At 67.7% G+C, this 56124-nt stretch carries 59 protein-coding genes (2 of these 59 cut by a window edge); 23 read left to right on the top strand and 36 right to left on the bottom strand.

Annotation, left to right across the window (positions count from 1 at the left end; genetic code table 11):
* Together TL10_RS12935 and TL10_RS12940 are read left to right on the top strand one after the other, a co-directional pair.
* On the top strand, positions 1–757 hold the 3' portion of the coding sequence (locus TL10_RS12935) for a coenzyme F420-0:L-glutamate ligase (RefSeq protein WP_081936595.1). Its footprint begins 593 nt before the window's first position; only the last 757 of its 1350 coding nucleotides appear in the window; its start codon lies off the left edge, out of view; the stop codon is at positions 755–757.
* The gene (locus TL10_RS12940; RefSeq protein ID WP_043392343.1) at positions 754–1299 is read left to right on the top strand and encodes an NUDIX hydrolase; all 546 of its coding nucleotides are present in this window, start codon (positions 754–756) and stop codon (positions 1297–1299) included. The genes TL10_RS12935 and TL10_RS12940 overlap by 4 nt, the downstream gene beginning before the upstream one ends.
* On the opposite strand, the gene manB is transcribed toward TL10_RS12940, so the two are convergent.
* A complete protein-coding gene (manB, locus tag TL10_RS12945; RefSeq protein ID WP_043392895.1) occupies positions 1281–2357 on the bottom strand; it encodes a mannose-1-phosphate guanylyltransferase ManB in 1077 nt (358 codons plus the stop codon). The genes TL10_RS12940 and manB overlap by 19 nt on opposite strands.
* Before the next feature lie 87 nt (positions 2358–2444).
* Complete coding sequence (locus TL10_RS12950) at positions 2445–3338, bottom strand: glycosyltransferase family 2 protein (RefSeq protein ID WP_043392339.1); 894 nt, start codon at positions 3336–3338, stop codon at positions 2445–2447.
* Positions 3339–3524: 186 nt separating this feature from the next.
* On the opposite strand from TL10_RS12950, the gene TL10_RS12955 reads away from it, so the two are divergent.
* Together TL10_RS12955 and TL10_RS12960 are read left to right on the top strand one after the other, a co-directional pair.
* Entirely contained in the window at positions 3525–4961 is a 1437-nt protein-coding gene (locus tag TL10_RS12955) for an LCP family protein (protein WP_192830228.1), read from the top strand.
* A 2-nt stretch (positions 4962–4963) separates the two neighbouring features.
* Positions 4964–5680 carry a TIGR03089 family protein gene (locus TL10_RS12960; RefSeq protein ID WP_043392333.1) on the top strand — a complete coding sequence of 239 codons (717 nt, stop codon included), beginning with the start codon at positions 4964–4966 and terminating at the stop codon, positions 5678–5680.
* 9 nt (positions 5681–5689) lie between these two features.
* Here TL10_RS12960 and TL10_RS12965 read toward each other — a convergent pair whose 3' ends face one another.
* The 4 genes from TL10_RS12965 to TL10_RS12980 are packed head-to-tail and all read right to left on the bottom strand — an operon-like array spanning position 5690 to position 9477.
* Complete coding sequence (locus tag TL10_RS12965; RefSeq protein ID WP_043392329.1) at positions 5690–6850, bottom strand: acyl-CoA dehydrogenase; 1161 nt, start codon at positions 6848–6850, stop codon at positions 5690–5692.
* A gap of 56 nt (positions 6851–6906) precedes the next feature.
* The gene (locus tag TL10_RS12970) at positions 6907–7731 is read right to left on the bottom strand and encodes a class I SAM-dependent methyltransferase (RefSeq protein ID WP_043392326.1); all 825 of its coding nucleotides are present in this window, start codon (positions 7729–7731) and stop codon (positions 6907–6909) included.
* 11 nt (positions 7732–7742) lie between these two features.
* Positions 7743–8267: a 5-(carboxyamino)imidazole ribonucleotide mutase gene (purE, locus tag TL10_RS12975; protein WP_043392323.1), complete on the bottom strand. Its 525-nt coding sequence runs from the start codon at positions 8265–8267 to the stop codon at positions 7743–7745.
* Positions 8260–9477 (bottom strand): 5-(carboxyamino)imidazole ribonucleotide synthase, encoded by a 1218-nt coding sequence (locus tag TL10_RS12980; protein ID WP_267884341.1) that lies wholly within the window; start codon positions 9475–9477, stop codon positions 8260–8262. The genes purE and TL10_RS12980 overlap by 8 nt, the downstream gene beginning before the upstream one ends.
* A gap of 117 nt (positions 9478–9594) precedes the next feature.
* Between TL10_RS12980 and TL10_RS12985 the strand changes: the two genes are divergently transcribed.
* Positions 9595–10209, top strand: coding sequence for a GtrA family protein (locus TL10_RS12985; RefSeq protein ID WP_043392318.1), 615 nt, complete (start codon positions 9595–9597; stop codon positions 10207–10209).
* Here the strand turns inward: TL10_RS12985 and TL10_RS12990 are convergent.
* The 12 genes from TL10_RS12990 to TL10_RS13045 all read right to left on the bottom strand — a co-directional run bounded on the left by TL10_RS12990 (position 10164) and on the right by TL10_RS13045 (position 22972).
* Complete coding sequence (locus TL10_RS12990; RefSeq protein ID WP_043392315.1) at positions 10164–10682, bottom strand: PH domain-containing protein; 519 nt, start codon at positions 10680–10682, stop codon at positions 10164–10166. The two genes, TL10_RS12985 and TL10_RS12990, sit on opposite strands and share 46 nt — an antisense overlap.
* Positions 10683–10691: 9 nt before the next feature.
* Positions 10692–11495, bottom strand: a complete 804-nt coding sequence (locus TL10_RS12995; RefSeq protein ID WP_043985955.1) for a biotin--[acetyl-CoA-carboxylase] ligase — start codon at positions 11493–11495, stop codon at positions 10692–10694.
* A complete protein-coding gene (locus TL10_RS13000; protein WP_043392892.1) occupies positions 11485–12714 on the bottom strand; it encodes a lipase family protein in 1230 nt (409 codons plus the stop codon). The genes TL10_RS12995 and TL10_RS13000 overlap by 11 nt, the downstream gene beginning before the upstream one ends.
* A gap of 37 nt (positions 12715–12751) precedes the next feature.
* A complete protein-coding gene (locus TL10_RS13005; RefSeq protein ID WP_110789063.1) occupies positions 12752–14146 on the bottom strand; it encodes a sugar transferase in 1395 nt (464 codons plus the stop codon).
* A gap of 242 nt (positions 14147–14388) precedes the next feature.
* Positions 14389–14964 (bottom strand): YdcF family protein, encoded by a 576-nt coding sequence (locus TL10_RS13010; protein WP_043392310.1) that lies wholly within the window; start codon positions 14962–14964, stop codon positions 14389–14391.
* Positions 14951–15847, bottom strand: coding sequence for a sialate O-acetylesterase (locus TL10_RS13015; RefSeq protein ID WP_043985956.1), 897 nt, complete (start codon positions 15845–15847; stop codon positions 14951–14953). The genes TL10_RS13010 and TL10_RS13015 overlap by 14 nt, the downstream gene beginning before the upstream one ends.
* Positions 15819–17075 (bottom strand): lipase family protein, encoded by a 1257-nt coding sequence (locus TL10_RS13020; protein ID WP_043392308.1) that lies wholly within the window; start codon positions 17073–17075, stop codon positions 15819–15821. The genes TL10_RS13015 and TL10_RS13020 overlap by 29 nt, the downstream gene beginning before the upstream one ends.
* Positions 17076–18305 (bottom strand): acyltransferase family protein, encoded by a 1230-nt coding sequence (locus TL10_RS13025; protein ID WP_051954648.1) that lies wholly within the window; start codon positions 18303–18305, stop codon positions 17076–17078.
* Positions 18302–19555 carry a lipase family protein gene (locus TL10_RS13030; RefSeq protein WP_043392306.1) on the bottom strand — a complete coding sequence of 418 codons (1254 nt, stop codon included), beginning with the start codon at positions 19553–19555 and terminating at the stop codon, positions 18302–18304. Before TL10_RS13030 ends, TL10_RS13025 begins: the two co-directional genes overlap by 4 nt.
* Positions 19552–20220, bottom strand: a complete 669-nt coding sequence (locus tag TL10_RS13035) for a YveK family protein (RefSeq protein WP_043392303.1) — start codon at positions 20218–20220, stop codon at positions 19552–19554. The genes TL10_RS13030 and TL10_RS13035 overlap by 4 nt, the downstream gene beginning before the upstream one ends.
* A complete protein-coding gene (locus TL10_RS29625; protein ID WP_051954646.1) occupies positions 20217–21503 on the bottom strand; it encodes a lipase family protein in 1287 nt (428 codons plus the stop codon). The genes TL10_RS13035 and TL10_RS29625 overlap by 4 nt, the downstream gene beginning before the upstream one ends.
* Positions 21503–22972 carry a tyrosine-protein kinase domain-containing protein gene (locus TL10_RS13045; RefSeq protein WP_043392301.1) on the bottom strand — a complete coding sequence of 490 codons (1470 nt, stop codon included), beginning with the start codon at positions 22970–22972 and terminating at the stop codon, positions 21503–21505. Before TL10_RS13045 ends, TL10_RS29625 begins: the two co-directional genes overlap by 1 nt.
* 132 nt (positions 22973–23104) lie before the next feature.
* On the opposite strand from TL10_RS13045, the gene TL10_RS13050 reads away from it, so the two are divergent.
* Complete coding sequence (locus TL10_RS13050) at positions 23105–24523, top strand: O-antigen ligase family protein (protein ID WP_043392299.1); 1419 nt, start codon at positions 23105–23107, stop codon at positions 24521–24523.
* 48 nt (positions 24524–24571) lie between these two features.
* On the top strand, positions 24572–26116 hold the full coding sequence (locus TL10_RS13055; protein ID WP_231575509.1) for a cellulase family glycosylhydrolase: 1545 nt from the start codon (positions 24572–24574) through the stop codon (positions 26114–26116).
* On the opposite strand, the gene TL10_RS13060 is transcribed toward TL10_RS13055, so the two are convergent.
* The 6 genes from TL10_RS13060 to TL10_RS13085 are packed head-to-tail and all read right to left on the bottom strand — an operon-like array spanning position 26107 to position 32596.
* Entirely contained in the window at positions 26107–27249 is a 1143-nt protein-coding gene (locus TL10_RS13060) for a glycosyltransferase (protein ID WP_043985957.1), read from the bottom strand. The genes TL10_RS13055 and TL10_RS13060 overlap by 10 nt on opposite strands.
* Positions 27246–28412: a polysaccharide biosynthesis protein gene (locus TL10_RS13065; protein ID WP_051954644.1), complete on the bottom strand. Its 1167-nt coding sequence runs from the start codon at positions 28410–28412 to the stop codon at positions 27246–27248. Before TL10_RS13065 ends, TL10_RS13060 begins: the two co-directional genes overlap by 4 nt.
* Positions 28413–28443: 31 nt before the next feature.
* Positions 28444–29571, bottom strand: a complete 1128-nt coding sequence (locus tag TL10_RS13070) for a glycosyltransferase family 4 protein (RefSeq protein ID WP_043985958.1) — start codon at positions 29569–29571, stop codon at positions 28444–28446.
* Complete coding sequence (locus TL10_RS13075; RefSeq protein WP_231575508.1) at positions 29571–30248, bottom strand: acyltransferase; 678 nt, start codon at positions 30246–30248, stop codon at positions 29571–29573. Before TL10_RS13075 ends, TL10_RS13070 begins: the two co-directional genes overlap by 1 nt.
* A gap of 54 nt (positions 30249–30302) precedes the next feature.
* On the bottom strand, positions 30303–31448 hold the full coding sequence (locus TL10_RS31975) for a glycosyltransferase (RefSeq protein ID WP_043985960.1): 1146 nt from the start codon (positions 31446–31448) through the stop codon (positions 30303–30305).
* The gene (locus TL10_RS13085; RefSeq protein ID WP_231575507.1) at positions 31448–32596 is read right to left on the bottom strand and encodes a glycosyltransferase; all 1149 of its coding nucleotides are present in this window, start codon (positions 32594–32596) and stop codon (positions 31448–31450) included. Before TL10_RS13085 ends, TL10_RS31975 begins: the two co-directional genes overlap by 1 nt.
* A 444-nt stretch (positions 32597–33040) precedes the next feature.
* On the opposite strand from TL10_RS13085, the gene TL10_RS13090 reads away from it, so the two are divergent.
* The 10 genes from TL10_RS13090 to TL10_RS13135 all read left to right on the top strand — a co-directional run bounded on the left by TL10_RS13090 (position 33041) and on the right by TL10_RS13135 (position 42094).
* A complete protein-coding gene (locus TL10_RS13090; RefSeq protein WP_231575506.1) occupies positions 33041–33769 on the top strand; it encodes a class I SAM-dependent methyltransferase in 729 nt (242 codons plus the stop codon).
* 59 nt (positions 33770–33828) lie between these two features.
* Positions 33829–35457 (top strand): acyl-CoA carboxylase subunit beta, encoded by a 1629-nt coding sequence (locus tag TL10_RS13095; RefSeq protein WP_043392279.1) that lies wholly within the window; start codon positions 33829–33831, stop codon positions 35455–35457.
* Between the two features lie 23 nt (positions 35458–35480).
* Positions 35481–35732, top strand: coding sequence for an acyl-CoA carboxylase subunit epsilon (locus TL10_RS13100; protein ID WP_110789065.1), 252 nt, complete (start codon positions 35481–35483; stop codon positions 35730–35732).
* Positions 35729–36373 carry a Maf family protein gene (locus TL10_RS13105; protein ID WP_043985961.1) on the top strand — a complete coding sequence of 215 codons (645 nt, stop codon included), beginning with the start codon at positions 35729–35731 and terminating at the stop codon, positions 36371–36373. Before TL10_RS13100 ends, TL10_RS13105 begins: the two co-directional genes overlap by 4 nt.
* A 75-nt stretch (positions 36374–36448) precedes the next feature.
* Complete coding sequence (locus tag TL10_RS13110) at positions 36449–37762, top strand: NAD(P)/FAD-dependent oxidoreductase (protein ID WP_082067936.1); 1314 nt, start codon at positions 36449–36451, stop codon at positions 37760–37762.
* A complete protein-coding gene (locus TL10_RS13115) occupies positions 37759–38481 on the top strand; it encodes a DUF1365 domain-containing protein (RefSeq protein ID WP_043392874.1) in 723 nt (240 codons plus the stop codon). The genes TL10_RS13110 and TL10_RS13115 overlap by 4 nt, the downstream gene beginning before the upstream one ends.
* A complete protein-coding gene (locus TL10_RS13120) occupies positions 38478–39767 on the top strand; it encodes an SAM-dependent methyltransferase (protein WP_043392273.1) in 1290 nt (429 codons plus the stop codon). Before TL10_RS13115 ends, TL10_RS13120 begins: the two co-directional genes overlap by 4 nt.
* Positions 39764–40402, top strand: a complete 639-nt coding sequence (sigK, locus tag TL10_RS13125) for an ECF RNA polymerase sigma factor SigK (RefSeq protein ID WP_043392270.1) — start codon at positions 39764–39766, stop codon at positions 40400–40402. Before TL10_RS13120 ends, sigK begins: the two co-directional genes overlap by 4 nt.
* Positions 40395–41141 carry an anti-sigma factor gene (locus TL10_RS13130; protein WP_043392266.1) on the top strand — a complete coding sequence of 249 codons (747 nt, stop codon included), beginning with the start codon at positions 40395–40397 and terminating at the stop codon, positions 41139–41141. The genes sigK and TL10_RS13130 overlap by 8 nt, the downstream gene beginning before the upstream one ends.
* A gap of 2 nt (positions 41142–41143) precedes the next feature.
* Positions 41144–42094 carry an SDR family NAD(P)-dependent oxidoreductase gene (locus tag TL10_RS13135; protein ID WP_043392264.1) on the top strand — a complete coding sequence of 317 codons (951 nt, stop codon included), beginning with the start codon at positions 41144–41146 and terminating at the stop codon, positions 42092–42094.
* A gap of 20 nt (positions 42095–42114) precedes the next feature.
* Here TL10_RS13135 and TL10_RS13140 read toward each other — a convergent pair whose 3' ends face one another.
* From TL10_RS13140 to TL10_RS13160, 5 genes are all read right to left on the bottom strand, one after another.
* Positions 42115–42546, bottom strand: coding sequence for an SRPBCC family protein (locus TL10_RS13140; protein ID WP_043392261.1), 432 nt, complete (start codon positions 42544–42546; stop codon positions 42115–42117).
* Between the two features lie 10 nt (positions 42547–42556).
* On the bottom strand, positions 42557–43921 hold the full coding sequence (locus TL10_RS13145; protein WP_043392259.1) for a TIGR01777 family oxidoreductase: 1365 nt from the start codon (positions 43919–43921) through the stop codon (positions 42557–42559).
* A 97-nt stretch (positions 43922–44018) separates the two neighbouring features.
* Positions 44019–44777: a DUF4333 domain-containing protein gene (locus TL10_RS13150; RefSeq protein ID WP_051954640.1), complete on the bottom strand. Its 759-nt coding sequence runs from the start codon at positions 44775–44777 to the stop codon at positions 44019–44021.
* An 18-nt stretch (positions 44778–44795) separates the two neighbouring features.
* Positions 44796–45776 carry an NAD-dependent epimerase/dehydratase family protein gene (locus TL10_RS13155; protein ID WP_043392257.1) on the bottom strand — a complete coding sequence of 327 codons (981 nt, stop codon included), beginning with the start codon at positions 45774–45776 and terminating at the stop codon, positions 44796–44798.
* Positions 45769–47112, bottom strand: coding sequence for a nucleotide sugar dehydrogenase (locus TL10_RS13160; protein WP_043392256.1), 1344 nt, complete (start codon positions 47110–47112; stop codon positions 45769–45771). Before TL10_RS13160 ends, TL10_RS13155 begins: the two co-directional genes overlap by 8 nt.
* Positions 47113–47235: 123 nt before the next feature.
* Between TL10_RS13160 and TL10_RS13165 the strand changes: the two genes are divergently transcribed.
* Positions 47236–48132 (top strand): sulfurtransferase, encoded by an 897-nt coding sequence (locus TL10_RS13165; RefSeq protein ID WP_043392254.1) that lies wholly within the window; start codon positions 47236–47238, stop codon positions 48130–48132.
* Positions 48129–48545, top strand: coding sequence for a SufE family protein (locus TL10_RS13170; protein WP_043392251.1), 417 nt, complete (start codon positions 48129–48131; stop codon positions 48543–48545). The genes TL10_RS13165 and TL10_RS13170 overlap by 4 nt, the downstream gene beginning before the upstream one ends.
* Before the next feature lie 12 nt (positions 48546–48557).
* Here TL10_RS13170 and TL10_RS13175 read toward each other — a convergent pair whose 3' ends face one another.
* The gene (locus tag TL10_RS13175; protein ID WP_043392249.1) at positions 48558–49244 is read right to left on the bottom strand and encodes an acyltransferase; all 687 of its coding nucleotides are present in this window, start codon (positions 49242–49244) and stop codon (positions 48558–48560) included.
* Between the two features lie 226 nt (positions 49245–49470).
* Between TL10_RS13175 and TL10_RS13180 the strand changes: the two genes are divergently transcribed.
* Positions 49471–51270 (top strand): acetyl/propionyl/methylcrotonyl-CoA carboxylase subunit alpha, encoded by a 1800-nt coding sequence (locus TL10_RS13180; RefSeq protein WP_043392247.1) that lies wholly within the window; start codon positions 49471–49473, stop codon positions 51268–51270.
* 86 nt (positions 51271–51356) lie between these two features.
* Positions 51357–51674: a hypothetical protein gene (locus TL10_RS13185; RefSeq protein WP_043392245.1), complete on the top strand. Its 318-nt coding sequence runs from the start codon at positions 51357–51359 to the stop codon at positions 51672–51674.
* On the opposite strand, the gene TL10_RS13190 is transcribed toward TL10_RS13185, so the two are convergent.
* The 4 genes from TL10_RS13190 to TL10_RS13205 all read right to left on the bottom strand — a co-directional run bounded on the left by TL10_RS13190 (position 51671) and on the right by TL10_RS13205 (position 53323).
* A complete protein-coding gene (locus TL10_RS13190; RefSeq protein WP_043392243.1) occupies positions 51671–52033 on the bottom strand; it encodes a hypothetical protein in 363 nt (120 codons plus the stop codon). The genes TL10_RS13185 and TL10_RS13190 overlap by 4 nt on opposite strands.
* 38 nt (positions 52034–52071) lie before the next feature.
* Complete coding sequence (locus TL10_RS13195) at positions 52072–52383, bottom strand: ArsR/SmtB family transcription factor (protein WP_043392868.1); 312 nt, start codon at positions 52381–52383, stop codon at positions 52072–52074.
* A gap of 11 nt (positions 52384–52394) precedes the next feature.
* Positions 52395–52826 carry an SRPBCC family protein gene (locus tag TL10_RS13200; protein ID WP_043392241.1) on the bottom strand — a complete coding sequence of 144 codons (432 nt, stop codon included), beginning with the start codon at positions 52824–52826 and terminating at the stop codon, positions 52395–52397.
* Between the two features lie 65 nt (positions 52827–52891).
* Positions 52892–53323: a hypothetical protein gene (locus TL10_RS13205; protein ID WP_043985964.1), complete on the bottom strand. Its 432-nt coding sequence runs from the start codon at positions 53321–53323 to the stop codon at positions 52892–52894.
* Positions 53324–53479: 156 nt separating this feature from the next.
* Between TL10_RS13205 and TL10_RS13210 the strand changes: the two genes are divergently transcribed.
* Positions 53480–53782 (top strand): hypothetical protein, encoded by a 303-nt coding sequence (locus tag TL10_RS13210; protein WP_131630738.1) that lies wholly within the window; start codon positions 53480–53482, stop codon positions 53780–53782.
* 64 nt (positions 53783–53846) lie between these two features.
* Positions 53847–54377: a restriction endonuclease gene (locus TL10_RS13215; RefSeq protein ID WP_043392234.1), complete on the top strand. Its 531-nt coding sequence runs from the start codon at positions 53847–53849 to the stop codon at positions 54375–54377.
* On the opposite strand, the gene lat is transcribed toward TL10_RS13215, so the two are convergent.
* Both lat and TL10_RS13225 read right to left on the bottom strand, forming a co-directional pair.
* Positions 54363–55694: an L-lysine 6-transaminase gene (gene lat, locus TL10_RS13220; protein ID WP_043985965.1), complete on the bottom strand. Its 1332-nt coding sequence runs from the start codon at positions 55692–55694 to the stop codon at positions 54363–54365. The two genes, TL10_RS13215 and lat, sit on opposite strands and share 15 nt — an antisense overlap.
* Positions 55695–55743: 49 nt before the next feature.
* A protein-coding gene (locus TL10_RS13225; RefSeq protein ID WP_043392230.1) for an Lrp/AsnC family transcriptional regulator crosses the window boundary here: on the bottom strand, positions 55744–56124 show its 3' portion. The gene runs 78 nt beyond the window's last position; only the last 381 of its 459 coding nucleotides appear in the window; the start codon falls outside the window, past its right edge — the gene reads right to left on this strand; the stop codon is at positions 55744–55746.

The following is a 56124-nucleotide window of genomic DNA, read 5'->3' on the forward strand; positions in this document are numbered from 1 at the left end:
CGCCGCCGATCTGGTCAAGGGCAAGCTGACCGGCATCCCCGTCGCCGTCGTGCGGGGCCTGTCGCCGCGCGACGACGGCTCGAACGGCCGGACCCTGGTGCGCGCCGGTCAGGACGACCTGTTCTGGCTGGGCACCGAGGAAGCACTGGCGTTGGGCCGCAGGCAGGCTCAGCTAATGCGTCGTTCGGTGCGCACGTTCAGCGCCGAGCCGGTCGCACCGGAACTCATCGAGGAATCCGTCGCCGAGGCCCTGACCGCGCCCGCACCGCACCACACCCGCCCGGTCCGCTTCGTCTGGGTGCAGGACCACGACACGCGGATCCGGTTGCTGGACCGCATGAAAGACAAGTGGCGTACCGACCTGACCGGCGATGGCCGGCCCGCCGATTCGGTCGACCGGCGCGTGGGACGCGGCCAGATCCTCTACGACGCACCGGAACTCGTCATCCCGTTCCTGGTTCCCGATGGCGCACACAGCTATCCGGACACGGCCCGCACCGACGCCGAGCACACCATGTTCACCGTCGCGGTGGGCGCCGCGGTGCAGGGGCTGCTGGTGGCCCTGGCCGCGCGGGATGTCGGCAGCTGCTGGATCGGGTCGACGATCTTCGCCGCCGACCTCGTGCGCGCCGAACTCGACCTGCCGGCCGACTGGGAACCGCTGGGCGCCATCGCCATCGGCCATCTGCCCGAGACCGACGAGCCACGGGCACCGCGGGAGCCGGTAGCCACCGACGAGCTCTTGATCCGCCGATGAGCGACACCCTGCACGCCTCCGTTGTGGCAGCACTGCGCGACTGGCCGGCCCCGGACGCTGACCAGGACACGTTGCGGCACGCGGTCGCGGCATTCGTCGCAGCCAGGCCCGACGCCTGCCGGCGGGCCTGCGAGCCCGGGCACATCACCGCGTCGGCTCTGGTGCTCGATCACACCCGGACCAAGGCCCTGCTCACCCTGCACCCGCGGTTGGGCCGCTGGGTGCAACTCGGCGGCCATTGCGAGGACGTCGACACCGACATCCGGGCCGCCGCATTGCGTGAGGCCACCGAAGAATCCGGTATCGCCGGATTGACTATCGCCGAGTTGCCGGCCGCGCTGCACGTGCACGCGCTGACCTGCTCACTGGGCGTCCCGACCCGGCATCTCGACGTGCAGTACCTGGCCGTCGCGCCCGAGCACGCCGAAATTCATTGCAGCGACGAATCGCTGGATCTGCGGTGGTGGCCCCTGGACGCACTCCCGGACCCCGACCCCGGCCTGGAACGGCTCGCGCGGGCCGCTCAGACGTCCGTCGAGTAACGAATACCGCCGTCGGGGATGGTGACCCCCGGCCACACCCGCGCACCGCGCAGCAGCTCGCACCGGGCGCCGATGTTGGCACCGTCACCGATCACGCCGTCGCGAATCAGCGCGCGCGGGCCGATCCGGGCGCCGAACCCGATGATGGACCGCTCGATCACCGACCCCGCCTCGATCTTGACGCCGTCGAAGATCACCGCACCGTCCAGCCGGGCACCGGCGCCGATCTCGGCGCCGCGGCCCACCACGGTCCCGCCGATCAACAACGCACCGGGCGCCACCGCGGCACCCTCGTGCACCAGGCTCTCGCCGCGGTGCCCGTCGAGCACCGGCGACGGCGCGATACCGCGCACCAGATCCGCTGAGCCACGGACGAAGTCGTCGGGCGTACCCATGTCACGCCAGTAGCTGGCGTCGACGTAACCGCACACCTTGAAACCGTCGGACAGCAGCTTGGGGAACACCTCGCGCTCCACCGACACCTCACGGCCGGTGGGGATCTCGTCGATCACCTCACGCTGGAACAGGTAGCAGCCGGCGTTGATCTGGTCGGTCGGCGGGTCCTGCGTCTTCTCCAGGAACGCCGTCACCACACCATCGGAATCGGTTGGCACACAACCGAACGCCCGCGGGTCGCTCACCCGCACCAGGTGCAGCGTGACATCGGCCTGCCGCTCGAGGTGGCTGGTCAGCATCGCGCGCAGGTCCAGGCCGGAGAGCACGTCGCCGTTGAACACCATGGCGGTCCGGTGGCGCAGCTTGGGCGCCACGTTGGCGATACCGCCACCGGTGCCCCGGGCCTCCTCCTCCACCACGTACTCGATCTCGAGGCCCAGCTTGGAACCGTCGCCGAATTCCTCCTCGAACACCTCCGCCTTGTACGAGGTGCCCAGCACCACGTGGCGGATGCCCGCGGCGGCGATCCGCGCGAGCAGGTGGGACAGGAACGGCACACCAGCGGTCGGCAGCATCGGCTTGGGCGCCGAAAGGGTCAGCGGGCGCAGCCGGGTGCCCTGTCCACCCACCAGGATGACCGCGTCGACGTCAACCGGATTCACCGCGTCACTCAACTCGCGTCCTTTCACCTTGACTGAAGATGTCTGCGCCGATGCAAGCCCCCGCCACGATCGGTCGTCGCAGGTAGCCTAGTTTGCCCGACGGCGCTTACGCCTGGAATTGCCCACCACCGCGCGTTCGCGGGCGCCGAGGGCCGATTTGATGGTCCATCGCAGCGGGGCCTGCCACCAGCGCGGATGCCGGTCGGCCAGGAATGTATAGGTGCTGCGGTGATGTGCGGCCAGGTTGCGGGCCGGGTCACGTCCGGTGGAATGTCCCTTGTCGTGCAGGATTTCGGCGGCCGGCACGTACACGTTCTGCCAGCCCCCGCGTGCCAGCCGGTCGCCCAGGTCGACGTCCTCCATGTACATGAAGTAGTTCTCGTCGAATCCGCCGATCTGCCGGAACGCCTTGGTGCGCAACAACAGACACGAACCCGACAACCAGCCGACCGCGCGTTCGCTCGGCTCCAGCCGGTCCTGGCGGTAGGCCGCCGTCCACGGGTTGGATTTCCAGAACGGACCGACCACGGCATGCATGCCACCGCGGATCAGGCTCGGCTGATGCCGGGCCGAGGGGTACACCGAACCGTCGGGATCGCGGATGAGCGGTCCCACCGAGCCGGCGGCCGGCCAGCGCGCCGCACCGGCGAACAGCTCGTCGATGCTGTGCGGCCCCCATTGCACGTCAGGGTTGACCACCACGAAGAACTCCTGGTCGACGACGCTGTCGGGCGTGTCGAGGTAGGCCGCCACCGCGCGGTTCACCGCGGTGCCGTAGCCGAGGTTGCCGCCGGTACGGAACAACTCGACGTCGGCATACCGGTGCAGGGCCGCCTCGGGGGCACCGTCGGTCGATCCGTTGTCGGCCATCACCACCAGCAGCTTGCGATCGGTGGCGTGCGCCAGCGTCTTCAGGAAACGGTCCAGATGCGGGCCGGGCGAATAGGTCACCGTCACCACGAGCAGCGGGCGGTCCGGCACAGGTGATCTGTCGGACTGCGTCCTCGGCGGTCCGGAAGGCTGCTCGATCACGGGCTAGAGGTTAGCGGGCCGACGGCCGTACCCGCACCAGGGTGTGACCCGCCGAACCCCGGGCTACCGGCCACGGCAACCGCTCACCAGTAGCCTGTCCTGGTGCCAGGTCGACTGTTCCGCATCCTCGCCGTCATGCTGACGGTGCTCGTGACGGTGGGCACCGGCTTGGCCTGGAGCAGCCTGCGTTCGCTGGAATCGGGCATCAACCGCATCAGTGCCGCGGCCCTGGGCGGCGGGGGCGACGACGGTGCCGTCGACATCCTGCTGGTGGGCATGGACAGCCGCACCGACGCGCACGGAAACCCCTTGTCAGAGGACGAACTCGCGACACTGCGGGCCGGCGACGACGTCTCCACCAACACCGACACCATCATCCTGGTTCGTATCCCCAACAACGGGCGCTCGGCCACCGCCATCTCCATCCCGCGCGACTCCTATGTGCAGTCGCCGGGTCTGGGCAAGACCAAGATCAACGGCGTCTTCGGTCAGGTGAAGCTCGAGAAGATGAAGGAACTCGTCGAGCAGCAGCGCGAGGACGCGGCCACCGCGGAACCGAAGGCCGTCGAGGCCGGACGCGAAGCGCTGATCAAAACCGTGGCAAAGCTCACAGGCGTCACCGTCGATCACTACGCCGAGGTCGGGTTGCTGGGCTTCGCCTTGATCACCGACGCGCTCGGCGGCGTCAACGTGTGTCTGAAGAACGCCGTCGACGAACCGTTGTCGGGGGCCAACTTCCCGGCCGGCTGGCAGAAACTCAACGGCCCGCAGGCCCTGAGCTTCGTGCGGCAGCGCCACGATCTGCCCCGCGGCGACCTGGACCGGGTGACCCGTCAGCAGGTGTTCATGGCGTCGCTGGCGCACGACATCATCTCCGGGCAGACTCTGTCCAGCCCCAGCACCCTGGGCCGGCTGCGCCAGGCCGTGCAGCGGTCGGTGGTGCTGTCCGACGGTTGGGACATCATGGATTTCGTCCAGCAGATGCAGAAGCTGGCGGGCGGCAACGTGGCATTCGCCACCATCCCGGTGCTGGCCGAGGACGGCTGGAGCGACGACGGCACCCAGAGCGTCGTGCGGGTCGATCCCGCGGAGGTGCAGGAGTGGGTGGCCGGTCTGCTCAAGGATCAGGCCGACGGCAAGACCGAGAAGCTGGCCTACACGCCCGGCAACACCACCGTCGACGTGGTCAACGACAGTGACATCAACGGGCTGGCCGCGGCGGTGTCGGAGGTACTCACCGCAAAGGGCTTCGTCGCAGGCAAGATCGGCAACAACGAGGCCGACCACGTGACGGCGAGCCAGATCCAGGCCGCGAAGTCGGACGATCTCGGGGCGCAGGCCATCGCCCAGCAACTGGGCAATCTGCCCGTGGTGGAGAACGCATCGGTGCCCAGCGGTGCCGTGCGGGTGGTGCTGGCGCACGACTACGCGGGGCCCGGCTCCGGCTTGGAGGGCGGAACGCACACCGTGACGCAATCCGCTGCCGACACCACCGATTCCGGTGCGACCACGCCGGTGCCGCCGTCCCCGATCATCACGGCGGGTACCTCCGATCCGAAGTGCGTCGACTGACCATGACCAATCTGTCCAGCGCGATCCTCGACCCGTTGCTGCGTGCCGACCCGGCCGGGCCGCGCATCACCTACTACGACGACGCCACCGGCGAGCGCATCGAGCTGTCGGCGGTGACGCTGGGCAACTGGGCCGCCAAGACCGCCAACCTGCTGCGCGACGAACTGGGCGCCGGGCCGGGCAGCCGGGTCGCGGTGCTGCTGCCCGCGCACTGGCAGACGGCGGGCGTGCTGTTCGGAATCTGGTACATCGGCGCGGAAGTTGTTGCCGGCGAATCACTTCCGGCGGACTGTGACGTCGCGCTGTGCACGGCCGAGCTCCTCGACGCGGCCGACGAGACCGGCGCCGCCGAAGTCGTGGTGCTGTCACTCGACCCGTTCGGCAAGTCCGTCCCCGACCTGCCGATCGGGGTCACCGACTACGCCACCGCCGTGCGGGTGCACGGCGACCAGATCGTGCCCGAACGCGCGCCCGGTCCGGCACTGGCCGGCCGGTCGGTCGACGACGTGCTCGCCGAAGCCCGCAGCGGTGCTGCGGCAAAGGGATTCACCGCAGGCACCAGGCTGCTGTCGACCGCCGCCTGGGGTACCGCCGACGAACTCGTCGCCAACCTGCTGGCAGTGTTCGCCGGCGGCGCCTCCCTGGTGCAGGTGGCCAACCCCGACGCGGGCGCGCTGGAGCGGCGCCGCGCGACGGAGAAGGTCACCCAAGACCTCTAGCCCGACGCGTCAGCGCAGCAGAGCGCGGGACATCACGACCCGCTGAATCTGGTTGGTGCCCTCGTAGATCTGGGTGATCTTGGCGTCGCGCATCATGCGCTCCACCGGGAAGTCGACGGTGTAACCGGCGCCGCCGAACAGCTGCACGGCGTTGGTGGTGACCTCCATCGCGACATCCGAGGCGAAACACTTCGACGCCGCCGAGATGAAGCCCAGGTTGCCTTCACCACGCTCGGCGCGGGCCGCGGCGCTGTAGACCATCAGCCGGGCCGCCTCGGTCTTCATCGCCATGTCCGCGATCATGAACTCCACGCCCTGGAACTGGCTGATCGACTTGCCGAACTGCTTGCGGTCCTTGGTGTAGGCGATGGCCGCGTCCAGCGCACCCTGCGCCACCCCGACGGCCTGCGCGCCGATCGTGGGACGGGTGTGGTCGAGCGTCGCCAGGGCGGTCTTGAAGCCGGTGCCCGGCTCGCCGATGATCCGGTCGCCGGGGATGCGGCAGTTCTCGAAGTACAGCTCGACGGTCGGCGAGCCCTTGATGCCGAGCTTGCGCTCCTTCGGGCCGATGGTGAAGCCCTCGTCGTCGAGGTGCACCATGAACGCCGAGATGCCGTTGGCGCCCTTGTCGGGGTCGGTCACGGCCATCACGGTGTACCAGGTCGACTTGCCACCGTTGGTGATCCACGCCTTGGCGCCGTTGAGGATCCAGTCGTCGCCGTCGGCCTTGGCGCGGGTGCGCATGGCGGCGGCGTCGCTACCGGCCTCGCGCTCGGACAGCGCATAAGAAGCAAGCGCGCCATCAACCAAATCCGGCAGCACCTTGCGCTTGAGATCGTCGGACCCGCTCAGGATCAGGCCCATGGTGCCGAGTTTGTTGACCGCGGGGATCAGCGACGCCGAGACGTCGACCCGGGCGACTTCCTCGATGACGATGCACGCGGCGACCGAGTCCGCGCCCTGGCCGCCGAACTCCTCCGGGACGTGGACGGCGTTGAAGCCCGACGCGGTCAGCGCGTCACTGGCCTCCTGCGGGAAGCGGGCGTGCTCGTCGACGTCGGCGGCGTACGGAGCGATTTCCTTCTCGGCCAGGGCCCGGATCGCGGCCCGAAGCTCCTGATGCTCTTCCGGCAGCTGAAACAGATCGAATGACGGGTTACCGAGAGACATTGATGGCTCCTTGCCTGCTCATGTGGCGAGATACGGGTTGCTACTCGTCGGTAACTTTACCGCCCCTGGCCCGACACCTTCTGCAGACCACGGACCAACTCGCGGTAGGTGCGGTGATAGACGGTGCGCAGCGTCTCGCTACGGCGCAGCACGTCGACGGCCGTCACCGGGCCGAGCAGCAGCACCGGATGCCCGGCGAAAACCGAGGTGGTGTGCTGCATGCGGGCCGAGCGGTGCGCCGCCGACTCCAGTTCGGCCTGGTAGTAGTCGCAGTACTCCGGCTGGGTGAAGAACACCTTGTTGAACCCGATCGCGAACGGGGCCAGCCCGGCTCCGTCGTCGAGGTACTTCAGTGTGCCGACCGCGACGCCGGGCCAGAACTCGTTGAAGACGTCGTCGGCGATCACGACGCCGCCGTCGGCCAGCGTGGCCTCGGCCAGCTGCATGTCGCTGTAGACGATCTCCTCGGTGTGCCCACCGTCGACGCTGAAGAACCTGATGGGCCCACCCGCCTCCTCCAGCAGCACCTCGGGTGCCAGCTTGGTGGAGTCGCCCTGGTGGATCACCACGCCGTTCATCGACGACCACACATCGACGTTGCTGGTGAACTTCGCCAGGTCACCGGCCCCGGAACCGTCGATGTTGAGGTCCTGGTCGCCGAAAATGTCGATGGCAACAGACTTTTCGTCGTCTCGCTGCAACAGGTTCAGGCCGATGAACAGCTTGCCGTGGTGCACGCCGATCTCGGCGACCGCACCGGCGACGGACCTGGCCCGCTGGGCCTCGTCCAGCGCCCCCGCGACCAGGAGCACCTCTGGCTCCATGAATCCCGTGACGAGCTTGTGGCCGACGCTGCGGTACCGCGCGAATGAAGATTTCATCGCTCGTGAGCTTACTTGCCCAGCAACCGATTCCGTAGCGCCTCGTCCTTGTCGAGCACCATCTGCTCCAGGTCCGCCTGGAAGCGCTGCATCCGGGCACGCAATCCGGCATCGGCCGACCCCAGGATGCGTACCGCCAGCAGGCCCGCGTTGCGTGCGCCGCCGATCGACACGGTGGCCACCGGCACACCGGCGGGCATCTGCACGATCGACAGCAACGAGTCCATGCCGTCCAGGCGGGCCAGCGGCACCGGCACGCCGATCACCGGCAGCGGGGTGGCCGACGCCACCATCCCGGGCAGGTGCGCGGCACCGCCGGCGCCGGCGATGATCACCTCGACGCCCCGGCCCGCGGCGGACTTGGCGTAGTCGAGCATGCGCTGCGGGGTGCGGTGCGCCGACACCACGCCAACCTCGAACGGCACCTCGAACTCGGCGAGCGCGGTGGCCGCGTCCTCCATCACCGACCAGTCGCTGTCACTGCCCATGATCAGGCCGACCCGCGGTCCAGCCTGTCCGGCCACGTGCTCACTCATGTCCACTCCATCCGTCCGTCCACTCAGCGTGCGACAACCAGTGCGCGGCCCGTACGGCCCGCTCACGCACGTCTGCCACGTAGTCCTCGTCGTCGAGCGAGCCGCCCGGCGCGCCGACGATGTTGACGTGCCCGATCTTGCGGCCGGGCCGCTCCCCCTTGCCGTACAGGTGCACCCGGGCCTCGGGCAGCCGGCCGAACAGGTGATGCAGCCGCTCGTCCATGGTCATCTCCGGTTGCGTCGGCGCACCCAGCACGTTGGCCATCACCGTCACCGGGGCCAGCGGTGCCGTCGACCCCAGCGGGTAATCCAGCACTGCCCGCAGATGCTGCTCGAACTGGCTGGTCGTCGCGCCGTCCATGGTCCAGTGCCCGGAGTTGTGCGGCCGCATGGCCAGCTCGTTGACCACCAACGCCCCGTCAACGGTCTCGAAGAGCTCGACCGCCAGCACGCCGACCACACCGAGCTCGTCGGCGATCCGCAGGGCGAGCTGTTCGGCCGCGGTGGCCACTCCGGCATCCAGCCGCGCCGCGGGCGCGATCACCTCGACGCAGATGCCGTCCTCCTGCACGGTGTGCACCACGGGCCAGGCCGCGCCCTGCCCGAACGGCGAGCGCGCGACCAGCGCGGCCAACTCGCGGCGCATGGCGACCTTCTCCTCGACCAGCACGGCGACACCGTCGGCCAGGTAGCCCTCGGCGGCGGCGCGGGCCTGCGCCACGTCGTCGGTCAGGGTGACGCCCTTGCCGTCATAGCCACCACGGCTGGCCTTGACGACGAGCCCGCCGCCAACCTCGGCGGCGAGTTCGTCGATGGCATCGAGATCAGCGGCCGACGCCACCTCCCGGTAGCGCGGCACCGGCGCGCCGAGTTCGGCCAGCCGGCGGCGCATCACCAGCTTGTCCTGCGCGTGCACCAGCGCCGACGGCGGCGGGGCCACATTGACCCCGTCCGCGACGAGGGCCTCCAGTAGCTCGGTGGGGACGTGCTCGTGGTCGAACGTCAGGGCCGACGCACCGGCCGCCACCTCACGCAGCGCGGCGAGGTCGGTGTGCGAGCCCAGCACCACCGCCGGACTCACCTGGGCGGCCGGCTCGTCGGCGGAGACCGCCAGCACCCGCAGGGTCTGGCCGAGCGCGATGGCTGCCTGGTGGGTCATGCGGGCCAGCTGGCCGCCACCGATCATTGCCACGACGGGGGGTTGCGTCACGGCGCCTAGTTTGTCACGCACCAGGGATGTCCCCCGAATCTGCCTATGCCGCCTAGCTACCGCCCGCTACCTGCACGGGTACGTGAAATGCAGGTACTTTCCGTAAACTGCCCGATTATGTCGTTCACCGAGGCCACAATCGCGCGGCTCCCGCGAGTGGTCAGGCCGTTTGCCGAACGGCATCACGAGCTCATCAAGTTCGCGATCGTCGGCGCCACCACGTTCGTCATCGACTCGGGCATCTTCTACACGCTCAAGCTCACCGTGCTCGAGCCCAAGCCGGTGACGGCGAAGATCATCGCCGGCATCGTCGCGGTGATCGCGTCGTACGTGCTGAACCGCGAATGGAGCTTCCAGAACCGCGGCGGCCGCGAACGGCACCACGAGGCCCTGCTGTTCTTCGCGGTCAGTGGCGTCGGCGTGCTGCTCAGCATGGCCCCGCTGTGGGTGTCCAGCTACATGCTGCAGTTGCGCGTGCCCAATGTGTCGCTGACCGTCGAGAACATCGCGGACTTCGTGTCGGCGTACATCATCGGCAACCTGCTGCAGATGGCGTTCCGGTTCTGGGCGTTCCGGCGCTGGGTGTTCCCCGACGAGATGGCGCAGCACGCACCCGACATGACGCTCGAGGCGACCATGACCGCCGGCGGTTTCGCCGAGGCCTACGACGGGCTCTCGGACGACCCTCAGCTGGGCGACTCCTCCGACCCCAGGGTGTCGAAGACTTCGTGATACAGCAGCGAGTGGACCTGCTCCACTCGCGGAATGTCATGGAATTCCAGCGGATCCTGCGATGCCGACTCGATGATCAGGGTGCCGGTGCGCAGTATCCGGTCGAGCAGTTGGTGCCGGAACTCCACACTGTTGATACGGGCCAGCGGAATGTCGATGCCCGAGCGGGTCAGCACCCCGCGCCGGAACATCACCCGGCGGTCGGTGATCACGAAATGCGTTGAGCGCCAGTTCAGGAACGGCCAGACGGTCAGCCAGCCGACCACCACCAGCCAGATCACCCCGATCACCGCGAAGATGATGTTCTTGGCGTTGCTGTCCCAGTTGGTGTGGTTGACCACCGCCGCGACGAACGCGGCCAGCGCCGTCCCGGCCAGGAGCACCACAACGGGGCCGATCAGCCGTTTCCAGTGCGGGTGCCGATGCAGCACGACATGTTCGTCGGCGGCCAGCACGTTGTCCGGGTAACCCATACCCAGACTCTAGGTGGTGCTGGGCCGCAAATGGACGACGTCGCCGGCGGAGACCGCGACGACGCCGTCGGCCGAGTTGATCACCAATGAACCGTTGACGTCGATGTCGGTCGCCTGCCCGACCACCTCGCGCCCGCCGGGCAGTTCGGCCCGCACCGACTGCCCCAGCGTGCTGCTGTGGTCGCGGTAGACAGCCAGCAGCTCGACGTTGCCGCCCGCGCGCCATTCGGCGATCCTGGCCTGCAGACGGTTCAACAGCGCCACGGCCAGCCGCTGTCGATCCGGCTGCGCCACACCGAGACTCAACAATGACACGGCCACCGGGTCGGGCAGTTCGTCAGCCGCGAGCGACACGTTCAGGCCGATCCCGACGACGATGACGGGCGACCCGCCACCGGGTGCCGCGACCTCGGCGAGGATCCCGGCCAGCTTTCCGGTGCCCACCAAGACGTCGTTGGGCCACTTGAGTGCGGCCTGCACGCCGGCCACCTCGGCGATCGCCTCGACGACGGCCACCCCGGCTGCCAGCGACAACAGACCCCAGGTTTCGCTCGGCACGTCGGTGGCGTCCACGCCGACCGACACCAGAATCTGTGAGCGCGGCACCGCCGACCAGGCGCGGCCCTGGCGTCCCCGGCCCGCGATCTGGTCCTCGGTGAACAGGGCCACCCCGGCGACCTTCTCACCGGCCTGCGCCCGGGCCGCGAGATCGGCGTTGGTGGAGCCGGTTTCGGCCACCACCTCGACCCGCCAGCGGTCACCGGACTCCGCCTGGATCGCCGCCGCGTCCAGCGGCAGCCGGTCAGCAGTCATTGGTTACCTTCTTCCCGGCGAACCGATCCGCCATCCAGTCGAGCATCTCCTGCGCCGCGGGCGGGTTGTGTCCGCCCCGCGGATCGAACTCTGCGGTCACCGTGCCACCGAGCGAGCAGGCCCGCCCGATCGCGGCCTTGGTCCAGCCGGCATCGATGAAGGGGTCCTGACCGCCGTACCAGACGTACAGCGGCGCCGTCAGCCGTCGTTGCGGAATCGCCCATGCCTGCAACAGATTCTGCAGCCGCTCGGCGGCATCCGGCGAGACCGGGAGGAAGTCGCGCGGCCCGAGCTGCCCGGAGGCGACGGCGCGCTTGTAGGCCGCGTCCGCACTGCAGTCCGTCAGCACATTCCAGTAGCGCGCCGCCCCGCCGTGCCGGTAGTCGTCCCGGTTGAGGTCGGTGTGCAGCCGGGCCAGCGATTCGATCAGTGCCTGCAGCACCGGCCGCTGCTCGCTGGTCAACGTACCCGTCTGCGATTTCGACACCAGGCCACTGACATCGGCCGCGGGAGCGACGGCGACGGCACCGACGAGCGTGAGCTCCGGGGCGTAGGGCTCGGCCTGTTCGTCGGCGGCCCATGCCGCGGCACCGCCCTGCGAGTCACCGAAGGCCGCCCACGTCGTCCCGACGTCACCGAACACATGACGCGCCGCGCGGACCGCATCGATCAGGTTGAGACCGGCGGTGCGGGCGTCGGAGTACGGGTGGATGCCCTTGACGCCGAGGCCCTGGTAGTCGGGCAGCGCGACGGCGTACCCGAGATTGATCACCACTTTCGCGATGGGCAGCAGGTTCATCAGCGTCGGTGACAGCGACGGCCCGCAATTGTTGTCGATGCCCAGGGTGCCGTGGCCGAGGGCCACCACCGACCAGCCCGCCTTGGGCGCCTGGCCCAGTGGGGTGAGCACCGCACCCGAGACGACGGTCTGTGCACCGGTGTCACCCGAGGTGGAGCGGTACACCACCCGTGCGGCGCGAATCCCCTGGCCATTGAAGGTGCTGGTGACGCCCGGCATGGTGGTCGCCGACAGCAGGCTGCCCGGACCGGAGCCGGTGAGATCGGCCGAACCGATCGGCTCCGGAGCGCCCGACAGCGGGATGAACATGTCCAGGACCTTCGAGGTCCCGATCAACACCAGTGGTCGCAGGTAGGTCGCGGCGGTGAGTCCACCGACGACGAGTACGGCGACCACGATCCACGGCAGGGCTTTACGCATCAAAGGGGATTATTCACCGGCGGTCGCCCGAACGGGTTCAGTAGGCGCCGGAACCGCCGATGATGGTGCGGAACGTCTTGGCCGCGATCAGCAGATCGTTGGTGATGGACCAGTTCTCGACGTACGACAGGTCGAGTCGCACCGAGTCCTCCCACGACAGATCGGCCCGGCCACTCACCTGCCACAGCCCGGTGATCCCGGGGAGCACCAGCAGCCGGCGGCGCACCTGCTCGTTGTAGGTGTCGAATTCACGGCGCAGCGGCGGCCGCGGACCGACCACGCTCATGTCGCGGCACAGCACGTTGAAGAACTGCGGGAGCTCGTCGATGCTGTAGCGCCGCAGGTACTTTCCGACGAGCGTGACTCGCGGGTCCTCGTGGATCTTGAACAGCACGCCGCTGCCGCTCTCGTTGAGATCCAGGCTGATCAGGTCGTCGACCATCCGGTCGGCACCCTGCACCATGGTGCGGAACTTCGTCATCTGGAAAGGCTTGCCGTCCAGGCCGATTCGCTCAGAGCGGTAGAAGACGGGGCCGCGGCTGGTGAGCTTGATGGCGATGGCCGACAGGACCATCAGCGGCGAGGTCACCGTGAGCGCGAACAGCGCGACGAAGATGTCGAAGGCCCGCTTCTGGAGTTTCTTGGTTCCGCTGTACTGCGGACGCTCGACGTGGATCAGCGGCAGTCCGGCGACGGGACGCATGGTGAGCCGAGGGCCGGCGACGTCGATGACGCTCGGCGACACGACCATGTCGATGCCCAGCTTGTCCAGCTCCCAGGACAGCTCGCGCATCCCTTCCGGCCCGAGATGATCGGTCGTGGTCAGGGCGACGGCGTCGAAAGCGGCCTTGGCGATGGCATCGGAGACCTGGGACTCGTTGCCGAGCACCGGCAACTCGCCGACCCCGGCCACCTCGAAGGTGCCACCTGCCGGGCGTCCGGTGAGGCAGACGCCGGCGACGGAGTAGCCGTACCACCACTCGCGGTGCAGGGACTGCACCAGATTGCTCACGGCGCGCGGGTCGCCGACCGCCAGCACCGAGGAGACGCACTTGTTGCGCCGGCGCAGCCGCGCCAGCACCCGGCGGCAGACGGTCCGGCCGACCACCAGGCCGACCAGACCGAGCGGCAGCGCGACGGCCAAGTAGCCGCGGGCGTAATCAGGGCGGAAGATCATCAGTGCGACGGCGATGATGCCGACGGTGGCCAGCGTCGCGGAGAAGACCCGGCGGTACTCCTCGACACCGGCGCCGACGATGCGCGGCGAACGGGTCCGGTACGCGGCCAGCATGGCAAGCCAGATCACGGCGACGAAAAGGGACAGCACCGAGTAGTACGAGAAGACGTGCAGGTACGTCGAAGTGAACTCCAGGGACGCATTCGGTGTACCGAGCTTGACGAACTGGGCACTCGCCAGGGCCAACACCACCACGAGCAGATCGAATGCGATCAGGCACCACCGGTAGCGCGCTTGCCATGCTCGGTCAGCTAAAGGCGCGACGGCCCGTACAGGAGGCGCGGGAGAAGCCTTTTGAACGAAGAGTTCTTCTGCCACTGACACTGACGCCTACTCCCTCCCATTTGCTGGAAGTTCGCTATAGCCCCCGCTCAGCGAACTGCGACTACTATCGCATCGTTTGCTCGAAATTACCACCGATCGGAAAAATAGGCAGGTCAAGCACAGTGTCCCTGGAGGGCGGCCTTAGCGAACCCGGCAAACTGATAGAAGAACGTCAATTCCCACCCGATCGGCGAAAAGTCATAGTCCCTGGGCAGCGCCACCGCAACCACTGAACCCTGGTTCGTCGAATAGCACTGCCGGAAGACCAAGCGGGCACGCGGCAGGTGATACCGCCAGCTGACCACGATGATCCGGTGCCAGGCGCGGCCCTCGGAAAGTTCGCGCATCATCATGGCCTCGCCGCGGGTCGTCAGGATCTCCGGCTTCCGGCAGATCACCTCGATGTCCGTCGCCGGCGCGCAGGCGCTCTTCATCTGCGGGTCGCCCGGCAGATACGGATTGGACAGCACGACGGTGCGCGCCCAGCCCTGCCGGGCCAGGCTCAGTCCGTACTGTTCGCGGCCGTCGTGTTCGCCGGCCAGCACGATGATGGCGTCGGCCCGCTGCAGTTGATCGGATTTGGCGTTGGCGAACAGCGCCACCCCTGCGAGCCCCACATCGACCAGCACCACGACCGTGACCACGGCGATGACCCGACGAATGACCCGGCCGAGATCAGCGCGCGGCATGGTCCGCAAGTTGTTCCCCACACATCTCGCGGTACTGCTGCCACATGCGGCGACCCAACTCGCGCTGCCCGGCGGCGCTGTAGTGCCGGTCGTCCGGGCTGTTGTACGAATCCCGCGGTCCCGGCACGAAGGTGCTCAGCGGCCACCGGTTCGGGGTGTCGGCGTGCACGGCGTCGATCGCCGCGTAGGGCTTGCCGCTCAGCTCCATCTCCTCGGGCACCATCTGCCCCAGGACGAACGGCAGGCCGGCGCCGTACCGCGCGCGCAGGTCACCGATCAGCGAGTCGAACTTGACCTGGTACTGCGCGCCCGAGATCAGCGGCACGTCGGTCTCGCCCTGGTGCCACAGCACGGTGGCGATCTCGCTGCCGGGAAACCGCGCCAGTGCCGCATCGATGGCCGCCACCGCCCGGCGGTACAGGTTCACCCGGGTCTTGCGGTCCGCCGGATCCCAGGTGTGCCCGTTCTTCGGGGTGAACGAGGTGTCGCCCCGCGCACCGGGGATCAGCAGCACCGGGCGCCCGGTGGCCTCGGCGAGTTGCTTGGCGAAGGTCGGGCCGAAACCGACGTATTTGCACGGTATCTCGTGCAGCAGTGGCTGCGTCGCCAACACCGCGGTGCCTTTGGACGGCCCGCACATGGCCCACTGGTGCACCAGCGGATGCGGCCGGTCCAACCCGTCTGGGTCGACGGGCAGCCCCATGCCGAACGCGTTGGACTGCCCCAGGATGGGCAGGATCAGGTACGGCCGTTCGGGGGCGCCGACGGCGGTGCCGCGCGGCGCGATCAGTCGCTTCACGATGCATTTCGCCTCGATCAGCAACTGCTGATGAATCGGGCTGTCGCCGTCGGGATTACGTGGTTCCCTGCGCAGGACAGTCATTGACCGCCTCGCCTCCCCTGAATCGTTCTGCCAGCCACCGCAATTGACCCGGACCGTCGATGTCCGCGTGCCCGCCATCCGGCTGGAAATTCCAGACCACCGTACCGCCCAGCGAACACGCGCGGGAGATGGCGGCCTTCGTCCACGCCGCGTCGAGGAAGCTGTCCTTGCCGCCGTAGACCACCGACATGGGCGCCGACAACGGCTGCTGCGGCAACGCCCAGTCCTGCAGGTAGCGCCGCAGCCGGTCGGCTGCTGCCGCGTCGACCGGGGCCAGGTCGGTCGGTCCGATCTCGTCGATGGCGGCGGCGCGGTAGGCGACGTCGGGACCTGAGCACGCCGACAGCACCTTCCAGTACCTGGTCGCCGCGCCCCTGCGGTAGTCGTCGCGGTTCAGGTCGGGATGCAGCCGGGCCAGCGACTCGACGATCGCCTGGAACGCCGCTTCCTGGTCCTTGGTCATGGTGCCGGCCCTGCCCTGATCGAAGATGCCGGCCTTGTCGACGATGCCCGCCACGTCGGCCGATGGCACGCTGGCCGCCGCGCCGATCAGGTCGAGTTCGGGGGCGTACGTCCGCGCCTGTTCGTCGGCGGCCCACGCCGCACCGCCGCCCTGCGAGCCCCCGAACACGGCCCAGCGGTTGGAGATGTCGCGGAAGGTGTGGCGCAGGGCCCGAACGGAGTCGATGACGTTGCGTCCCGCGGTGCGGCTGTCGGTGTACGGATGGACGCCGGGCGAACCCAGCCCCTGGTAGTCGGCGAGGGCGACGGCGAAACCGAGGTGGACGAAGCCCTGCACGAAGACCACGTTGCCGAGCAGATTCGCCGACAGCGACGGCGCACAGGGCTGGTCGATGCCGGTGGTGCCGTGCGCCAGCGCGATCACCGGCCAGCCGCCGTCCGGCGCCTTGCCCATGGGCGTGAACACCGATCCCGAGACCACTGTCGGCGCGTCGGTGTCGCCGGAGGTGGACCGGTAGACCACGCGGGCGGCCTGCAGGTCCTTGCCTTCCACCGAGTTGGTCACCGTGGGCATGGTCATCGCGCTGATCAGGCTGCCCGGGCCGGACGCCGTGAGGTCGGCGGTGCGGATCGGCACGGGGTTACCGATGCCGCCGTGCCGCAGCTTGTCCAGCGCCCAACTACCGACCTGCCACATCACCGGCAGCGACGCCGCGATCAGGAGCACTGCGGCGATCGCGGCACCCCATTGGATCGCACGACGCATTCAGGACCACCTGGTCCGGTACCGCTTGGCGAATTTCATGACGGGCTCTTCCACCGCGTAGTACGTGACGGCCGAGACCACCAGTGTCACCGCCAGGACGAGCGCGACGTTGCGCAGCATGCCGGGCACGGTGTCGCCGGCCATCAGACCCCAGCGTCCCATCAACAGCATGAGTGGGAAGTGCCAGAGGTACGCCGACAGCGAGACCTTGCCGACGAACCGGAAGGGCGCGGTGTCGAGCAGCTCCGCCAGCCCGGACCGCTCGCCGCGGAACAGCGGCGCGACGATCACCAGGATGCCCAGCGCGCACAGCACGGCCAGGGCCGACGTGGCGTACGGGTTCGCCAGCGCGATCAGCCCGAGCATGACCACACCCACCGGGAACATCGCCAAGAAGCTGTACAGCCGGACGCGGCGGCTGAGCTTCTCACGAATCACCTGGTGCTCCATGGCCACGACCAGTACCGCGGCCGCCATGCCGAACGCGAAGGTGTCCGAGTTGGTCAGGAAGGTCTTGGTGTAGACCGCGACCCAGTTGGCACCCCAGTTGATCTGCGTCGGGTCGGTCAGATGCAGCGCCGAGATCATCCACGGCACGAATGCCCGGCCGATGAACCCGAGCGCGATCAGCAGCGCCGGCCCGAGCGTCACGATCAGCCACGGCCGCAGGTTCGAGCGCCGGCCGAGGGCGAACAGCAGCATGCCCAGCAGCGGGATCGACAGGTAGAAGGCGTATTCCAGCGTCAGCGACCACGACGGGTTCAGGCCCGTCTGGAAGTACTTCGGGAAGTACGACTGGGTCAGGGTCAGGTTGGCGATCAACTGCCACGGGTCGGTGATCATGCCGGTGCCGTCTTCGGTGCGGGTCGGCTGCAGCGACGCGTTCTGCACGTAGACGATCTGCAGCAGGTAGTTGCACAGCAGGAAGATCACCAGGTAGCCGGGCAGGATCCGGGCGATGCGGTGGACGGCGAAATTCGCGGTGCTCGGCTGTTCGCGCTGCTCGATCAGGTTGCGCACGTACGGCAGGAACAGCAGGAACCCGCTGAGTGCGTAGAAGAAGATCAGCGACAGCCCGACCAGGTTCGTCTTCCAGTGGGCCGCGGTGTGCGGTGAGTAGTGGCCGGTGACGTGCATGACGGCGACGCCGAGGCACGACAGCCCGCGGGCGCCGTCCAGCCCGATGATGCGGGCCCGGGTCCGGACCGGTGCCGATGTCGGCGCGTTCACTGTCCTGCTCCCTGGGTGGATTCGAATGACGGACAACTGTTGGGCGCGGGGACGCCGTCGAAGCGGTCCTTGATCCAGTCGGAGGACATGGCCACGTCGATGTCGGCGTGCCCCTTGGTCGGCTGGAACATGATGTCGATGACGTCGCCGAGCCGGCACGCGGCGGAGAGCGCCTTGTTCGTCCAGTCGGGCAGCAGCAGCGTGTCCTGACCCCCGTACAGCACCAGCATCGGCGCGGATGTCGGGTCCTTGGGCAGGCTCCGCTTGGCCAGCAGTTCCTGCAGGGTCGCTTCGGCCTGCGGGCTCGCGGGCCGCAGGTCCGCCGGCGTGATCTTGTCGATCGCCGCGGCCCGGGCGGTGGCGTCTTCGGTGCGGCACGACGCGAGGACGTTCCAGTGCTCGGCCACGTCGCCACGGCGATAGTCCTGCAGGTTCAGCGACGGATTCTCTTTGGCCAGGGCGGCGAGGATCAGCTGCAGGATGGCGCCCTGCTCTTTCGACAGGCTACCGGCCGCCGCCCCGGAGGCCAGGCCGGTGAGATCGGTGGCCGGCGACAGGCTGACGGTGCCGACGAGCGTCAGTCCGGTGCCGTAGCGGGCGGCGAGTTCGTTTGCGGCCCAGGTGGCTTGGCCGCCCTGGGATACCCCGACCGCGAGCCAGCGGTCCGCCGATTCCGGCACCAGCCGGTGCGCCGCCCGCGCGGAGTCGATGACGTTGTAGCCCACCGTGGTGGCGTCGGCGTACGGATGGCCGGCGGTACCCGGCCCGAGGCCCTGATAGTCCGGCAGGCTCACCAGGTAGCCGGCCTTGACCAGCGCGGTGACCGTCGGCGAGAGACCGAGCAGCGTCGACGACCCGGACGGCCCGCATTCCGGTTGCATGCCGGACGTGGCGTGGCCGAAGACGACGATCGGCCACCCGCCCGGCGGCGGCGTCCCGTTCGGCACGAACACCGAACCCGACACCTCGGTGCGCTCACCGGTGATGCCCGACGTCGACGTGTAGGCGATGCGGGCCGCCAGCGACACCGCCGATTTCAGCCGCAGGTCCAGCGTGGGGAACGTCGACGCCGACACCAGTGCGCCGGGTACCTGACCGGCGCCCTTGGTGTCCGGTTTGAGATCGATCCCCGCAGCCGTAACGGGCCCGGCCTTTTTCGGGGGCGAATCACTCTGGCAGGCCGGTGCGGTCAGGCACACCGCGGCGAGCAGACCCGCCGAGACCGCGCGCCGCAGCCGCCGCGAGTTCATCCCGGCGTCCCGGCGCTCGCGTCACCGACCACCCGTTCGAGGTGCCTGCGACTCTGTACCCGATCCAGGATCAGCGCCCGCGCGATCACCGCGATGACACACAGCGCGAAACCGAGCACCGTCCCGGTCATCACGTAGGACCACACCCCGCCCACCCGCTGGGCGGGACTGGCGTCGTCGATCACGACGAGCGTCGCACCGGTACCGGCGACCAGGGCCAGCCGGGTCCCCACCGCGACCATGTCGTTGACGACCTCGTGCGCGATCTGCGTGGTCTGGTCGGCGTCACCGCCGGTGACCGTGACGTTCAACATCGCTGTGGCACTGGGCAATATGACGATCCGGGCGGCGAGTTCCTTGTCGGACTCGATCAGGCCCAGCTTCTGGATGATCGGCGCGGTGATCTGCGAACTGGTGGCCAGCTGCCGGTAGGTCTCCATCAGGCCGAGCATGTCGGCGTCGCCGTAGTAGGCGTCCAGCGGCGAGGCACTGCCCTCGGTCCTGACGAACACCGATGCGGTCGACTGGTATTCGGGCTTGGCGTTGTCCCAGCCGACCCAGCCCACCAGCGCGCTCGCGATGGTGGTGATCAGCACCAGCACCCAACTGTTCCTGACGAACAGCACGTAGTCGCGCACCCGCGGCACTGCGGCCGGGGTGATCATGTCGCCCCCACGCAGACGTCGGCGACGCGCTCGCCGTCGAACCGCGCCTGCAGCCAGGCCAGCGCGTTCTGCATCGTCTGATCGTTGATCTGGCCGCTGTCGCCGACGCCGCGCATCACCACGATCTGCTGGCCGCGGGCGCAGGCGGCCCCGGTGGCCGCCAGCACGCCGGCCGGCGGATTGACCGTGTCGGCCGTGCCGAATGCCACCAGCACCGGCGGATCAGCGGGTCCCGCAGCGGCACCGGGCAGTGCGACGGCGCCGAGGCGACGCTTGAGGTCCGCGGCCGCGGCCGCATCCTTGGCCTGGAAATCGTTGGGCGTCAACTGGTTCAGCGCCAGTTGGGCGGCCGCGACGTCGCGCGGGGCGCAGTCGACCAACACGTCCCACTGGTCCTTGAGTTTCGCCGAGCGGTGCGCGTCGAGATCGAAATCGGGCTGCATCGTTTCCAGGCTCTGCAGCATCCGAATCTGCAGCCGATACTGGTCGGCCGTCGCCAGCGCGGCCGTGCGGTCCGGGTCGGCCAGCGGCGCCAGATCGGCGATCGGGTTGACGGCCACCGCGCCCACCATGTTCATGCCCGCGCCGTAGGCCCCGTTGCGTTCTGCCGCGGCCCACGCGGCCAGGCCGCCTTCGCCGGCGCCGAGGGCGCCCCAGTTGGTGCTGGTGGACGGTACGGCGCGATGGATCGCGCGGGCGGCATCGATGATGCTGTTCCCGAGGCTGGCCGTATCCAGGATGGAGTGCTGACGGGCGCTGGAACCCGGGTCGATGCCCAGCCCCTGATAGTCGGACAGGGCGATGGCGAAGCCGCGCCGCAGATAGACCGACATCCCGGTCGAATAGCCCCAGAACTGCGGGGCGAGGGTCGGCGCGCACTTGGGCAGCAGCCCGGTGGTGTCGTGTCCGAACGAGATGATCGGCCAGCCGCCCTTCGGCGCCGGGCCCGCGGGCACTGCGATCAGGGCGCTGACCTGGATGGGACGGCCGTCCACGCCGCTGGTCGAGCGGTAGACGATGCGCGCCGCGGTGGCGCCTGCCTCGTCGAAGCTCCGGTCACCTTTGACGGGCTTCAACTCGACCAGCGAGCCCGGGCCGTCGTCGGTGAGGTCAGGAGCCGGGAGGGCCTCGGCGCCCGGGAACATCGGCGTCAGATCTCGGGTGGGACGCGCGTCGTCACCCGATCGGGGCGGCACCGGGCCCGACTGGCCACACGCAGCCACGGTGACCAGCACCGCAGCCAGTGCCAGTACGGTGCGCCGCAGCTCAACCCGACGTCGCATCACGGCTTCTGGTGCGCCGCCGTCTTGGCCTCGGACTCGGGTGCGGCCTTGGGCGCGGCCTTCGCCGCCGCCTTCTTGCCGCCACCGGACTTCGGGCCGTCGGACCCGCCGATGTGAATCTTGAACTCGACCGGTTCGTCGGTGGCAACCGAGCCGATCAGCACCGCGTTGGCGGACTTCAGGGTCTGCACGGCACGGGTGAGCGCGCTGCTCGTGGTGTGCCGAATGCGGCCGACCAGCAGCGCACCATCGGACAGCGCGGCGGCAACGGCACCGTCGTTGTACTTGCCCAGCGGCGGGGTATCCACGACGACGTAGTCGAACTGGGCGGACAGTTCGGCGAACAGGTTAGAGGTGTGGTCGCCCGCCCACAGCTCCCCCGGACGGGTGGTGGCGGGGCCGGCCGGCAACACCGCGATCCGGTGCTGACCTACGGGAACCTCGGGGATCAGGCCTTCGGCGAGGGTGTTCTCGCCGACCAGCACGGTGGTCAGGCCGCGATCGGCTGCGCCTTGACGGGCCGCCGGCGTCAGGTCCAATCGCTGCGCCACCGCCGGGTTGCGCAGGTCACCGTCCACCAGCACGACGCGCTTGCCGGTCTCGGCGAGTGCCGCGGCCAGGTCGATCGCCACGGTCGTACGTCCATCGGACGGCGACGGGCTGGCCACCGCGATCACCCGAGCGGCTTCATCACGGTTTGCCGGCACGGCGAACCGCAAATTGTTCCGGAGCTCGCGCAGGGCCTCGGGGTAGGCCCCCTCGGCGGTCAGGTCGACCACCGGCGCGTGGCTTCGCGCCGAGTCCGCGGGCAACGCGCCCATGAGCAGCGAACCACTGGCGTCGGCCACGCGCTCGCGGCCACGAACCCGACGGTCGATGATGCCGAGCGCAATCGCGGCCAGCAGACCGAGGACCGCACCGCCGGCGATACCCATCCCGATCCGGGTGATCATCGAATAACCAAGGGGCTTGGTCGGATAACCGGCCTCGTCCACCACGATGGCGCCCGCGGCCGGGCTGCCGCCGCGGCGGGAGGTCTCCAGCTCCCCGACCAGTCCGGCGAGCTGATCGGCAACCGCGCTGGCATAGGTCTGCGCCTGGCCCGGATCCTTGTCTGTCACCGAGACCTGCAGCAACACCGTCTTCGGCAGCGGGACGGCGGTGATCTTGGCCCGCAGCTCGTTGGCGGAGATGGTGGCCTTGAGCTGGTCCACCGCACGGGCGGCCACCTGCTCGCTCATGGCGAGCGTGGCGTAGGAGTTCACGCGGTCCTGGGAGAACAGGTTGTTCTGGTAGGCCTCGGTGACCGAGGTGCCGTTCTGGGTCGCCACGAACAGCGTCGCGCTGGACTGGTACTCGCGATCGCCGAATTCCCACCACGACCAGCCCGCGACACCCCCGACAACCGCGAGCGCCACGATCGCCCACCAGTACCGGCCGAATATCCGCAGGTACTCTTTGATCTCCAAGGTCGTGCCCCTTATTTCAGCAATGCGACAGCTCACAGATTAACGGCTGGGAACCGGACCGACCATTCAGACTCGCCACGGGTCCGGGCAACCTGCTTGAGCTTAGCTGGTTGAGCTGAGAACATAGTCGGCATGAACGCCCGTTTGGGTCAACTCGGCAATCTTAAATCATCGGCCGGGATTCTGGCTGGGATCATGGGCTTGGTCTGGTTGGCGACGTCTTTCGGCCAGCTCACTTTGTTGGGCATTGTCGCTATTGCCGCACTGGTCGCCGGCATCTATGTCGGTTTGCGGCATCCACTGTGGTTCTTGTACGGATTGGCGCTCGTCACCGGTGCTCTGCCATTCGGGTATTTCCCTGGCGTTCACGTCCCCTTATATCTGCCGTTCGCATTCGGTGCAGTGGTCGCGTTGTTCGTGCATCCCCGACTGGCCCGCCCGATTCACCCGATGGAATGGTCGATCATCGCTCTGGTGCTGACCTCGATCGCCTCCGTCGCGGTAACCGGCGTCGGCATGGGTGACGTCATCCAGATCGTCCGCTGGTCCGTCGTGACCCTCGTCGCGATCGCACTGAGCAGCCTGACCACCGAGCATCTGGAGAAATTCGGCCGGATATTCGTCTACGGGACGTTGTTCAACGCCGTATTCGGCTTGTACATCGTGGCTTTCGACCCCAATCAGACCTCGTTCCGATACCTGCGAGTCTTCGGCTATGCCGCGGAATACACGGCCACCCGTTTCGCCTTCACCGACGGCGGCATGGCCCGCTCCATGCGACTCGGCGGCACGTCGGTCGATCCCAATGCCGAAGGCATCGCGCTCGTGGTCGCGATCGCCGTCGCCCTGGTCGTATTTGCCGGCTGGCAGCGCATCGCGATCACCGGCATCTTCGCGGTCGCGTTGCTGCTCACGCTGAGTCGGGCCGGCATGTTCACCGTCGTCGCCGGGACGCTGCTGGTGCTGGCCTTCCACACCATGCGGTCGAAGGATCGCGCGCTCGCCATCGCCGCCATGGTGGCCGCCCTGGGCCTCGCGGCGGCGATACCCGAAGTGCGCACCAGGTTCATGCATTCCTTCAGCAGTGACGACGTCGGCTCCACTTCACGAATTGATGCCATCCGCGAATTCCCCGATACCATGGCCGGCTACTGGTTGTTCGGAAAAGGCTGGAACCGACTCGAATTCCGGGACGGCAACTATGCGTTCGTGCTGAACCACGTGTCGAACGCGCCATTGCTGACGATTTACCGCGGCGGCATCTTCACCGGCCTGGCGTTCTTTGCGATCATGCTGATCGGTTGCATCATGAGCTACCGGGCCATCCGCTCCAATTCATTTCCGTGGGCGGTGTATGGCGGCATCTTCATCGGATTCTGCGTTGTCGCGCTCCAACTCGATCACCCGGTGGTCGGTATCCCGCCGGCCACCCTCAAATTCTCGATTTTGCTGGCATTCCTGGTGCATATAGACCGAGAACGCCGAGAAGAGATACGGCTGCGACACGCCCAAGCAGATTCACAGCAAATGCCCATTACTGCTGCACACTGAGTGCGCGTTTGCTCCCTGCGACGCACTTCATAGGTGAAGGGCGGTTGCATGATGCCCGGGAAGCGCCCCACACGATCTGCCCGCCGCTTCACCAGCGTGGCGTCGACGATCGCCGGCACGATGGTGTGCACCCTCATCGCCCTGACCGGCATCCCGGGCGACACCCCGCAGCGGGTCAGGGTGGCCGAGCGGGCCAACGTCGTCACCCTGCCGACCACCATCGGTTTCGCGGACTCCGACATCTATGGCCTGTCACAGGACGACGTGAACCGGACGTTGACCCTGATGGCCAACAACCGGGTGAACACCATCAGGTTGATGATTCCGTGGGCCGGGGTCGAGCCGCTTCTGGGCCAGCTCGACTGGAGCCTGGTCGACAAGACCGTGAATGCCGCTGCTGCCATGAACATGTCGATCATCGCGTTCGTCAACGCGACCCCGCCCTGGGCCATGTCGCAGGGCGGCCTGCCGCTGAGCAGCCGGCCGTCGGACCCCGACGCCTACGGGAACTTCATGACGAAGGTGGCCACCCGCTACAAGGGCAAGATCTCCGCGTACGAGATCTGGAACGAGCCGAACGCGGTGTTCTTCTACAGCCCGGCACCGGATCCCGCCGGCTACACCGACCTGCTGAAGGCGGCCTACCCACGGATCAAGGCCGTCGATCCGGACGCGACGGTGATCGGCGGGGTCGTCGGCGCGGTGGTGGATTTCGGCTCGTGGTCCATCAACCCCGTGCGCTTCATCGCCGGGATGTACGCCGCGGGCGCCAAGGGGAACTTCGACGCGCTGTCGTTTCACCCGTACAACTACAACCTGAAGTTCTCCGACGGCATGCTGATCGCGAATTCGCCTGTCCTGCAATTGGTTCAGATGCGCCAGGTGATGATCGACAACGGCGACGAGGAAAAGCGGATCTGGGCCACCGAGTACGGCGAGCCCACCTCGGTGGTCAACGAAACCACCCAGGCCGCCTACCTGAAGGACATCTACACCAAGTGGCAGGAGATGCCCTACACGGGCCCGCTGATGGTGTACACCACGCGCGACCGGAAGACCGGAAGCAATCAGGCGGACGCCACCGTCGGCCTCTACCGCAGCGACTGGACGCCGAAGCCCGCGGCGGCAGAACTGGCGGCGACCATCGCCGCCGGCGTGCCGAAATCACCGGAATTCCAGCGCTTTTCGCAGATCACCGACCCGGCACACGGTTCGGTCCTCAGCCCAGTGTTCAAGGCCACCAAGACGGTGTGGGCGCAGGTGCGCACGATCAACACGATCTACGAGATGCCGAGCGGCTACGTGTCGTCGCCGCGCCCGGTGGCCGACGTTGCGATGGCGCGCAACTCAGTGCCTGCGAGCCTGTTCGTCAACGGCCAACAGGACTTCTCCGGGGGCAGCCAGTTCCGGGTGTGGTGGTCGCCCGAGACCGGTGCACACTGGGCCTCGAGCGCGTTCGCGCAGGCCTGGAAGCCGCAACTGGGGCTGGCCACCATCGACGAGCGCTACGTCAACGGCACCAACCGCGTCGACTTCCAGCACGGCTACATGGTCTGGGCGCCGTGGGTGGGCGTGAAGGTCTACTACACCTGATTCTCGCCGCGCAGCAGGTCGGCCACCGCCCGGTGCGGCAACCGGTCCTGCCACCGCTGACGATTGATCTCGTACAGCTGGTTCCCGAGGTCGACCGCGGCCGGCACCTCGGTGAGCAGGCGGCGGCATTCGGCGATGAATGCGGCGTCGTCGTCCAACGGGCGCAAACCGAAGATCGGCCCGAGTGATCCGATGGCAGCGGTGGTCGCCACCGCCGGCAGCCCGATCCGGATGGTGTCGAGCAGTTTGACCCGGACTCCCCCGCCGGTGCTGATCGGCGCGATCAGGGCACGGCAGGTGCCGAGGAACGCCCCGAGGTCGTCGACAAATCCGAGGTCGCGGACCCCGTCGGGGTAGACGGGGTCGGCCGCGCCGGGTTTCTTCGCCCCGATGATGCACAGTTCGGCGCCGGCGATACCCGCCGAAATCCGCGGCCACAGTACGAGGGCCCGCAGGAACCCCTCCTGGTTGGGTGGCCAGTCGCGGGTGCCCATGAACACCAGCCGTGGCGGGGACGCCGCGACGTCGACCTGCGTGCCCGGCGGCATCGTGATGTCCATGAAGCGGGCGTCGCGGACACCGTTGTCGCGGTAGTACCCGGCTTCCTCGGCGTCGTAGGTGCTGACGCCGTCGGCCGCGCGCGCGACGCGCAGTTCGTCGCGGATCAGCCGCGGCTCCTCGATGCGGCCGAGCGCGCCGCGGGAGGCCCGCCAGACCAGCGACTCGCTCACGTTCGTGTTGACGACGAGTCGCCTCTTGCCGAAATGCTTGCTGCGGAAGAAGGATTCGGCCATGTAGCTGTGTTCGGCGACGAACACGTCGGCGTCGCTGCGGTCGATGGCTCGGACCAGCTCGTCGGTGTCGAAGCGGACATGCACCAAGCTGCGCCGGCGCCGCAGGGCGTCGATGAGCAGCCGGTGCGGGCGCACGGCCGGCTTGTGCACCCGTTCCAGCGGCAGGCCGCCGGGAATCAGGTCGGCGGTCACGGTGCCGGGTTCGGGCGACAGGGCGATGGCCGACACCTCGAAAGAGTCGGCTGCCAGCTGCATGAGCATGCGGGCCAGCGCGACGTCACCGGTGTGTTCGAGCACCGGGTCTTTCGACAGGATGAACGCGGCCTTCGGTGTGGTCATGATTCCTGGGGGTGATCGGACGGCTCGGCGGTCGGTACGGCATCGCGCGGCCGGTACACGGCCCAGGTGAACCCGGCCAGCATGATGGCGTCGGCGACGGTGGCCGCGATGGCGGCGCCCACGGCGCCGAGCGGCGTCAACGTCGCGAGGGCGGCGACCATGCCGAGCTTCACCGGCACCAGTCCGACCGCGATGGTGAGCCGGAAGACGTCGCGACGCTGCGTGTACAGGATCACCTGGAGCACGAAGATGCAGATGCGCAGCGCGGCGAAGCCGCCCATGATCATCATGGTGGTGGCCAGCTGGGTGGGCGCCCCGAAGGCGAACAGGCAGGCGCCGATGATCAGCAGCAGCGACCCGCCGAGTGCTGCCATCCGCAGGATGTTGCGCAGCGGTGGGGCCGCCGACAGGTCACCGCCACTCTCGCGCAGCGGCTCGTGGTAGGTCATGCCGAAGGACTGCCCGGCGGCCGCCACGGCCGCCGCCACCACCCACGCCAGCTGGTAGTAGCCGGCCGCCTTGGTGTCCACGAGGGTGCCGAGCAGCAGCACGTCGCCGCCCAGATACAGGGTGGTGCCGAGCATTTCACCGGTGAGCGCCGCGATCAACCGGGGCGGGCCGGGCGGTGCCGGCCGGTGACCGACGGCCAACTTGGCCCCGACCAACAGCGCCAGCACGTAGGGCGTGCAGTACAGCAGCGACGCGTGGGTGAGCGTCGGGTGCGCCGCCGTGTACAGGTACACCGCGCCGATGCCTGCGCTGGTGAACTGCCGCGCCGTGTCGAGCCGATACACCTTGTCCGGGTGTCCATCTCGCGCGGACTGGCTCTTCACCACGTTCATGGCGATCTCACCGCCGGCGACCATCAGGCCGAAGCCGATGACGTAGTTGAGGTCGAAGGTGGCCGCGCCGGCGGTGACCAGCCCCAGCGCGAGCAGGTAGCGCATGGTGCGTTCGCGAAGGAAGTGCTCTTCGGATTCCCGGATGGCCCGGACCGCGAAGGCGTTGTCGATGGTGTTGCCGACGATGCCGTTGAGGACCGTCGCCATGGCGTACAAACCGTATTCGGAGACGCCGAGGCGCTGGACGATGATCAGCGTCCACAGCAGGCCCACCCCGCGACCGCCGTAGATCCAGATCAGGGAGATGAGCGTCTTCGCCACATTTCGGCCGGGCGCTTCGGTGGCAGTCAGGTCACACGCTCACAGACGATCGGGACAGCAGGTCGGTCCACACCCGGCCGAAAGCCTCGGCGGTGCGCGGCCCGGAACAAGCTGCACGGTAGGCCTCGACGTGCCGGCCGAACTCGGCCAGCCGCTGATCGTCGTCGACCAGGGACACGATGGCCTCGGCCAATGAGGCCGCGACCTGCTCGGCGTCCTTGTCGCCGATGGGGACCACGAGGGCACCGGTCCGCTCGTCCAGTTCGGCCAGCGCGCCGTAATCGGTGCACACCACGGGCGTGCGGTACGCCATCGAGTGGGCCACCGAGCCGGACGCCGGGTAGGTCTCGGCGTAGAAATGCCGCTTGCCGTACGGAATCACCACTGCGCGCACCGAATCGAAGAACGCATCCTCGGCAGCACCGTCGACCGGGCCCACGATCTCCACCCCGGGGCCACCGGTCAGCGCCTCGGTCCCCCGGCCCGCCACCCGGATCACGATGTCATCGGGCAACTGCCGGCGAATCCGCGCGATCTGCTCAAAACCCTTGCCCCGGTACACATGCCCGAAGAAACCGACCGCCTTCGGCCGCTCGGTCAGCGGACGCAACTGCGGCCGTTCGGAGATGATGTGCGGCACGGCGGCGACGTTGGAATCGGGGTACGTGGCCTTGATGGAGTCCGCGCCGATCTGACTCAACGCGACCATCGTCCGATCACCGTTGACCATGCCCTCGACCATCCGCGACACCGGACGCAACGGGTAGTGCAAGCCGTGCATGACGAGCCGGTGCTGGGCCACGAACCGCGTCCGCGCCGGCCACCAGATGCCCTGCGGCGGATCGTGAACCGTCGCCGTCACCGGCACCCCACGCAACCCGGCAATGGACCAGAACGCCGACACCGCACCGGCCGCCAGCTCCGCGTGCACCAACACCCGCCCCGGCTTCCCGGCGGCCACCATTTCGGCGACGGCGCGCCGGTGCCCCCGCACCTGGGCCACTGTCTCGGCGCCGGGTCCCAGGGTGCGACGTTGCACGACCTCGCCGAACAGTGGCTGTACCGCGTTGACGAAGTTCTCGGCGTAGTCACCCACCGCCGTCTGGCCTTCGGCCGGCCCTACGTAGACCAGCCGGTACTCGCGTAGATCGACCGGCATCAGCAGAACAGCGGCCGGTACTTTGCGCTGTAGCCCAAGGCATCCGGATTTCGCTTGGCGAACACTTTGGCGGGGTTGCCGCCGACCACGTCGAGCGGAGCCACATCTTTGACCACCAGCGCCTGTGCGGCGACGACGGCGCCGCGGCCGATCAGGGCGGGCAGCACCATGGCCCGGCTGGCGATCCAGACGTAGTCCTCGATCACGGTCGGGATCGGGATCGGCAGGAAGTCCGGGTGATTGATGTCGTGACCACCACCGAGCAGGTGCACGTCGCTCGCGATGGTGACGTTGTCGCCGATCCACAGGCCGGCGCGCGCGTCGAGCAGGCACCGGAACCCGATGGTGGTGCCGTTGCCGATCGTCAGGAATTCGATATCGAGGATGGTGGTCCCGCGCATGATGGTCGACCACTCACCGATGGTGGCGCCGAACAGCCGCAGGAAGCCCTGGCGGATGGCGTGCGACGGGATGTGCGTGATGAACATGTTGAACAGCAGTTCACCAATTCGGTTGCGCGCCTTGCGGCGAACATCCATGGCCTGCATCTTGTAGTAAGTGACGCGACCGTCCTCGCCGAGCTCCCATTCCGGCTCGGGCGGCAATTTCAAAGTCGGCGCGGCCGCTTTCTTACGTGCCACATCTGCCGGGTCTGCCGTTGCCGGCTCGCCAATCACGTTGTTCGCTCCCGTCGTCCCGGATTCCGAGTTAACCACAGTGTTTCGGCCTCGTCAGTGCAGTCGGCCCTGGCGCGCCAGCATCTCCGACCACTTTGCGGCGTAGGCGGCGGCGACGTTCTCCGGCGAGCGTTCCTGACGGGTCCGGTCGGCGTTCACCTCCAGTTGCTTGAGCCGGATTTCGTCATTGAGTAGCGATTCGATGGCCGCGGAGAAGCCGGCCGGCAGCGCCTTCGGGTCGTCGGAGTCCATGGGCACGACGACCGCGCCGGTCTCGGTGCCGAATTCGGCCAGGGAGCCATAGTCGGTGCACACCACCGGTGTGCGGTAGGCCAGGGCGTGCGCCGCGACAGAGGACGCGGGGTAGGTCTCGGCATAGAAATGCCGCTTGCCGTACGGAATCACCACGGCCCGCACCGAATCGAAGAACGCATCCTCGGCCGCACCGTCGACCGCACCAACGATCTCCACGCCGGGGCCGCCCGGCAACGCCTCGGTCCCCCGGCCCGCCACCCGGATCACGATGTCGTCGGGCAACTCCCGGCGAATCCGCGCGATCTGCTCAAAACCCTTGCCCCGGTACACATGCCCGAAAAACCCGACCGCCTTCGGCCGCTCGATCACCGGGCGGACCTTGGGCCGCTCGCAGACGAGATAGGGGGCGTACGCCACATCGGTCTTCGGATAGGTGTCACGAATGGACTGCGCGCCGATCTGGCTCAGCGCGAACAACGTCCGATCGCCATTGACCATGCCCTCGAGCATCCGCGACACCGGACGCAACGGGTAGTGCAGCCCATGCATCACCAGCTTGTGCCGTGCCACGAACTTCGTGCGCCCCGGCCACCAGATGCCCTGCGGCGGATCGTGCACCGTCGCCGTCACCGGCACCCCACGCAATCCCGCGATCGACCAGAACGCCGACACCGCACCGGCCGCCAGCTCCGCGTGCACCAACACCCGCCCCGGCTTGCCGGCCGCAACCAGACCCGCCACCGCGCGCCGGTGCTGCAGGACTTCCCGCGCGCTGTCCGACCCCGGACCCAACGTGCGGTGCTCGACCAGCTCGCCGACGTGTGGCCGCAGCGCGCGGGTCAGGTTCTCGGCGTAGTCGCCGACCGCCGTCTCGTGATCCGCCGGCCCGACGTACACCAGGCGGTAGTCCTTCAGCGTGGCGACCGGGGTCGCGTCTGGCGCCATCAGTACCCGGCCAGCTTGTCGACCGCTTCATGCAGCCGAGCGCTGAACGCGTCCTCGGTGAACTGGGAGACGTGGTGCTTGATCTTCTCCTGGTCCCACGTCGCCGACTCGAATCGGTCCAGCGCCTCGCGAACCGAATCCGGTTGCGGTTCATCGAAATACAGGCCGGTTACACCCTCGTCGATGGTGTCGAGGAAGCCGCCGAAGCGCAGGGCGACGCTCGGCCGGCCCCACACCCCCGCCTCGATCGGGGTCAGGCCGTAGTCCTCGAAACTCGACGACATCAGTGCCCGGCAGTTCTTGTAGAGCCAGGCCATCTGACCGTCGGTGAGGTTGTGGAGCATGGTGACGTTGTCGGTCTTCATCGACCGCAGGCGGTCGGCCTCCGGACCGTTGCCGACGACCACCAGTTGCCGGTCGCTGCCCGCGAACGCCCGCACGATGACGTCGACGTTCTTGTAGGGCAGCAGTCGGCACACCACCAGGTAGAAACTGCCGTCCGGATCGCTCAGATCGACCTTGTCCTCGAGCTCTTCGACGGGCTCGACGGCGTACGACCGCGACATCGCCACCGGAGCGAACATCACCTCGGCATCGATGTCGTAGGCCTTCTTGACGTACCCGCTGATCATGGTCGAGATCGCGAGGTACTTGTCGGCGGCGAGCGCCTGCCGGCGGTCCCAGTCCAGCAACCGCTTCTTGGTGAGCTTGAGGCCCAGACTCTTGATCGGGTTCGCGTGGTCCCCGAGGTAGGCCTCGGTCTGGTACAGCCAGCGCGCCGGGTTGTAGCAGTAGACGAGCTTCTTACCGTTGGTACGGAAACCGTGCGACCAGCCGCTGCAGCTCGCCAGCACGACGTCGGCGTCGATGTACATCGACTCGGCGACTCGTGGGTAGATCGGCAGGGCGGCCCGGTGGTACTTGCGGGCCAGACCCACCTTGTTCAGCGCGGAAACCCGGATATCCAGGTCGGCAAACTCCGGATAGGTCAGCTCAGGGTCGTACAGCATCGTGTACAGCGGGGCGTCCGGGAACGCCTTGGTCATCGAGAGGACAACTTTCTCCGCGCCACCGAACTGGGTCAGATAGTCGTGGGCGAGCGCAACCTTCGGCCCGTCCACTCCGTCGTACTTGCGCGTCGAATGCACTGTTGAATATCCCCTTGCGCCGATCGGCGGATCATTTCGCGGTCGTGAAGTCAGCTACCCGAAAACAGCGGGCACGCATATCGAACCGCAAACTTACGCAAATGACAAGCTAAATGCATCGGACCTGCACAGGACCCACCCCAGACGTCGCGCACCTGCCGCCTCAGCTAAGCGCCAGCCGGTACCGCGGGTCCGCCTGTGACCGCCGGACGCCACAGCGGGAATACCCAGACTCGATGGGCCCGACCAGGCATTACCCCGCGCCGGCCCGGCCCACGCAGCCGGCGGCGCCCAGTGCCCGGTCAGCAAATGCCACGGCCTGAACGGTGTTCAACCCGAGTTACGGGCGGGACACGCGCGCGGAGTGTATATTTACCTACCAGCAAACTGCTGACGCAGGACGCGCCAGCCACGGGGGCGGAACAATCTATGAACGGTGCGCAGATGAGCGGTACACACGTGGACGTCGACTACAAGGACCTGGACACCCTGTGGCAGGGCTACGACGAGTCCGTCCGCACGCTGGCCGAGCGCGAAGGCGTCAAGGCCGTCGCCGAACTCGGTGGCGGAGCCAATCCGATCATCGGCGGCGACGACTGGAACTTCGCCGACGAGCGCGTCGTCATCGACATCTCGGCCACCGAGCTGGCCAAGGCCAACAGCCGCGTGCACACCCGCGTCGCCGATCTCTGCAAACCGATCGACAACGAGTTGAACGCATACGATCTGGTGTTCTCCAAGATGCTCTGCGAGCATCTGCCCGACGCCCGGACGTTCCATGAGAACTGCTTCAAACTCCTTCGCCCGGGCGGACTTTCGGTGCATTTCTTCCCGACGCTGTTCGCGTTCCCGTTCGTGGTCAACCTGCTGATCCCGGAGCAGGCGGCGCGCACGGTCATCAGCAAGCTGCAGCCGGGGCGCCTGCAGAACCCGCACCACGAGAAGTTCCCGGCCTACTACCGCTGGACCACCGGCCCCACCCAGAAGGCCATCAAGCGCTACGAAAGCGTGGGCTTCGAGGTCGAATCCTGGTCCGGCGCGTACGGCCACGGCTACTACCGCGTGCTGCCGCCGCTCGACGCCCTCGAGCGCGCGAAGAGCCGTTTCCTTCTTAAGCACCCGGTCCCGGCGCTCACGAGTTTCGCGGCAGTGGTCCTGCGCAAACCGGCGTGACCCGCCGAGCGGGCACCCCAACTTCACAACTTTCTTAGAGAACCGTTAACATCGTCGCCATGACGAGCGTGACCGAGCCAACGGTGGACAAGGCGATCGACATCCACACCACCGCAGGCAAGCTGGAAGACCTGCGTAGGCGTACCGAAGAGACCCTGCACCCCGTCGGCGAGGCCGCCGTGGAGAAGGTCCACCAAAAGGGCAAGCTCACCGCCCGCGAGCGCATCCTGGCGCTGCTGGACGAGGGTTCGTTCGTCGAACTCGACGCGCTGGCCAAGCACCGGAGCACCAACTTCGGCCTGGGCGACAAGCACCCGCTCGGCGACGGCGTGGTGACCGGCTACGGCACCATCGACGGCCGCGAGGTCTGCATCTTCAGCCAGGACGCCACCGTCTTCGGCGGCAGCCTCGGCGAGGTCTACGGCGAGAAGATCGTCAAGGTCCAGGAGCTGGCCATCAAGACCGGCCGCCCGCTGATCGGCATCAACGACGGCGCCGGCGCCCGCATCCAGGAGGGTGTGGTCTCGCTCGGCCTGTACAGCCGCATCTTCCGCAACAACATCCTGGCCTCAGGTGTCATCCCCCAGATTTCGCTCATCATGGGTGCCGCGGCCGGTGGCCACGTCTACTCCCCCGCGCTCACCGACTTCATCGTCATGGTCGACCAGACCAGCCAGATGTTCATCACCGGACCGGACGTCATCAAGACCGTCACCGGTGAAGAGGTCACCATGGAGGAGCTGGGCGGCGCCCACACCCATGAGGCCAAGTCCGGCACCGTGCACTACGTCGCCTCCGGCGAACAGGACGCCCTGGACTACGTCCGCGACCTGCTGAGCTACCTGCCCCCGAACAACTACGCCGAGCCGCCGCGCTTCCCCGCGCCGCCGCACCCGGGCGCCATCGAGGACAACCTCACCGACGAGGACCTCGAGCTCGACACGCTGATCCCGGATTCGCCGAACCAGCCGTACGACATGCACGAGGTCATCTCGCGCATCCTCGACGACGACGAGTTCCTCGAGATCCAGCAGGGCTACGCGCAGAACATCGTCATCGGCTTCGGCCGCATCGACGGCCGTCCGGTCGGCATCGTGGCCAACCAGCCGACCCAGTTCGCCGGCTGCCTGGACATCAACGCCTCGGAGAAGGCCGCGCGGTTCATCCGCACCTGCGACGCCTTCAACATCCCGATCATCATGCTGGTGGACGTCCCGGGCTTCCTGCCGGGCACCGAGCAGGAGTACAACGGCATCATCCGCCGCGGCGCGAAGCTGCTGTACGCCTACGGCGAGGCCACCGTCGCCAAGATCACCGTCATCACCCGTAAAGCCTACGGCGGCGCGTACTGCGTGATGGGCTCCAAGGACATGGGTTGCGACGTCAACCTGGCATGGCCGACGGCCCAGATCGCCGTCATGGGTGCCTCCGGCGCCGTCGGTTTCGTCTACCGCTCCGAGCTCAAGGCCGCCGCGGCCAACGGCGAGGACGTCGACGCCCTGCGCCTGCAGCTGCAGCAGGAGTACGAGGACACCCTGGTCAACCCGTACGTCGCGGCCGAGCGCGGCTACGTCGACGCCGTCATCCCGCCGTCGCACACCCGCGGCTACATCGCCAACTCGCTGCGACTGCTGGAGCGCAAGATCGTCCAGACGCCGCCGAAGAAGCACGGGAACATCCCACTGTGAGCGGGGCGAACGATTTGGCAGACGTGAGCGCCGACAACGTGTCCGAAGCTGAAGCCGCAGAAGCGCCTGTGGCGCCGCTGTTCCAGGTGGTCAAGGGCAACCCGTCCGACGAGGAGCTCGCTGCTCTGGTGACGGTTCTGGCCTCGGCCTCCGGCGGCGGTGCCGCCGAGGCAGGCGACCGCAACGACTGGGGCCACCCGGTCTCCAAGCTGCGGTACGCGTACACCAGCTGGCAGCTGGTGACCCTGGTGGAGCGCACCTTCATCCGTCGATGAGGCTCGTCCTCGGCTCGGCCTCCTCCGGCCGGCTCAGCGTGTTGCGCAAGGCCGGTGTCGAACCGGTCGTGCTGGCGTCCGATGTCGACGAGGACGCGATCATCGCGTCTCTCGGCGACGCCGGCCCCGGCGACGTCGTACGAGCACTGGCGACCGCCAAGGCACAGCGGGTCGCCGAATCACTCGACCCGGAGCTGTCGTCGGATTGCGTTGTGATCGGCTGCGATTCGATGCTCGAGTTCGACGGCCGACTGACCGGTAAGCCGGGCTCCCCCGATGTGGCACGGCAGCAATGGAATTCGATGGCCGGCCGCAGCGCCGTCCTGCATACCGGTCACTGCGTGCTACGCCTGACCGACGGCAACGTCTCCGCCGCGGTCAGTGAACTCGGTTCGACCACAGTGCATTTCGGCGAGCCGAGCCCCGCCGACCTGGAGGCCTACCTCGGCACCGGCGAACCGCTGTGGGTGGCGGGCGCGTTCACTCTCGACGGCCTGGGCAGCTGGTTCATCGACGGGATCGACGGCGACCCGTCCAACGTCATCGGGTTGAGCCTGCCGCTGTTGCGCCGGCTGCTGGCCCAGCTCGGAGTCTCCGTCGCCGAATTGTGGGCGACGAACAGTCCCGGACCGGCCGAATAGATTATTCCCAGAACCCACCTATCCGCACCGCAGGCCGCTCCGAATTCCTGGTGACCAACCAGGAGGGACGGCACGGTGCGGCGGATTGCAGTAATCGGGAGCGGCATATCGGGGCTCACCGCGGCCTGGGTGCTCGCGCGGGACGCGGAAGTCGCGCTGTTCGAGGCTCAACCGCGATGTGGTGGTCACGCCCACACGCATGAGTTGGCCGCTCGTCACGGCAGCAGCGGCACCGTCGGCGTCGACTCTGGCTTCATCGTGCACAACGACCGGACCTACCCGACCGTGCTTCGACTGTTCGCCGAACTCGGCGTCCGCACCCAGGAGTCCGACATGTCGATGTCGGTCTGCTGCGAAGGATGCGGCTTGGAGTACGCCGGGGCAAAGGGGCTGACCGGTCTCTTCGCCGCGCCGGGCTCGCTGTTCACCCCGCGCTATCTGCGCATGCTGGCGGAGGTGACGCGCTTCCACCGGCTCGCGCGCGCCGAACTCGCGGCCGGGGTGGCCGACGGCCGGACCCTCGGTGAATTCCTCACGGCAGCAGGCTTTTCCAGCTACTTCATCGCGCATTTCATGGTGCCGTTGGTCGCCGCGGTCTGGTCGTGCCCGCCGGACGTCGCGCTCGACTATCCGGTCGGGTACCTGCTGGCGTTTCTCGACCACCATGGGATGTTGACGGTGTTCGGCTCGCCGACCTGGCGCACGGTCACCGGAGGGTCGGCGCGCTACGTCGAGGCGATCACAGCTCGGCTACCGTCGGTCCGCTCCGGGGTGCCCGTGCGCACCGTCACCCGCAACGCGGACGGGGTGGCGGTGCGTGACGACGCGAACCGAGTCGAGCAGTTCGACGCGGCAGTGATCGCGACGCATCCGAATCAGGCCCTCTCGATCCTGGACCAGCCGACGGCGGACGAGATCGAGATTCTCGGCGCGCTGCGGTACTCGATCAATCACACTGCGCTGCACACCGATACGTCGCTGCTACCACGACGTCCTGGCGCCCGCGCGTCGTGGAACTATCGGATGCCGGCCTGCGACGTGACCGCAGACCAGGTCCTGGTCAGCTACGACCTGACCCGCCTGCAGCGACTCGACGGGATCGCCGATCGCCGCTTCGTGGTGACGCTGGGCGGCAGCGGCCGGGTCGACCCGAGCCAGATCATCGCCACCATGCTGTACGACCATCCGCAGTACTCCCCCGAATTCCGCGCGGCGCAACAGCGCCTGCACACGCTCGGCGATCACCGGCTGGCGTTCGCCGGCGCCTACCACGGCTGGGGCTTTCACGAGGACGGCGCGGTGTCCGGCGTCGTCGCGGCGGAGCGACTCGGCGGCAGGTGGAGCGGTCCGGTGCCGCCGCTGCTCCGTCCGGCGGGGAGCGTGGCATGAGCCCCCCACAGATCGTGCGGACCAGCATCCACCACGCTCGCACCTGCCCTGTGCGCCACGCGTTCACCTATCGCAGCTACAGCTGGCTGGTCGACCTCGACGCCGTGCCCGAACTACCCCGGCTGCTGCGGCCGCTCGCCGGGTTTCATGCGGCCGACCACGTCGGTGATCCGCACCGGACGCTGCGCGAGAACGTCGACTCCTATCTGGACGGACACGGGATCGACCTCGGCGGCGGTCAGATCCGAATGCTGGCCAACGCCAGGGTTTTCGGCTTCGTGTTCAATCCGCTGACCCTCTACTGGTGCCACGATGCCGGCGGCGCGCTGGTCTGTGTCGTCGCCGAGGTGCACAACACGTACGGCGGGCGGCACCGGTACCTGCTGCGCGTCGATCATCGCGGCGAGGCGAGCGTGCCGAAGGCGTTCTACGTCTCGCCGTTCAACCCGGTGGCTGGCCGGTACGCGCTCCGGGTGCCTGCGCCTTCGCATGACCGGCTCAGCGTCGCGATCACGCTGCGCGACGCGTCCGGTGCGGTCGTCCTCACCGCCAGCTGGGCAGGGTCGATCCACCCCGCCCGCCCCGCAACCGTTTTGACCACCGCACTGGCAGCGCCGCTGGCGCCGCTGCTGGTCGCAGTACGCATCCGCTGGCAAGGCCTGCGCCTCTGGGCGCGCGGCCTGCCCCTGCACCCCCGCCCCCAGGAGGCCGCCCTATGACGAATCAGCTCCACGACGGTGCTGCGTACGATCCGTTCCTGCCGGCCAGGTGGACCGAAATCGCCCAGGCACCAAGCGGTCTGCGCACCAGGCTGGGTGCCCCCGTCGCCCGCGCGTTGTTCCGGGGCGCCGTACGGGACCTGCCGCTGCGGGTCGAATATCCGGACGGCACCGTACAGGGTGCAGCCGGAGCGGCAGACCCGGCCGCACCGCGAATGTTGTTGCACCGCCCCGATGATTTCTTCGGCCGGATCGCGAACAGTGGTCTGATCGGCTTCGGCGAGGCGTACATGGTCGGCGACTGGTCGGCGCCCGAGCTCACGGCCGTACTGACCGCGCTGGCGTCGCGCATCGACACGGTCGTACCGGCCATGTTCCAGGGACTGCGCACCGTTCTACTGCCCCGGACACCCCGTAGCCACCGCGGGGCGCGCGCGGACACCCGCGCGAACATCGCGCATCACTACGACCTGTCCAACGAATTCTTCAGCATGTTCCTCGATCCGACGCTGACCTACTCGTGCGCGCTGTTCGGCACGCTCGACCCACCGCCGGCCTGGCCCGACCTGAAGTCCGCACAGCACCGCAAGATCGACCGGCTGCTCGATGCCACCGGCGTCGGGTTCGGCACGCGCCTGCTCGAAATCGGCACCGGCTGGGGCGAATTGGCGATCCGCGCCGCGCAGCGTGGAGCACACGTGCACACCGTGACACTCTCGCGCGAGCAACAACTGCTGGCCCGGGAGCGCATCGCCGCCGCCGGGCTGTCGGACCGGATCACCGTCGAGTTGTGCGATTACCGCGACATCACCGGCACCTATGACGCGATCATCTCCATCGAGATGATCGAGGCCGTCGGGTATCGCTACCTACCCGCCTACCTCCGCACGCTCGACAGCCTCCTCGATGTCGACGGACGCATCGGCCTACAGCTGATCACCATGCCGCACAAGCGCATGCTGGCTTCCCGCGACACCTATACCTGGGTGCACAAGTACATTTTCCCGGGCGGGTTCCTGCCGTCGGTGAAGCTCATCGAGCGCTCGATCGCGGCGCACACCGCACTCCGGATCACCGACCGCCATTCGTTCGGGCCGCATTACGCCCACACCCTGAGACTGTGGCTGCAGCGATTCACGGCCAACAGCGCCGGCGCCGACGCACTGGGATTCGACCGGGTTTTCCGGCGGATGTGGCGCTTCTACCTCGCCTACTCCGAAGCAGGCTTTGCTTCGGGTTACCTGGACCTGCACCAGCTGGTGCTGCAGCCGGAGGCGCGCTCGTGAGCACGCCGTCCGGATCCGACGGGTTGCGCAGGATCGACACGGTTCCTGCCCGGCTGTGCGACGATGCCCGGATGGAGGCCGAGCCGGACCGCGCCGCACTTCTGGCCGCGATCGCCGACGGCGACGGCGCGGCTTTCACCGAGTTCTACGATCTGACCTCTGCGCGCGTGCATGGGCTTGCCTATCGCGTCGTACGTAACCGGGTGCTGGCCGAGGACGTCGTCCAGGAGGTGTTCCTCCAGGTGTGGACGACGGCGGCGCGGCAATACGATCCCGCGCTCGCCAGCCCGATGGGCTGGCTGCTGACCTTGACCCATCGTCGCAGCGTCGATCGGGTGCGCTCCGAGCAGTCGGCTGCCGACCGCAATCATGTCTACGGCGTTTCGAGCCTCGGCCGGGAACACGATGCCGTCGCCGACGAGGTGGGACAGCGACTCGACGAACAAGAGGTTGCCGACTGCCTCGATGGACTGACCACCGTCCAGCGTGAAGCCATCGGCCTGGCGTACTACAGCGGCCACACCTACCGGGAGGTCGCCGAACACCTCGACGTCACGCTCCCCACCATCAAGGCCCGTATCCGCGACGGACTGATCCGCCTGAAGAACTGCCTGGGGGTGGGCACCGATGCCTGACAGCTACACCGACGACGAACAGCAATTGCTCGATCTGGCCTATGTGTACGCACTCGATGCGGTGTCCGAAGCCGAACGCTCGGATATCGCGGGTCGCCTCGGTGCGGTCGCGCCACACACCGCACAGGAATTCGCCCGGATCGTCGGCGACGCTCAGGAGACCATGGCACTGGTCACCGCCGGCGACGCCCTGCCGCCATCCCCCGAGCTGCGCACGCGCATCCTGGAGGCGATCGGTATCCGGTCGGCAGACGGCGGTTCAGATGAACTGGCGCTCAGGCGCATTCGACAACGGCGGCTGATCCTGCGGGTGGTGGCAGCCGCCGCCGCGGTCTGCGCGATCGTCATCGGCACGACGGTGGTAGCCGAGCGGTTCGCGAATCACCCGGCGCAGCAGACGGTTTCGCAGGTGCTGGCCAACCCCGACATCCGCACGTTCTCCGCTGCGGTCGCCGGCGGCACCATCACGCTCAGCGCCTCACAACAGGCGAACGCCGTCGTCGTGGCCATGTCCAATGTGCCTGCGCCACCGGCAGGTCACGTCTATCAGATGTGGTTCATCCCGGCGTCCGGAGCACCGCGGTCCGCCGGCACCATGAGCGCGGACACCATGCCGCCGCCCGGCGGCGAGGTGATACCGGCGCTGAACTCGGCCGCCAAGGTGGCCGTGACCGTCGAGCCCGGAACGGGTTCTAGCCAACCGACGAGCACACCCGTGGTCGTCGTCTCGCTGACCTGATCATGACCGCCGAAGGATTGTTCGACCAGCTGCTGGACCGTACCGTGGTGCTCGGGTATTCACGTGTGGGTTTGGCCGTGCGGCAACGGTTCTGGCCCGCGTCCGGCCTGCCGTCAGACGCGCTCTCCGGCCGCACGGTGATGGTCACCGGCGCGAATTCGGGCATCGGCAAAGCCATTTCCACCCAACTAGCGGGGCTCGGCGCGACAGTGTTGATGACGGTGCGCGACCGGGCCCGTGGGGAGGCCGCGCGCCGCGACGTGCTCGCCGACGTGCCGGACGCCGACATCGTGGTCGAGGTGTGCGACGTATCGCACCTGGCCGCGGTCCGCACGTTCGCAGGCGACCTGTTGCGCCGGCGTCCACGCCTGGACACGGTGATCCACAACGCCGGGGTGATGCCGGAACACCGGACCGAAAGCGCTGAAGGGCATGAGCTTTCGTTGGCCACCCATGTGCTGGGTCCGGTGTTGCTGACCGAACTCCTGCTGCCCGCGCTGGCCGCGGCGCCAGACCCACGCGCCGTGCTCATGTCCTCCGGCGGCATGTACACCCAGCCGCTTCCGGTCGACGACATCGAGTACCGGCAGGGGCGCTACCGCGGCGCGACGGCCTATGCCCGCAGTAAGCGCATCCAGGTCGCGTTGACTCCACTGTTGGCGCAGCGCTGGTCCGGCGTGATGCTGGCCGCCATGCATCCCGGCTGGGCGGACACACCCGGCGTGGCTCAGTCGCTGCCCGGATTCCGTCGGCTGACGCGGCCGATCCTGCGTAGCTCCGAGGAGGCCGCCGACACCGCGGTCTGGTTGACCGCGACCAAACCCACTCCAGTTTCCGGACAGTTCTGGCACGACCGCCGGATCCGTCCCACGCATTATCTGCCCACCACGCACCACGCCGATGCGGAGCTGGACGAGGTGTGGCGGTACTGCACCGCCGCCGTGGACTTGTGACGACTTCGGCTGTCGCGGAATCAGATTCGCGCCAATTCGCGGCGAAGGCCACGCGCCCCGTCGTCGAGTAGGCGCGCCACCGCCAGTTGGAGCAGCGGTTCGAGCCACCGCAGCCAACCCTGAAAGGCAAATCTGACCCGGTAGGTGATGCGGGTCCCGTCGGCATGTGGACTCACCGTGATGGTGTCACGAGCGATCAGGTACCGGTTGACCCCGCGCAGTTCGATCGACCGCCCCGGCGTCATGCTGGTCACCTCGTAAGTGATGTCCGACGTGCGGCCGGCGAAGCGCGACGTATTGACGTAGCGCGTGCCCACCCCGCCGTCGCCGGCAATGCGTTCAGTGCGCACGGTCGCGGGGTCCCACTGCTGCGTGGTGGTGAAGTCGGCGAGGTAGGCGAACACGGCGTCCGCCCGCCCATCCACGACCAACTGTCGCTGTGCGTCGATCATCGGCTCGCCCTCACGAGGTCTCCTCGAGATGACCCAGCTGGTGGCGCAGGCACTGCTCCAGCGCGGGACGCCGGAATCGATGTCCCGCCGCGATGAGCCGGGCGGGGACCACTCGCTGGCTCGCCAAGGCCAGCTCGCGAGCACCCTGTGCCCCCAGGAGCAGCCCCGGCCCCATCGCGGGCACCGGCAGCACAGCCGGGCGGTGCAGTACCCCGGCCAGTGACCGGGTGTAGTCGACGTTGCGGACCGGTTGTGGCGCAACCGCATTCACCGGGCCGGACAACCCGGCATCGACCAGAGCCCGGTGGTACACATCGATCAGGTCGTCGATGTCGATCCAGGACAGCCACTGGCTGCCGTCGCCCAAGCGCCCGCCCAGACCGGCGGCGAACAACGGCCGCATCAGCTGCAACGTGCCTCCTCGTGGCGTCTGCACGATCCCGGTGCGAACGTTGACCACGCGCAGTCCGGCAGCGGCTGCCGGTGCCGTCGCCGCTTCCCACTCGGCGACCACCTCGGCCAGGAATCCGTCGCCCGGTGGCGCCGATTCGTCGAGTTCCTCGTCGGCCCGGTCGTGTCCGTACCAGCCGATGGCCGACGCGCTGACGAAGACCGCCGGCCCGTCCGTCGCTCGTGCGGCGCATTCGGCCAGCCGCCGGGTCGGCTCAATTCTGCTGTCGCGCACCTTGTTCTTGTGCGCGTCGGTGAACCGCCCGGCGATCGAGGCGCCCGCCAGGTGCACCACGGCGTCGATGCCGTCGAGCAGATCTTCGGCGGGCGATTCGGGATTCCAGCGGCGTTCGGTGTCGTCGCGCGGTTCGTGGCGCACTAGCCTGATCACCCGGTGGCCACCGGTGGACAGGAAGGCGGTCAGCGCGCTGCCGATCAATCCCGACGCCCCGGTCACCGCCACCGACCCGGGTGGCTCACCGTGCTCACGCGCCCATCGGTGGGCGGCCAGATCGTCGCTCAGCTGGCGATGCCGGTAGCGGAACGTCGGCCGCAGCAGCGCACCGGGCACCGGCGTATCGACGCGGTCGGTGACTCGGGTACGCCCGTCGTCGAGCGCGTCGAAACAGTGCTCGTGCCGCCAATGGCCGATCAGACCGGTTGGCAGCGAACGCAATCCGCCCTGGCCGAGTTCGTCGACGAATCTGGCCGGCGGGGCGTAGTGATCAGGATTGTGTTGCGCGCTCCAGCGCAGGCCCCCGGGCAGGCCCAGCACCGCGCGCCCGTCGGCCAGCGATGTCGCTTCCGAGACGACACTCATCGGCTGCCACGGCGGCAGCATCCGGTGGATGGCACCGGGCCGGGCATGCCAGGCGAACACGTCGTCGCGGCGCGCGTCGACAACACTGCTGTACTCGATCCCCATGAAACCTCCGAGTCGATTCGGCCTCAGGTGAGATTCGGAGCCACCCGGCCGGCGGATGGGTCCGGAATACCCACGAGGAGATTTCAGAAACGGTGAATCAGCTCACCGGCTTATAGCTGAACGACACCTTGCCGTCGGCGACGTCGGTGACCTTGAGGGTGTAGTCGCGGCTCTGCCCGCCGACGACCGCGGTGCACTTCTGGGTCGCCCCGACCTTGCTGTCCACATCCCCGGCGCACTTGACGGTGCCCGCACTCTGGCCCAGCTGCGCTGCGAGGGAACTCTCCGCAACCGACTTCTCCAACACGGGCGTCAGGCCGTAATTCATTGCAAGCCCGGATACTTCGCTCACGATGGCGGTGCGCCGGCTGGTGAAACCGTCATCGGTGATGTCGCACAAGGCCACCGCCCCCTGCTTGCCCTCGAGCCCCGACAGGCACACCACGGCATCGGGTGCGGACTTGCGCGCCCGGGTCACCATGTCGGCCACCGCCGCCTCCAACTGCGGCTTGGAGACGGCCGGGGTCATCGAATAACTGACCTTGCCGCCGTCGACTCCCGACACCGTGATGGTCGGCTGAATCCCGTAGGCCGGCGACATCGTGACATCGCAGCGCGTGCTCTGCCCGACGCGGGCGATGAGGCCGCGCTCGCAGATCACCGCCTGGGGCGGCTGGCTGGTGAAGGCGTCGTGGATCGCCCGCTCCAGTGACGCCTTGTCCACCATCGGCAACTGTGCCGACGGCTTGGCCTGGGTGGCTTCCTGGTCCGGGCGGGTCAGGCTGTAGACCAGCGCCGCCAGCCCGGTGAGGAGCAGCCCAGCGATGACGACCAGTGCCAAGATGCGCGCCCTCATGCCGCCATTCTGCCTGGGCTACATCAAGTCATTTGCGGGCACGTCATTTCGGTGCTCGCGGTACCACGCGACCGTGCGCGCCAGACCGTCGTCCAGGGCCACCTGCGGCGACCAGCCCAGCGCCCGCATCTTCGAGATGTCCGGGCACCGGCGCGGTGTGCCACCGGCCTGCAATTCGCCGGGCTTGATCTCGAGCTCGACCCCGACGGCCCGGCCGATCCGGGTCGCCAGCTCCCGAACGCTGAGTTCCTCGTCGCTGCCGATGTGGTAAACCTCGCGGTGCCCGCCCTTTTCGTACATCGTCAAGATGCCTTGGACGATGTCGTCGACGTAGCAGAACGAGCGTGTCTCGCTGCCGTCACCCTGGATCGGGAACGCCGGGTCGCCGGCCTCCTGGCAGCCCAGCGCCCGCAGGATGAACTGCGGCTCGACGTGCTTCCACCCCATGTTGGGCCCAAACACGTTGTGCGGCCGGAAGACCTGCACCTGCCGGTAGTGGTCCTGCCCGTAGTTGAAGGCGATCAGCTCGCTGACGATCTTGCCGCCGCCGTAGGAGTACCGGGGATTGAGGCTGTCGGGCAGCATCAGCGGGATGGTCTCGGGCGTCGGGATGATCGCGGGTGTCTGGTAGACCTCGGCGGTCGAGGCGACGATGAGGTCCGGCACCCCCGCGGCGCGTCCGGCATTGGTCACCGCGAGCGCGCCGCGCAGGCCGACGTCGAGCACCAGTTCCGGTTGCTTGTAGAAGTTCTCGGTGCCGTTGATGGCGGCCAGGTGCATGACGACCTCGGCGCCGGCGAACGCCTTCTCCAGCGCGTCCTGATCGCGGACGTCGCACGTGAAAAGCTCGACGTCCGAGGCGACTTCGGCGAATCGGCTGGCATCGCCGCGGACCATGGAGTCCACCACCGCGACCTGCCAGCCGTCTCGGACCAGTCGCTTGACCAGGTAGGCACCGATGAATCCGCCACCACCGGTGACCACGACCCGCTTAGACACGCTCGACGACCTTTCCGCTGCGACCCACGGCGAAGTAGCTGTCGCCCAGTTCCGTGGACGGCAGGTGGCTGTAGTGGTTCCAGTAGTCGAAGACGAAACCGTCGGGGCTGATGAACTCGCTGATGGTGCGCGGCGAGATGGTGCCCAGCGACGGGTGGTTGTTGCCGAGGACGACGACGTCCGCGCCGCTCACCGCGTCACCGAACCGTTTGTAGATCGTGTGCCCCGGGAACGCTTCGGCCAGCACGTCATTCGGCGTGACGGGGTCGTAGACCCCGATCTCGGCATCCGGGTGCGCAGCCTTCAACTCGCCAAGCACCTTGATGGACATCGACCCGCGCAGGTCGCTGGTCTCGGGCTGGCCCTTGAACGCCATGCCCAGCAGGTTGATCTTCAGCGGCCCTTCGGCGCCCAGCTTCCGGCGCGCGATCTCGCTGCTGATGAAGCGCACCGTCTCGGCGGGCTGGCGCTCGTTGACCAGGCGCCCGGCTGCGGTGATGTCCAGCGTGACGCCGCGTTCGCGCACGCTCTCCATCAGGATGTGCGGGTCCTTCTCCAAGCACGGCCCGCCGACCAGACCCGGCAACGGGATATTGGTGCGGTTGTATCCGAGCTTGCCCGCCGAGATCACCTCATAGGCGCTGACGCCGAATGCATCGCAGATCCGGGCGACTTCGTTGGCGAACGCGAACTGCACATCGCGGAACGTGTTGCTCACCAGCTTGATGATCTCGGCGGTCTCGATATCGGAGACCAGCACGATCGAGCTGGTGAGCTTGCGGAACACCGCGGCGGCACGGTCGGCGACCGCCGGGTCGTCGGCGCCGACGATCTGCGGCAGCTCACGCAGTTCCTGCAGCGCCTTGCCCTCCAGGGTGCGCTCGGGGCACATCGCGATGTCGAAGCTCTTGCCGCTGGCGGCCAGCTGCGGCGCCACCACGTCGCGGGTGGTGCCGACCTTGACCGTCGACCGCAGGATGACGAGCGCGCCGTCCTGCATGTTGCCGGCGATGTCGCGGGCCGCCGCCTCGATCATGTCGACACGGGCCACGCCGTCCGCCGACAACGGGGTGCCGACGGTGATGATGTACGTGTCGCACGAGAAGCTGTCGTCAAATGCGGTGACGGCCTTCAGTTTCCCGAATCGGGTGACGCCCTCGAGGGCGTCGGGCAGGCCGGTCTCGGTGAAATGCGGCAAACCCTGATTGGTCATTTCGACCAATTCCTGACGGGTCTCGATTCCGATTACGGAGTTTCCGGCTTCCGCGAGCACGGTGGCCAGCGTCAGCCCCACATAGCCCAGGCCGATGATTCCGACGTCGTATTTCTCTGGCAAATCCTCAATCCCTCCAGTCAGCCCTGTGGGAGACGGCTGTTTTCATACCGCAGCGGCTCTCGCGCAAACAAGTTTCGACCTTACGGGTCTGCGGCGCATTTCGGGCCTAGGTACGCTCACAGTGTGCCGCTGCCCGCAGACCCGCATCCCGCTTTCTCCACCTATGCGCATCCCGATCGCCTGGTGACCGCCGACTGGCTGTCAGGCAACATCGGACGCGCCGGTTTGGTCATCGTCGAATCCGACGAAGACGTCCTGCTGTACGACACCGGCCACATCCCCGGTGCGGTGAAGATCGACTGGCATACCGACCTCAATGACCCGCATGTCCGCGATTACATCAACGGCGCGCAGTTCGCCGCGCTGATGGATCGCAAGGGCATCAGCCGGGACGACACCGTGGTGATCTACGGCGACAAGAGCAACTGGTGGGCGGCCTACGCGCTGTGGGTGTTCACCCTCTTCGGGCACCCCGATGTCCGCCTGCTCGACGGTGGCCGGGATCTGTGGATCACCAACGGCCGGGACACCACCTTGGACGTCCCGAGCAAGCAGACCACGGGTTACCCGGTGGTCGAGCGCAACGACGCTCCGATCCGCGCCTTCAAGAATGACGTCCTCGCCATCCTCGGCAAAGAGCCGCTGATCGACGTCCGGTCGCCGCAGGAGTACACCGGCGAGCGCACCCACATGCCCGACTACCCGGAGGAGGGTGCGCTGCGCGGCGGCCACATCCCCACCGCGCGGTCCATCCCGTGGGCAAAGGCCGTCGACGACAGTGGCCGCTTCCGCAGCCGCGCCGAACTCGACGACCTGTATGGCTTCATCTCCCCCGACGACAAGGCCGTCGCCTACTGCCGCATCGGCGAGCGCTCCAGCCACACCTGGTTCGTGCTGACGCATCTGATCGGCCTGCCTGCCGTCCGCAACTACGACGGTTCGTGGACCGAATGGGGCAACGCGGTGCGGGTGCCGGTGGCTGTTGGCGAGGAACCGGGGCCGGCTCCGGGCCCGGCATGACCGTGCCCGCGGCCCTGGCCGAGGTGGTGTCGGATTTCGCCGACGTCCAGGGACAGGACAAGCTGGCGCTGCTGCTGGAGTTCGCAAACGAACTCCCGCCGCTGCCGTCGTCGCTCGAAGAAGCCTCGATGGAGCCGGTGCCGGAGTGCCAGTCGCCGTTGTTCCTGCATGTCGATGCGCAGGACCCCGAGCACGTGCGGCTGTACTTCAGCGCACCGGCCGAAGCGCCGACGACGCGGGGTTTCGCGGCCATCCTCGCGGCCGGCCTGGACGGTCTGCCGGCGTCCGACATCTTGGCGGTGCCCGACGATTTCTACGCCGATCTGGGGCTGGCCAAGCTGATCAGCCCGCTGCGCCTGCGGGGTATGTCAGCGATGCTGACGCGCATCAAGCGCCGCCTGCGCGACGCCTGACCCGGCTACGGCTCAGAAGAACGGCAGCTTGAACTTGCCGCTGTAGTGCAGCGCGTCCGGGTTGCGCTGCCCGATGATCTTGCCGGGCACGCCGCCGACGATGCCGAACGGCGGCACCTCCTTGTTCACCACAGTGTGTGCGGCGACGACGGCGCCGCGGCCGAGCAGGCACGGCAGGATCATGGCGCGGGTCGCGATCCACACGTGGTCGTCGATCACGATGGGGTCCGGCGGGTTGGGTGCCGGCACGAAGTTCGGGTGATTGATGTCGTGCCCGCCGGCGATGATGTGCGTGTCGCTGGCGATGACGACGTCGTTGCCGATCGCGATGCCCGCGCGCGCGTCCAGCAGGCAGCGGAAGCCGATCGAGACCCGGTCACCGATCACCAGGTAGGGAATCGACCAGACGCTGGTGCCACGGTTGATCGCGGTGCCCTTGCCGATCTTGGCCCCGAACAGCCGGAGATAGCCCAGCCGGATGAAGTGGAACGGGATGTGCGTGACGACCGAGCTGTAGAACAGGGCCGCGTAGGTGTCCCGGATGCGGTGCCACAGGGTCTCGCCCGGCAGCTCGTGTTTGAGGATGTTGCCGTCCTCGTCGGTCACCCACTGCATCTTCGGTGGGATGCGGACGTTCGGGTTGACCGCTCTTTTACGTGCGATCAATTCCGGGTCTGATGCCTGCGGCTCGACGAACAACGGTGTCCCCTTACTCGCGGATCCCTGGCGGGACCGGTGCCGCATCAGTATTGCTCAAGCCGTCGGACACGGCAGAAAGTGCCGGTGAAACCGGCAGATTCGGCGATTTCTAAGAAAATCTCCTAACGACCCGCTACCCGAATCGGGGATCCACCTGCATTGGCCTTACACTGCACCCGATACATTCTTAAAGACATTTCTTAGAGAACCGCCGTCAGGAGGCACTGTGGCCAACCACGCCAGTTCCAAGATCTCCAAGGTGCTAGTCGCCAACCGTGGAGAGATTGCCGTCCGGGTCATCCGGGCTGCCAAGGACGCCGGACTGGCCAGCGTCGCCGTTTACGCGGAGCCGGATGCCGATGCGCCGCACGTGCGGCTCGCCGACGAGGCCTTCGCGCTGGGCGGCCAGACCTCGGCCGAGTCGTACCTGGTCTTCGACAAGATCCTGGATGCCGCTGCCAAGTCGGGCGCCAACGCGATCCACCCGGGTTACGGCTTCCTTTCCGAGAACGCCGACTTCGCCCAGGCCGTCCTCGACGCCGGCCTGATCTGGATCGGGCCCAGCCCGCAGTCGATCCGCGACCTGGGTGACAAGGTCACCGCGCGGCACATCGCCGCCAAGGCCAACGCTCCGCTGGTGCCGGGTACCCCGGACCCGGTCAAGGACGCGGACGAGATCCTCGCCTTCGCCAAGGAGTTCGGCCTGCCGATCGCCATCAAGGCCGCCTTCGGTGGTGGTGGCCGCGGTATGAAGGTCGCCCGCACCATCGAAGAAATCCCCGAGCTGTTCGATTCGGCCACCCGTGAGGCCGTCGCCGCCTTCGGCCGTGGCGAGTGCTTCGTCGAGCGTTACCTGGACAAGCCGCGCCACGTCGAGGCTCAGGTCATCGCCGATACGCACGGCAACGTCGTCGTCGCCGGTACCCGCGACTGCTCGCTGCAGCGCCGCTTCCAGAAGCTGGTCGAGGAGGCCCCCGCGCCGTTCCTGACCGACGCGCAGCGCAAGGAAATCCACGAGTCCGCCAAGCGCATCTGCAAGGAAGCCGGCTACTACGGCGCGGGCACCGTCGAGTACCTGGTCGGCCAGGACGGCCTGATCAGCTTCCTCGAGGTCAACACCCGTCTGCAGGTGGAACACCCGGTCACCGAGGAGACCGCAGGCGTCGACCTCGTGCTGCAGCAGTTCAAGATCGCCAACGGCGAGGCCCTGGACATCACCGAGGACCCGACCCCGCGCGGCCACTCGTTCGAGTTCCGGATCAACGGCGAGGACGCCGGTCGCGGCTTCCTGCCGGCCCCCGGCCCCGTCTCGAAGTTCGAGGCCCCGACCGGCCCCGGTGTCCGTATGGACTCGGGTGTCGAGACCGGTTCGGTCATCGGCGGCCAGTTCGACTCGATGCTGGCCAAGCTGATCGTCACCGGCGCCACCCGCGACGAGGCCCTGGCCCGCTCGCGTCGTGCGCTGGCGGAGTTCAACGTCGAGGGTCTGGCCACGGTCATCCCGTTCCACCGCGCCGTGGTCTCCGACCCGGCCTTCATCGGTGACGGCGAGAAGTTCGACGTGCACACCCGCTGGATCGAGACCGAGTGGGACAACACGGTCGAGCCGTTCACCGGTGGCGAGCCGCTGGACGACGAGGACGCCACCCCGCGCCAGAAGGTCGTCGTCGAGGTCGGTGGCCGTCGCGTCGAGGTGTCGCTGCCCGGTGACCTGGCCATCGGTGGTGGCGGCGGTGGCGCTGCCGCCGGCGCGATCAAGAAGAAGCCGAAGCCGCGCAAGCGTGGCGCTGCGGGCGGCAAGGCTGCCTCGGGTGACTCCGTCACCGCGCCGATGCAGGGCACCGTCGTGAAGGTCGCCGTCGAGGAGGGCCAGCAGGTCTCCGCGGGTGACCTGATCGTGGTGCTGGAGGCCATGAAGATGGAGAACCCGGTGACGGCCCACAAGGACGGCACCGTGACCGGCCTGTCGGTCGAGGCCGGCGCCGCCATCACGCAGGGCACCGTCATCGCTGAGCTGAAGGACTAGTTCTTTCTTTCCGCCGAGCGGCCAGTTATCGCACGCTTTTCCCTGAAATCCGTGCCATAGCTGGCCACTCGGCGGACTTTTTTCTTATGGAAGCCATCGAGATCAACGCCGGCGCCTGGTATCTGCGCGCCCTGCGCGCCGATGAGCGGATGGACGACCGGCCGTCCCTGGCGGATTTGGGCGAGCACTCCCCCGATCACGTGGAAACCCGCACGGCGCAATGGGAATCCGACACGTTGTACTCGTGGGCGGTATGCGAGCCGACGACCGGTGAACTGCTCGCCGAGATCACCTTGGACCCCGCCACGCGGGAGATTTCCGTCCGCACCCGCGCCGGGTTCGACGAAGCCGCCGCAACGGGCGTCGAGTCCGTGCGCCGCTTCGCCGCCGCGATGCTTGGCTAGAACAGCAGCACCGGCAGGCTCATCGTCAACACGATGGACATCAGCAGCAACAGGAACCATCCGGCGCCCTGCCAGGCCCACCAGACCTGGTTGTCGCGCCAGGCCCGATAGGTCCGGACGAAGGCCCACACGCCGCTGCCGAACAGGAACAGCGGACCGGCCAGTGCCAGCACCGTTCGGTAGGGCTTTGAATACACCCAGGCGCACTCCGTCGTATCAATACCGTGGCAGTGCCGGACCCAGACGGCGGCCAGCACCATGAACCCGACCCCGAGGCTCCCCATCACCAGACCGAATCGCGCGGCCTCGTGCACGCTGGGATCGTCGTCGCGGAACTGGTCAGTTGTCGGACTGAGCATCGATATCACCGCCAACCCCAGTATGCGCTCGCCGGGCGCTAGGGCGCCAGCGGCCCCTCGGCAATCCGCTTGATCGCGGCCAGTCGCCGATCCCATTGCCTGCCAATGGTTTCCAGCTCGTTGCCCAGCGCGCTGAGCTTGGCACCCAGCGCCCGGTAGCGAATCTCTCGGCCCACTTTGACCGGCTCGACCAACCCCGCGTCGGCCAGCACCGTCAAATGCTTGGCGATGGCCTGCCGACTCACCGGCAACCGGCCCGCCAGTGCGCTCGCGGACAGGTCATCGGCTCCCAGCTCGGTCAGGATCCGCCACCGGGTCTCGTCGGCGAGCACCGCCAACACCGCCGGCATGTGGGTGTCGGTCACATCGACACCTGCAGGTACGCCACCAGGTCGTCGAGTTCGGCCGCCCAGCCACCGGTGTTCTCGGCCTGCGCGGTCTGCGGGTCGGCGAGGTTCTCAAATCCCTTCTCGCACAGGTCAAGTCGAGTACCGCCCTCGATCTCGGTCAGCTCGAAGCGCACGACGGTGGAGTTCTCGGGAGTCGGATCGGCGTCGGCCTCGCGGTGCGCCCACCGATAGACCAGGGTGTGCGGCGCGTCGGCGCTTTCGACCACGACGCGGAACTTGCCGTGGGCGTTCCAACCGAAAAACCCGGTGCCACCCGGGATCGCCTCGAGTTCCGCTTCGTCACCGAACCATTGCGCGATGAGCTCGGCTTTCGTCAGCGCATCCCAGACGCGCTGGATCGGAGCGTTGATGTCGATGGTGCGGGTGATGTCCAGCGTGTCCATGATTCCCCTTCGAGTGGCGTTGTGTGCAACTCAAGAGTTGCACAACCCCGCTCGTACTGCAACCGTCAGATTGCAGTTTGTGCGACGCGGCGCTCCCGCAGCAACATCAGCCCGATGGTGCCGAAGACCAAGTTGGCGGCGATCTCCAGGATCGCGGTCACCCACGAAAACGTCGTCACCCGCGCCCATGGCGGCGCGTTAATGAAGCTGTCGCTGAAGAATCCCCATTTCGGAAGCAGGTGCGCCGCAGTGAATCCCACCGCGCCGGCGTAGCCGATCCCGACGGCGGCGAGCGGTGCCCACCTGTTCCGGTTGAACACCAACGCGATCGTCACGGCCGCGAGGATCAGCTGCAACGTGCCGCCCACCATCACCGCCGGCGGGATGACGTCCATTCCCCGCCTCAGATGATCGGCACCGTGCAGCACCAGCGCGACCGCCAAAAAGCCTGCAGCCCAATCGAAGTTACGTTGCCAATTCCTGGAATCACCAGTCATCCGGATCACCTCTACTACGAACAGTAGTAGTCATGCGGTGTCGTGTAAAGACCTGATTGGTCTCCGCCCCGGACCGACGGCGCCTACACTCAGCAGTTGTCGAGGTACCACACAGCAAACACTCAAATCTGCGCCACCCACCCCCAGGAGTCCGCCATGACTTCCCCAGCGCGCATCATCGTTTCAATCCCAGCCGCCATCGCCTGTATTGCCGTGGCCGGCGCACCGGTCGCCTCCGCCGATCGGAACGGCTACCTGGCCTGCATGAAAGAGGGAGTCAAGAGCTTCACCAGCTGCTGCATCGACAACGGCGGTGGCTATGCCTGGGACCCGGCGCATGAGCCGTACCCGCACTGCAGCTGGTCGGCTAGCGTGTCACCGAATCAGGGCGACACCCCGCCGCCGACCAAGGCCCCGGTCACGGTGCCGCAGGCACCCGCGCCAGGCCGGTCCAGCTGACCTGGTTGCCCACCGGCACAGAGCATTTCGCCCGTAATCCTCGGGCTACGATTCTGGCGTGCGGATGAAACTCTTGGGCGCGGCAGGGCTGTTCGCCGGCGGCGCGGCGTATCTGCACGGCTGGACGTGGCCACCGGCGCTGGCCGTGGCCGTCGGCGTCCCGCTGTTGCTCGCCGCCATCCCGCACGTCGTCGCCGGAATGCGCACCCCGAGCCGCCGCGAGGACCCCGTGCACGACATGTCCGGCACCGAATTCGAGGACTACGTCGCACGTATCGCCCGGTCCTGCGGTGTGCCCGTCATCATGACCGAGCTGTCCGGGGACTGGGGCGTCGACCTGATCGTCGGGACACGCCCCAATCGCCTTGCCATTCAATGCAAGAGATTGTCCCGGCCCGTAGGCCCCGGTGCCGTGCAGGAGGTGGTCGCCGGCGCTCCCATGCAGGACTGCGCGCACACCATGGTGGTCACCAACAACGATTTCACCGCAGCCGCACGGAAATTGGCCGAACTGCACGACTGCACCCTGGTCAGCGGCACCGAACTGACTCGGCTCCGCGGATTGATCCGGCAGCAGGTTCTAGAGCGTCCGTAGCACTTCCCGCACCGCCTGGACAGCTTCGTCGATCTCGGCCCGCGACACTGTCAGCGCCGGGCGGAATCGCACCGAGTCGACGCCGCTGGCCAGCAGAATGACATGCCGCTCCCAGAGCCGCCGGATCGCCTCGTCACGCTGCGCGGCCGACGGCATGCTGAACGCGCACATCAGCCCGCGACCGCGCGGGTCGAGCACCAGATCAGGAAATTCGCTTGCCAGACAACGCAGCTGGCCGACCAGGTACCACCCCATCCGCACGGCGTTCCCGATCAGCCCGTCGGCCTCGATGACCTCGAGAATGCGGCGGGCCCGCACCATGTCGGTGAGGTTGCCACCCCAGGTGGAGTTGATCCGTGAGCTCACCCGGAAGACGTTGTCGGCGACGTCATCGACGCGCCCGCCCGCCATCACACCGCACACCTGGGCCTTCTTGCCGAAGGCCACCACGTCGGGCGTGACGCCCAATTGCTGGTAGGCCCAGGGGGTTCCGGTCATCCCGACGCCCGTCTGCACCTCGTCGAAGATCAAGAGCGCGTCGTACTCGACGCACAAATCCCGCATAGCGGCGAAGAACTCGGCCCGCAAGTGCCGATCACCGCCTTCACCCTGGATCGGCTCGGCGATGAAGCAGGCGATGTCGTGCGGGTACGCCTCGAAAGCCGCCCGGGCCTGCCGCAGCGATTCCCGTTCCAGCGCAACGATATCCACGCCCGGGGCCACCACGGGCGCGTCGATACGCGGCCAGTCGAACTTCGGGAAGCGGGCCACCTTGTTGGGGTCGGTGTTGGTCAGCGACATGGTGTACCCGCTGCGGCCGTGGAAGGCGCCACGTAGGTGCAGCACCCGGGTGCCCAGCGCCGGGTCGATCCCGCGCGATTCGCCCAGCCGGCTCTTCCAATCAAATGCGACCTTGAGCGCGTTCTCCACCGCCAGCGCACCACCGTCAACGAAGAACAGGTGCGGCAGCGCCGGGTCACCCAGCACGCGCGCGAACGTCTGCACGAAGCGCGCCATCGGCACCGAGTACACATCCGAGTTGCTCGGCTTGTTCACCGCCGCCTGCGCGAGCTCGGCCCGGAAGGCCGGGTCGGTCAACGCCGGATGGTTCATCCCCAGCGCCGACGACGCGAAGAACGTGAACATGTCGAGATACCGGCTGCCGTCACGCGCATCGACGAGATACGAGCCACCGGAGCGGTCGAGATCGAGAACAAGGTCCAACCCGTCGGTCAGGATGCTGCGCCCCAGAACGTCACGAACGTCGCGGGCACTGTCCGCCGACAGCCCATCACCAGAAGTCAGAACAGCGGTCATGCCGCCATCCTAACGCAATATTTACAGTTTGCTCGACCTCGCACAGGAACTATTCCGGTAGCGACACCTGATCATCGTAAAAAGTCTGTAAGATGATGGTGCTTCGCGTGCGAACGTTGGCGACGGTCCGGATCCGCTGCAGCAGGCCTTCCAGCGCCCGCGCCGAGGCAACACGCACCACCAGCACGTAGCTCTCTTCGCCGGCCACCGAGTGGCAGGACTCGATTTCGGTGAAGGACTGCAGCCGCGCCGGGGCATCATCAGGTTGGGAAGGATCAAGTGGGGTGATCGCGACGAACGCCGACAGCATGTGGCCGACGGCCTCGGGGTTGATCCGTGCGGTGTACCCGATGATCACGCCGCGAGATTCCAGCCTGCGCACCCGTGACTGCACCGCCGACACCGACAGCCCCGCCGCCGTCGCCAGGTG

This window comes from Mycolicibacterium llatzerense, from assembly GCF_000878195.1.
Taxonomy (GTDB): domain Bacteria; phylum Actinomycetota; class Actinomycetes; order Mycobacteriales; family Mycobacteriaceae; genus Mycobacterium; species Mycobacterium llatzerense.

What these genes read in the sequence shown, in the direction of transcription:
- TL10_RS13185 (WP_043392245.1), top strand. Translation starts at nt 51,357, where the DNA reads ATGGAAGCCATCGAGATCAACGCCGGCGCCTGGTATCTGCGCGCCCTG.
- TL10_RS13060 (WP_043985957.1), bottom strand. Translation starts at nt 27,249, where the DNA reads ATGACCACACCGAAGGCCGCGTTCATCCTGTCGAAAGACCCGGTGCTC.
- TL10_RS13205 (WP_043985964.1), bottom strand. Translation starts at nt 53,323, where the DNA reads ATGACTGGTGATTCCAGGAATTGGCAACGTAACTTCGATTGGGCTGCA.
- purE (WP_043392323.1), bottom strand. Translation starts at nt 8,267, where the DNA reads ATGAGTGAGCACGTGGCCGGACAGGCTGGACCGCGGGTCGGCCTGATC.
- TL10_RS13090 (WP_231575506.1), top strand. Translation starts at nt 33,041, where the DNA reads ATGAGCGGTACACACGTGGACGTCGACTACAAGGACCTGGACACCCTG.
- TL10_RS12990 (WP_043392315.1), bottom strand. Translation starts at nt 10,682, where the DNA reads ATGGGTTACCCGGACAACGTGCTGGCCGCCGACGAACATGTCGTGCTG.
- TL10_RS13200 (WP_043392241.1), bottom strand. Translation starts at nt 52,826, where the DNA reads ATGGACACGCTGGACATCACCCGCACCATCGACATCAACGCTCCGATC.
- TL10_RS12960 (WP_043392333.1), top strand. Translation starts at nt 4,964, where the DNA reads ATGACCAATCTGTCCAGCGCGATCCTCGACCCGTTGCTGCGTGCCGAC.
- TL10_RS13020 (WP_043392308.1), bottom strand. Translation starts at nt 17,075, where the DNA reads ATGCGTCGTGCGATCCAATGGGGTGCCGCGATCGCCGCAGTGCTCCTG.
- TL10_RS13135 (WP_043392264.1), top strand. Translation starts at nt 41,144, where the DNA reads ATGACCGCCGAAGGATTGTTCGACCAGCTGCTGGACCGTACCGTGGTG.
- TL10_RS13170 (WP_043392251.1), top strand. Translation starts at nt 48,129, where the DNA reads ATGACCGTGCCCGCGGCCCTGGCCGAGGTGGTGTCGGATTTCGCCGAC.
- TL10_RS12940 (WP_043392343.1), top strand. Translation starts at nt 754, where the DNA reads ATGAGCGACACCCTGCACGCCTCCGTTGTGGCAGCACTGCGCGACTGG.
- TL10_RS13010 (WP_043392310.1), bottom strand. Translation starts at nt 14,964, where the DNA reads ATGCCGCGCGCTGATCTCGGCCGGGTCATTCGTCGGGTCATCGCCGTG.
- TL10_RS13215 (WP_043392234.1), top strand. Translation starts at nt 53,847, where the DNA reads ATGAAACTCTTGGGCGCGGCAGGGCTGTTCGCCGGCGGCGCGGCGTAT.
- TL10_RS13140 (WP_043392261.1), bottom strand. Translation starts at nt 42,546, where the DNA reads ATGATCGACGCACAGCGACAGTTGGTCGTGGATGGGCGGGCGGACGCC.
- TL10_RS12955 (WP_192830228.1), top strand. Translation starts at nt 3,525, where the DNA reads ATGCTGACGGTGCTCGTGACGGTGGGCACCGGCTTGGCCTGGAGCAGC.
- lat (WP_043985965.1), bottom strand. Translation starts at nt 55,694, where the DNA reads ATGACCGCTGTTCTGACTTCTGGTGATGGGCTGTCGGCGGACAGTGCC.
- TL10_RS13105 (WP_043985961.1), top strand. Translation starts at nt 35,729, where the DNA reads ATGAGGCTCGTCCTCGGCTCGGCCTCCTCCGGCCGGCTCAGCGTGTTG.
- TL10_RS13050 (WP_043392299.1), top strand. Translation starts at nt 23,105, where the DNA reads ATGAACGCCCGTTTGGGTCAACTCGGCAATCTTAAATCATCGGCCGGG.
- TL10_RS13030 (WP_043392306.1), bottom strand. Translation starts at nt 19,555, where the DNA reads ATGAACTCGCGGCGGCTGCGGCGCGCGGTCTCGGCGGGTCTGCTCGCC.
- TL10_RS13115 (WP_043392874.1), top strand. Translation starts at nt 37,759, where the DNA reads ATGAGCCCCCCACAGATCGTGCGGACCAGCATCCACCACGCTCGCACC.
- TL10_RS13000 (WP_043392892.1), bottom strand. Translation starts at nt 12,714, where the DNA reads ATGCGTAAAGCCCTGCCGTGGATCGTGGTCGCCGTACTCGTCGTCGGT.
- TL10_RS13210 (WP_131630738.1), top strand. Translation starts at nt 53,480, where the DNA reads ATGACTTCCCCAGCGCGCATCATCGTTTCAATCCCAGCCGCCATCGCC.
- TL10_RS13130 (WP_043392266.1), top strand. Translation starts at nt 40,395, where the DNA reads ATGCCTGACAGCTACACCGACGACGAACAGCAATTGCTCGATCTGGCC.
- TL10_RS13145 (WP_043392259.1), bottom strand. Translation starts at nt 43,921, where the DNA reads ATGGGGATCGAGTACAGCAGTGTTGTCGACGCGCGCCGCGACGACGTG.
- TL10_RS13190 (WP_043392243.1), bottom strand. Translation starts at nt 52,033, where the DNA reads ATGCTCAGTCCGACAACTGACCAGTTCCGCGACGACGATCCCAGCGTG.
- TL10_RS13070 (WP_043985958.1), bottom strand. Translation starts at nt 29,571, where the DNA reads ATGCCGGTCGATCTACGCGAGTACCGGCTGGTCTACGTAGGGCCGGCC.
- TL10_RS13015 (WP_043985956.1), bottom strand. Translation starts at nt 15,847, where the DNA reads ATGACTGTCCTGCGCAGGGAACCACGTAATCCCGACGGCGACAGCCCG.
- TL10_RS12970 (WP_043392326.1), bottom strand. Translation starts at nt 7,731, where the DNA reads ATGAAATCTTCATTCGCGCGGTACCGCAGCGTCGGCCACAAGCTCGTC.
- TL10_RS31975 (WP_043985960.1), bottom strand. Translation starts at nt 31,448, where the DNA reads ATGGCGCCAGACGCGACCCCGGTCGCCACGCTGAAGGACTACCGCCTG.
- TL10_RS13120 (WP_043392273.1), top strand. Translation starts at nt 38,478, where the DNA reads ATGACGAATCAGCTCCACGACGGTGCTGCGTACGATCCGTTCCTGCCG.
- TL10_RS13150 (WP_051954640.1), bottom strand. Translation starts at nt 44,777, where the DNA reads ATGAGGGCGCGCATCTTGGCACTGGTCGTCATCGCTGGGCTGCTCCTC.
- TL10_RS13095 (WP_043392279.1), top strand. Translation starts at nt 33,829, where the DNA reads ATGACGAGCGTGACCGAGCCAACGGTGGACAAGGCGATCGACATCCAC.
- TL10_RS12965 (WP_043392329.1), bottom strand. Translation starts at nt 6,850, where the DNA reads ATGTCTCTCGGTAACCCGTCATTCGATCTGTTTCAGCTGCCGGAAGAG.
- TL10_RS12995 (WP_043985955.1), bottom strand. Translation starts at nt 11,495, where the DNA reads ATGACTGCTGACCGGCTGCCGCTGGACGCGGCGGCGATCCAGGCGGAG.
- TL10_RS12985 (WP_043392318.1), top strand. Translation starts at nt 9,595, where the DNA reads ATGTCGTTCACCGAGGCCACAATCGCGCGGCTCCCGCGAGTGGTCAGG.
- TL10_RS13055 (WP_231575509.1), top strand. Translation starts at nt 24,572, where the DNA reads ATGATGCCCGGGAAGCGCCCCACACGATCTGCCCGCCGCTTCACCAGC.
- TL10_RS13195 (WP_043392868.1), bottom strand. Translation starts at nt 52,383, where the DNA reads ATGCCGGCGGTGTTGGCGGTGCTCGCCGACGAGACCCGGTGGCGGATC.
- TL10_RS13035 (WP_043392303.1), bottom strand. Translation starts at nt 20,220, where the DNA reads ATGATCACCCCGGCCGCAGTGCCGCGGGTGCGCGACTACGTGCTGTTC.
- TL10_RS29625 (WP_051954646.1), bottom strand. Translation starts at nt 21,503, where the DNA reads ATGCGACGTCGGGTTGAGCTGCGGCGCACCGTACTGGCACTGGCTGCG.